The organism is Agrobacterium vitis (genome assembly GCF_037039395.1).
GTDB lineage: Bacteria > Pseudomonadota > Alphaproteobacteria > Rhizobiales > Rhizobiaceae > Allorhizobium > Allorhizobium vitis_E.
In genome coordinates, this window is the sequence record NZ_CP146242.1 from 570,963 (window position 1) to 626,898 (window position 55,936).

The following is a 55,936-nucleotide window of genomic DNA, read 5'->3' on the forward strand; positions in this document are numbered from 1 at the left end:
CATCCTCACCGGTGCCAGTGGTATCCGTGGTCGAAAAGCAGAAGCCTGCCGTTGCCGTTCGCAAGTCGATTCAGGGCGACCAGATTATCTGCCTGGAATGTGGTGGCTCGTTCAAGTCGCTGAAGCGTCACTTGATGACCCATCACACTTTGAGCCCGGAAGAATATCGCGAAAAATGGGATCTTCCCGTCGATTACCCGATGGTTGCTCCCGCCTATGCGGAAGCTCGCTCGCGCCTCGCCAAGGAAATGGGCCTGGGCCAGCGCCGCCGCCGCACCAAGTAAGACCAAGTCTCGAAGATGCTCACGCATCTTCGAGTTGGCATTCATGCCTTCGATAGTCAGAACTCAATTCCGTGGGCCTCATAAGGCTTGCGGAATTTTGCTTTATGATTGCTGATATCAGACCGATCCCGATATCAGCCCAATCATCGCCTTTGGTTGGCTTCGCCCAACGCGATTATGCATACGCTTGCGCAATCGTCTCCTGCCGGCGCCAGGCGCTGGGGCTTTGTCCCGTGACCCGCAGAAATTCCCGATTGAAATTGGACTTGGTCATGAAACCGGCCTCGAAGACGATGCTGGTAATCGGCTCATCGCTGTGTCGCAGCAGCCGGCAGGCCTCCGTCACGCGGTGATTGTTGACATATTGCGAAACACTCATGCCATGCACCCGGTTGACGGCATTCGATACCGACCGCGCAGGCAGGCCGAGGCGACGCGACAGACGGCCAAGGTTAAGGTCCAAATCCTTGTAGAGCTGTTTTTCCACCATCATCGCCGCCAGCGCGCTGGCAATCCGCGCGTCCTCCTCGCTCGCCGGTCTCGGCACCGGCTTGTCGCCTGTGTCTCCTGCTCGTTCCTCTTCGCGTCCATTCTGATCTGAAGACGCTTCCTCATCTGAAGAGGCTCCGCTTTCGGCCAGAGACGCAGCAAAGCCGAGCGCCAGAAGGATCAGGGTCATGAAGGCCGAGACGACTGTTGCCGCATGACGGCCGCCGCCGAAAGCAAAGTCAAGGCTGATGACGATATCGGTAGCTGCTGAGGCCAGCAGCGAAGCTGCCATGCATTGCAGGGCGCGGTAGGAACGAAGCGCCCCATCCAGGCGCGATGCCGTCAGCCCGTCCGGCCCCAGCCGCGCCAGCCAGAACAGCGCCAGTCCATAGGCCAGGAAGGTGAGGATGATGATGGCATCGATTGGCCCACCGCCCGCACCGTTCAGCACCAGCACGATAACGGGTGGCAGGGCATGCAGCCAATCGACATGCGACAAACCACGATCCTGCCGATCCGCAGAGGTCATGGTCAGGCTGCGAAATGCCAGAAAACTCAAAGGCGGGATAAACGTCGCCAGAACCGACATGGCCGGCATGACCAGCATCATGCCATAGCCCCAGCGCAAGCCAACCAGAACCGATTGCGCCGCCATCACCGCCAACAGCAGCAGGAAAGGCTTCGCGGAGGTCGGAGCATCGTCCTGCCGCAGCATACGGATCAACAGGGTTAGAAGAAGCAGGGCGACGAAAAAGGAAATCGGCAGGAAAATCATGGGGCGAGGACCATGGAACAGGGATTTTTGAGCAAGTGCGTAACGTGTTTTCAGTGGCTGTTATAGCCCCGATCATGATCGGCGACGACCCGAAACGTGTTTCAGGTCGCGGCATGACCTCCTTTGGCAAAGATTGGCGCATCGCAATCCATTGGAGTGAAGACCCATGAAAAAACGTGTGATCGTGCTTGGCATTGCCGCAGGACTAATTTGCATCGCCGCCATGGATCGGGCCATGGCGCTATGGCGGCATGATGTGCCGATAGGCGTGCCGCTTGATCTGTCGGCGATCTCCAAACTGCGCGTCGATGGTGCAGCCAGCCTGATTTCCGTAACCACCGATCCAAACACGCCGTTGACCGCCACCCTGACAGGCGAGCGCGACGGCTGGGGGTCGCTCTGGCAATCCGGCTGGTATGCCCGCGACTGCGCGGACAGTGGCCGGATGCATATCGATAACGACACTCTGGTTGTCGATGTCGCCGATCTGTCACGCTATTTCGACTGGTCGGATTGCACCATAAAGCTCAAGGCCAACCTGCGTCCGCAATCTGCCGTGCTGATCCGCCAGAAGGCCGCCCGCATCGGGCTTGACGGCGATTTCTCCACCATCAATGTGCGGGCCGATGCCGGGGATTTCACCCTGGACGGCCATGCCAGCACGCTGGATGTTTCAGGCGCGGCGCTGCGGGTGCAGGCATTCTTCAAGACCATCAGCAAGGATGAAACCATCCTTCTGTCCGGCCGGATGATGGACGCCACCCTGCGCTTCCTCACCCCCACATCGATCAGCTATCTGGTTGAAGCCACCGCCTCCTATATCGACAGCGCCCTGCCCAATACGCCGGGCGCCCACCCCGCCATTACCATTCGCGGCGAGATGGTGCGGGCCAGGATCGAGTAATCAACGCGCAATCATCAGTTCCATCGCCGCCAGATCCAGCCAGCGGCCGAATTTGATGCCGACCTCGCGGTGGATGCCGACCAGGCGGAAGCCGAGCTTTTCGTGCAGGGCAATCGAGGCCGCGTTTCCGGCCTCGATGGCGGCGATCATCACATGCACATTTCCGGCCTTGGCGCGCTCGATCAACGCCTGCATCAACGCCTTGCCAAGCCCTGCGCCGCGATGGTCCTTGTCGATATAGACCGAGTGCTCAACCGTATGGCGATAGCCATCGAATGCCCGCCAATCGCCATAGGACGCATAGCCTGCAACACGGCCATCCACCTCGGCGACGAGGACCGGAAAGCCTTTGGCCCGGCGCAGTTCCAGCCAGACACGGCGATTGTCGACATCGATCAGCGCCTCGTTCCAGATGGCGGTCGTATGCTCGACGGCGTGATTGTAAATCTCGACAATAGCGGCAAGATCCGCTTCGGTGCCATCGCGGATGACGTACTGTGTGGTCATGAGAAGCCCTGAAACAGACATAGGATACGACAGTCCTAACGCAGAAAACGATGCACGGAAATAGGATTTGCCGTCTTCAATGACCCCTCGTATGGCGCTCCCGACAAGCGCCCTTCCGCAATTGGTCAATACCCCAACTCGAAATGGAAGAACGGATTAAATTCAACCTTTGGGATATTACGGTCATTTGACTGATCCGACAACAATAGCCCAACCCTTGATGTAGTTTTTGCGGAGTAAACATCGTCCTTGCGACATGGGCGGACGCTGTTGTAAGGGATCTGAGCTTGGATAAAGGTTGATATCACAGCGCAAGGCCGATCTTGCGTCGAGATTTCCGCAATGTGGTATCGAATTTTGCAAATTTTTGCTCTTCTTCCGAAAACGTAAAGAAACGTCAAGAAACTACTCGCGTTATTTTCTTTGGAAAGGTTTTTTCGGAGATGGTTAGTGTTGCCTTCCACAATAAATCGTTCCATCACGCAGCGTTGCACCAACGAAAGTTATTTGTCAGGGCGTTCCTAAGCCGTCATAAAAATCAGTTCCAATTTTCCTCCTTGCAAGAATGTAACACATGAACCTGTCTTCGCCCGCTAGCCGACTGCCAATCCAAATCAGAGCAACGCCTGTATTGTCGCCGCAGCAAGATGAGAAAGCGGAGCATATCGTCCTAAGCCCAAATGAACAGTACGAACTTGGGCGAATGGGAGAAATCATAGAGTATCGCACGACGAAATTAGAGATATTGTCGCAAGGCGAACCCGCAGATTTCCTCTATTTGCTTATCGAGGGAGTCGTTCAGGCCAGTCACGCACTGAAGGATGGTCAGCGACAGATCGTGGCGTTTTACTGGCCAGGCGATATCTTTGGTCTGGCGGAGAACGGACTGTACGTTAACTCGTCAGAGGCAGTAACACCCTGCTCCGTATACCGCTTTCCGTTCCGCAAGTTGGAGAAATTCCTTCTGGAAAATCCGAGGATTCAGCAAGGTTTCTTCGTCAAGGCGGTCCACGAAATTCGGACCGCGCAACGACACACCATCACAATCGGACAATTGGAGCTGCCACAACGCCTAGCTGCGTTTCTAGTAGACTGCTTGGACCATGATCGCTATTTCGACAGTGAAAGCTCGACCTTATCGCTTCCGATGTCGCGCTACGATATTGCGGACTATCTTGGGACCTCGGTAGAATCAGTGTCACGTACGTTTGCGCTGCTTGAAAAAAACGGCCTTGTCCAACGAAAGGGACCGAGGAAGCTCGAGATAAGCATGAAGAAACTGATCGACTTTTCAGGTATAGGCTGAGGAACTGGCCCATTTACGGAGCGCAATTGAAGGGCTGATCTCCGAGAGGCAAACATGATATCGCCAACTCTGACTTTCTCGGCTATGCAGCCGCGCCGCCTCAAGACCCGATGGCGGTAACCACGGCGGAATAATGCACGGCAGCCGCGGCGACCACGAAACCGTGCCAGATGGCGTTTTGAAACCGTAGCCGCTGCCAGACGTGGAAGATCACGCCGGCGGAATAAAGAATGCCGCCGATGAAGATCAGCACCATGGTGACGGGCGGCAGCCGCTCGGAAATTGGCTCCAGCGCCAGCACGCCGCTCCAGCCCATGGCCAGATACAGCAGGATGGCCAACCGGTCGTAGCGGCCTGGATAGCGGCATTTCAGGAAGATACCGGTGATTGCCGTCAGCCAGATGCCGACCAACAGACAGAGGATGGCTGGCTCATCGGCGCCGCGCTCCAGAAAGGGCGTATAGGTGGCGGCGATCAGCACGAAAATCGCCGAATGATCCAGCCGTCGTAAATAGCTTTTGAAGGTCGAGCGCGGCCACATATTGTAGGTGAAGGAACAGCCAAGCGCCAGCACCAGGCCAAGGCCATAGATCCAGCTGGCGGCAATCTCGCCAAAGCTGGTAAACACCGTGGCATAGAAGATCAGCGCGGTTACACCAACCAGCGCAAACACCACGCCGACACCATGCACGATGCCATCGGCCAGCAATTCGTGAAAATCATAGTGTCGCCCGAAGCGGAACTCTTCCATCATTACGATCAACCCAAGAAATTAAAATATTCGCCGACAGCATAACCAAGAATGATTGCCAGATAATGTCGCCTGTCTCATCGTCTTCATATAGGCCTGATCAGCCTGATGATCCGGTCAAATTTATGTCTATGACGGCCACACACCGCAACCTGTGGTGACAATGATGCGTCAACTCCATCGCGTTGGCAAGACGGCCAGTTGCCGCTTTTCGATCGCCATTGCCGTTTCAGGGCTTGGATTATCTGCACTGAGTGCCAAGGTTTGCGCCGTCATCAACCGGGCTTAAACCGTTTGCGGATAAAGCTGCTCGACAGTTCCCGGTTCTGTCCGCGAAACTGCCGTCCTCGCACCCAGTCAGGAAGCACCCATGCGCTTTACAGTCCTTGCCACGTTCATGGCGCTGATCGCCTATAACTGGTTCTTCATCAAGGTAGCCCGGGCGCGCCAGCAATTTGGGGTCAAGGCACCGAAGATGACAGGCGATGGGAATTTCGAGCGGATTTACCGGGTTCAACAGAATACCGCCGAGCAACTGGTTTTCTTCCTGCCGTCGCTCTGGCTCTTCGGCTTTTACCTGTCCGACCAGTTGGCCGGGCTGCTTGGCCTGTGCTGGACAGGCGCACGGGTGCTCTATGCCGCTGAATATTATGCGGATGCGAAAAAGCGCGGTCCCGGCGCGCTGATTTCCTGGGTCATTGCCTTTCTGCTGCTGATGGGCGGCACGGTGGCGGCACTGCTGCAATAGCCGGACCGCGCCTGTCTGCACCTCTGCTCAGGCTGGGGCGCAATCCTGGCAAAACGGCGTGGCCGGCAAAAGGGCGAGGCGTTCGGGTGCAATTGCCGCATCGCAGGTCACGCAGCGCCCGTAGGAACCGGCCTCCATGCGGGCCAGGGCCGCCTCAATGCCGCGCAGCTCGTTTTCGCCCGCCTGCCCCAGGCTTTCCAACACTTCGTCATTTTCCGATTCAATCGCACGCTCGGCGCTTTCGGCACTGCGCTGCTCCGAAAGGTCGCCGGAAATTTTTCCTAATCGGCTGGCCAGCTCCTGCTGCCGTCCGAGCAGCGTCTGCCTATATCCATCCATGTCCATCGTCTATCTCCTCAAAATGTGAAACGCCTCCCGGATACGATTACCGGTCAACAAGCACCGCGCATCGGGCGTGGCGCACGACGCGGTCGGCAGTCGCCCCGATCAGGTAATTGGAAAAATCCGGGATATGCGAAGCGATAATGATCAAGTCGGCCTTTTGCTCCACTGCTACCGCCAGAATCTCATGGGCGGGTGAGCCGACCCGCAATTGCGTTGTCACGCCAGGCCCGACCGAAGCGGCCAGCGCGGCCAATTTGGTGCGCCCCTCCTCCACAGCTCCTTCGAGGATGTCATGCGGAATATCGATGGCGAGATAGGACGGCAGATGCTCGACCACCGTCAGCAGCACGATCTCGCCGCCGGCATCCAGCAGGCTCTGGGCCTTTCGCAGGATCTTGTCGCCCTTTTCCCATTGCGCGATGTCCACGGGAACAATGATCTTTCTGTACATGGCCCTCTCCTCTCGGCTGCTGAACGACTTTGCCAACAACAACCTGCGCGCGCCATGTCCCACGCGCATTGATCCCGATCAAGCCTGGAAGCTGCCAGGACTGAACAAAGGCAAGGAGACTGTTCAGCATTATCGAACGATCTTTCGCGTATACGCGCTCTACAGCAAACGACCGGCAGGCTCTATCTAGAAAGCAAGACGTTTTCAGCGCCCTCACGCCAACCTATCGGACCTGCCGCCATGGATGCCCATCATGCCCCAAGCTTTGCTCTGACCCGGCCGATCCATATCGGACGGGCGCATCTGGTGGTTGGTGATCTGGCCATGGTCTCCAGCTTCTATCGGCAGATCATTGGCCTCGCCGTGCTGGAGAGCACAGCCAGCGGCATGGTGCTGGGGGTCGGCACGACGCCGCTGCTGACGCTGACCACCCGTAGCGATGCAGCCATGGCGCCGCCCACGGCAACGGGGCTGTTCCACACTGCTTTTCTTGTGCCGAGCCGCCAGGCGCTGGCGCAATGGCTGCGCCATGCCGCCCATTCCGGCGTCCAGATGGACGGTGCCTCGGACCATCTGGTCAGCGAGGCGATCTATCTGTCCGACCCGGAAGGCAATGGTATCGAGATCTACCGTGACCGCAGCCCGCTGGAATGGACCTACCAATCCGATGGCACGGTCAGCATGGCCACCCTGCCCCTCAGCCTGCAAGAGCTTTACGATAGCGCCACTGATGAAGCATGGACCGGCCTGCCCGAGGGCTCCGGCATCGGCCATATGCATTTGCAGGTCGGCAATGTGCCAGAGGCAGACCGGTTTTATCAGGGTGTGCTGGGTTTGAAGAAAATGGCGTCCTATCCCGGCGCCAGCTTCTTCGGTTCCGGCCAGTACCACCACCATGTCGCCGCCAATATCTGGAACAGCCGCGGTGCTGGCCCTCGCCTCGCGGCAATGACCGGCCTTGCCGATTACTCCCTGACGTTTAACGATGGGGAAGCGCTGCAAAAGGCGCTGGTGACGCTGGAGGCGCTGGAAATTCCAGTAACCATGGGCGCCGAAGGCCACCGGCTGACCGATCCCTGGGGAATAGGTCTGACTTTGAATAGCGCGGGGAATAGCGCAGGGAATAGCGCGGGCTAAAAGGTCAGGCAGGTAGAGCCGCAGGCGCACGGCGAGCGGAGAAAACACACCGGCGTTTCAGTTGACTGGCGGGCCTTTGACAGCCTCAACCGGACCCGCCTCATCCAAATGCACAAACACCACGCCCCTTGCCTTCAGCGCCTTTAAACCGGCCACCACGCCTTCACCAGCGGCGTGGGTGGGCTGGTTGATATGGGCGATCAGCACATCGCCATTTTTGGCGCGGGCAAATTGCTGCTCGGTCTGTTTGGCGCCCAGCAGCGAACCGGAATCGCCATTGATGGAAAAGCCGCCGATCTGGTAGCCCATCGCCTTGATCTCGGCGATGGCGGATGGGGAATATTTGGCCGTAGCATCCCGGTACCAGTGTGGCGGAGAAAACCCTGCGGCCCGCATGGCGTCCGCGCCGCCGGTCACTTCCATGGCAACCGCGTCCGGCGATCCGGCGGCAGCGATGCCATAGACGGTGGTCGGATAATCCACCGCCGGGATGTGGTTTTCGCCGTGGTTTTCCACCTCGAACAGGTCCGGTCTGGATTTCAGCACGGCAACGGCCTGCGGATTGGACCGGATCCAACGACCGGTAACGAAAATCGTCGCCTTGATATTGTCATCCAACAGGGTGGAGAGAATGCGCATATCGGTCTTGCCCATGCAGGCATCCAGCGTCACCGCCACACGGGTTATGCCCTTGGCAGCGCCTGCCTTTGGCAGACCGGTGCCAATATGCAGCTTCGGTTCTACCAACCCATCCGACGCGGCAAATGCGGCAACAGCCGGGAGCGTAACGATGGCCATTGGTACGATCAGCACCAGTTTGGCTATCGACGCATGGAAACGGTGGAATGCAGGAAAACCCATTATACGATCTCGAAAATAGTCGGCGTTTGGGGAGAAACGCCTCTATCGCCACTTCGTCAAGCGTAATGTTGCATCGCGGTCTTGGCCACCGCGGTCTTGGCCATCCTGGTCTTGGCAAACGGCTTGGCCCGCCCTGACGCCGATTACGACCTTTGCAGGTTGAAAGCCAGCGCCTGACTGCTGGGGTCGCGTGGCAGAACCGAGGGCTTGGCGCCCGGCGGAACATAGAGGCTGGAAATCAGCTCGTCATAGGACACGTCCTGAATATCGGCCCGGCTGACGGCGACCAGCGCGGCAGCAGCGCCTGCCGACTGTCCGGTTTGCATCAGGCTCATTTCCATGCGGATTGCCCCGAAGGCCTCATGGGTGGCGCTGAGCGCGAAGATCGACATAAGATTGGTGCATTCCGCCCGGCGCGGCACAATGGCCGACAGCGGAATGGTGAAGATCCGGTCAGCACCGCCAGCCTCAGCCTCGAAATTGCCCTCGTTCCAGACGCTCAGCGTCGGCGTGCCCAGCATGTTGACCGTCGTGCGGACGATGCGCTGGGTATGGTGGCTGTCACGCTTGTAGGAACCGGTGGAAATCGTGGTGTTGTCGCGCAATTCCTGGTCGTCGGCAGCGGTCACGTCATGGCCAGTCATCTGATGGTCGGACACCATGCGCCGGGCTTCCCGCACATAGAGCTGATAGGGCCAATGCGCCTCGTCATTTTCGTGCGGGTCCTGATAATGCTGGCCGTCCAGTCCATAATCAAGGAAGACATCGCGCAGAGCGCCCGGCATACGCGGGTCCTTATGGTGTTGCAGCGCGTAGAACAGGCCCCGCGTCCAGCGCTCATGGGCTTTCCAGATCTTTTCACGCATGCCGTAATCGGCCTGGGGATAGCCCCAGGAGCCGCCGATATAATCGGTGGAGACCGCACCGCGATTGTTGATGTCGAAAATGCCGTTGCCAAGATCGTTATGCAGCAGGAACTGCATCTTGACGGCGTTTTCCGCGTCCGTGAAGCTGACCGCGCTCGCCAAGCGCCTTGATCCAGCGGAACAGCAATTCGTAGCGGGTCGGATCGAAGCCCGGCGGCGGTGTCGAGGGCAGATCCACCCGGCGGGCCGGATCGCGCGTCATGGTCATGCGGAAATTATAGGCCTGTACGGCCCGGTCGCCCGCGCCGACTTCCGGGGAAGGATAATTGCGGATGCCCGGCAAAAGCCCGCTGGCGGCCACGCCCTCGGTAACGAAAGGATCGACGCCAACCTGACCGATTACCCGCTCGAAGCGGCGATGCAGCTGGAAATTATGATTCTCGCCCCAGGAATCCGTGCGGGTGCCGCGAAAGCCGTTCAGCACATTGTCGCCGTCCTGCGGCTCGCGGCCGATGGTCCAGGAAACGCCTGATGCGGCCATCAGGTCGCCTTCATAGCTGGCGTCGATGAACACACGGCCATTGAACACCTGGCGGTCAACCGTTTCCAGTGCTTCGATGCGCGAACCGGTCTTGGCGACCCGCAGCACACCACGGCTTTGAAATACCGGAATATCATATTCGCGCAGCAATTTTTCAAAAACGGCCTGGGCAAAGCGGGGCTCGAAGGAGAACCGGTCGTCGGCCACCTGCGCCTCTTGATTGATCCGCGAAATCACATGGCGCGCCAGACCGCCAAAGGCACTGCCTGCCTCGACATCGGTGCCACCAAGCCCGCCCGACATCATCCCACCGGGATGACGCTCACGCCAGCCGCCAACAATTGCCACGGTTCTTCCCATGACTTTTGCCTGAATGGCAGCTGTAATCCCGCCACTGGTCATTCCATAGACAATAACATCATAGGTCGCCTGCTGTGCAAAACTTGGTCTCAACGCAAAAAGACTAGCCGCTCCAGCAACAAACACTCGACGACCCATAATGAAACGCATAGTCATCCGCCTTGTACATATTATTTACTCTATCAATGTATTGGAAACCACGCCAAAAAACACATATTTTCAGTTGCATTTTTTATTTTTCCAACCCTAATACAAATCTTGGTTTTTACACTTTTCAGTCACTTTTATTGGGTGCATCTCTATTTTTTTGGAACAGTTACCTGCCTGTGTCAGGGGTTTTTTGTTTCGGATAGTTACAAAAACCTCCATATCTCCATAGATGCAGGCTCAAAATGCTGATTTTTCGTAGACCCCTGTAATGATGGTGGATTTTACGCCAGGAGGTTGACGCTCGCGCCTGCAACCCTTGATTTAGCGCGCATGTCGTGCAGAGACTCGTCCTGTTCCGATCGCCTGCCCCAAATTGACACAACCCAGAAATCGGCCCATTCGCACCAAAGTGGCGCAAACAAGGCAAAATCTGGGCGGAACCACTGCCCGTTCTGCGCGTTAATTATCGATTGCTTTTCAAGGCGCCCCTCAGTGGCGCTCTCGGAGAGAGCGTCCGACAGACGCACCAAATGGCGATGCGGATATCAACCCGCTGGTAACCTGAAAAGATTATGTAGTAAATATAACATGTTACGGCTTTGCACCCTTCCGGTGCCAGCATGGCCGCACACAATGATGGCACCGACGGGGGCGTAAACGGACATGATGGATGACACGGTGAAGCGGCGGATTTTACAGCCGGCGGAGACGCGGCTGGGCCGGCACCGCAAGACGGCGCTGGAACTGGCGCAGGCCTGGGCGGTCATCGGGCTCTTCCTGATTGTAGCAATTGCGGCGCTGCATTATGCGGGCACCATCCTGATGCCCCTGACTCTTGCGGTTGTGGTCGGCCTCATTCTGGGCCTGGCCGCCGACCGGCTGGAAGCGCTGGGCGTTCCGCCGATGATGAGTGCCGTGCTGCTAACCACGGCACTTTTCACGCTGGTGACGATCATTGCCAACACGCTGGCAGGGCCGTTGATGGAACTGGCCCAGGATATTCCAAGCATTGGCCAGACCATGGTGGATAGGTTCACACCCTATTTCCAACGCTTTCACTGGCTGCATCTGGATAGGCTGGCAAGCGGCAACGGCCCTATCAACCTCGACAAGATGCTGGAAAATGGCGGCGGCATTCTGACGACGGTGGCAAGCCAGGTGACCCCGGCGATCGTTCAGACGCTGATTTTCTTTGCGGGTCTGGTGTTGTTTCTGGCCGGACGGGTGTCGATCCGCAAAACCCTGATCGTCTCTTTCCGCGACCGCGCCCGGCGGCTCTCGGCAATCCGCAGCATCAATGCGATTGAAACGGCGTTGGGCTTCTATTTTGCCACCGCCTCGGTGATCTATGCGGGCGTCGGCTGCTGCGCCCTGCTGATTGCCTGGGTCGGCGGACTGACACTGCCGGTGCTCTGGGGCTTCTTCGCCTTTCTTTCCAGCTTCGTGCCGTTTCTCGGCGTCACCGCCATGACCTTTGCGCTGGCCATCGCCGGTATGTTGACCCATAGCAGCCTGCTATTCGGCCTGTTGCCCGCCATCGCCTTTTTCACCGTGCATACGGCGGTGGAAAATCTGGTGACACCAGCCGTGATGGGGCGGCGCATGGAAATCAACGCCTTCGGCGTTTTTGTCGCCATCATCTTCTGGACCTGGGTCTGGGGGGCGGCGGGCGCCATGCTGGCCGTGCCTCTGGCGCTGATCGGCAAGGCGGTCTTCACCGAACTGGCGCCCCATGCGGCAACGAAGCCGAAACTGCCAGGATGACAGGGTGACAGGGTGACAGGGTGACAGGCGTCACCCCACCACTCGTCGTCCGTCAATTATACAAGTAATATTTGCTCCAGCTTTCCTTAGGCACCTCGGCGCCCACCTGATAGCTGAAATTCTTCACGTCCAGGCGCTGATTGCCGGTCTCGCACTGGTATTTCAGCCGATACCAGTGACCCTTGCTGCGAAACACCGCGCCCGGCGCCTTCAGCCGGTCGCCGTCGGTCTTGGTCTGGGCGAATGTATAGGCGATCACCTTATCGGGCGAATAGGTCTTGGAATCCTTGCCGATCCGGTTCATCGCCTCCATGTCGCAGCGCTGTTCCAGCCGCTCGGCCGGCGACAGCGACTTGAGCTGGCGGGTGGCAGCGGCATCAAGCGCAAAGGCCGACTGCGCAAAAACCATCGCCAAACCACCCACTAAAATCATCAGTCGCATATATAATTTCCTAACAGATACCGATTCGCGGGAATATATTGCCTGACTACCGGCGAAGCCAGCACTCAACACGTGCATCCCGCATTTGTGATCGGCTCACTCTGTCGCTGGCCTTGGCCATGGCCCGGACCACGGATTTCTGCTTGATCGGTGCTGGGCGGACGCCTATCTCTCATGCAACACATGTCGACGCAACACATGTCTAAGCACCATCCGCCTTACGCCAAACCCCGCCTTATGCCAAAAAAGCGAGATTGCTCTTGTCTTCATCCTCAAAGTCCCTGTTTGCCAACCTGCCCGCCGCCCCCAAGGTTCAGAAAAAACCGCTGAGTGACACCCGTCACGGCATCACCCGCATAGATGACTATGCCTGGCTCAGGGCCGACAACTGGCAGCAGATGTTCAAGGATACCTCGATCCTCGATCCTGATATCCGCGCGGTTCTGGAGGCGGAAAACATCTATATGGACGCGGCCATGGCCGATACCAAGGCGCTGCAACAGCAGCTGTTTGCCGAAATGAAAGGCCGGATCAAGGAGGATGACAGCTCCATCCCGATGAAGGACGGCCCTTATGCTTACGGTTCGGCTTTCGTGACCGGTGGCGAGCAGCCGCGCTATTTCCGCATTCCACGCGACGGCGACCCGAAGGACGAGAGCCTGCGCGAATTGCTGCTTGATGGTGACAAGGAGGCGGCGGGCAAGGATTATTTCCGCCTGTCAGGCATCGACCATAGCAATGATCATGCCCGTGGCATCTGGGGCTATGACGACAAGGGGTCAGAATATTACACGTTGCGCATCCGCGATCTCGCGACCGGCGAAGATCTGGCCGACGTGCTGGACAATACCGCTGGTGGAGGCGTCTGGGCACCCGATGGCAAGAGCTTTTTCTACACGCTTCAGGACGAAAACCACCGTCCGTCCAAAGTCTTCCACCATATTATCGGCGAACCGCAATCCTCCGACCGGCTGGTCTATGAGGAAAAAGACCCCGGCTTCTTCATGGGCGTCGGCGGATCGCTGCTCGATGACTTCATCTATATCGATATCCACGATCACGAGACCTCGGAATACCGGCTGCTGTCCACCAAGGATCTGACAGCGGAACCCGCGCTGGTGGCCGAGCGGGAGGAAGGCGTCGAATATTCGATGACCGAGGGCGGCGATGTGTTCTACATCCTGACCAATGCCGACGGAGCCAAGGATTTCAAAATCATGGAAGCGCCGGTCAGCGCGCCGGGCAAGGAGAACTGGAAAGACCTCGTTCCCCATGTGCCGGGCCGTCTCATCCTCTCACATATGGCCTTTGCCGGACATCTGCTGTGGCTGGAACGCCGCGATGGGCTGCCGCGCATCATGATCCGCGACCGCAAGACCGGTGAAGAACACGCCATCGATTTTGCCGAGGAAGCCTATTCGCTTGGCCTGTCAGGCGCTGCCGAATATGACGCGACGGTCATCCGTTTCTCCTATTCGTCGATGACGACGCCCAGCCAGCTCTACGATTACGATATGGTGAGCCGCGAGCGGGTGCTGCTGAAAACCCAGGAAGTCCCCTCGGGCCATAAGGCCGAGGATTACGTGACCCGCCGGGTATTCGCCAAGGCCCATGATGGCGTCGATGTGCCGGTCACGCTGCTCTATCGCAAGGACACGGCGCTGGATGGTTCCGCCCCCTGCCTGCTTTACGGCTACGGCGCCTACGGTGTGACCATTCCGGCTGGTTTCAACACCAATTGCCTGTCGCTGGCCGACCGAGGCTTCGTCTATGCCATCGCCCATATTCGCGGCGGCAAGGACAAGGGCTTTCAATGGTATGAAGACGGCAAGATGGAGAATAAGGTCAATACTTTCAAGGACTTCATCTCCGCCGCCGATCATCTGGTAAAAGAAGGTTTCACCGCCTATGACAAGATCATCGCCGAAGGCGGTTCGGCTGGCGGCATGCTGATGGGCGCCGTCGCCAATATGGCACCGGAAAAATTCGCCGGCATCATCGCCGCCGTCCCCTTTGTCGATGTACTCAACACCATGCTGGATGACACCCTGCCGCTGACCCCGCCCGAATGGCCGGAATGGGGCAATCCGATTGAGTCAGAAGAAGAATACCGCTGGATCGCCGCCTATAGCCCCTATGACAACGTAGGCAAAAAATCCTATCCACCCATTCTGGCTCTCTCCGGCCTCACCGACCCCCGCGTTACCTATTGGGAACCGACCAAATGGGTGGCCAAACTGCGCGAAAATGCACCCGATGCCGGGCCGTATCTGCTGAAGACCAATATGGCCGCTGGCCACGGCGGCAAATCCGGACGCTTCCAGCGGCTGGAAGAGGTGGCGTTTGAATATGCCTTTGCGGTGAAGGTGGCGGGGAAGATGTGAGAGGCCGATCTCAGATAAATAATAATCCGCTTCCTGAGCGCAGTTAATGAAAACTTCTCGAATATGAGAAGAGCGCTGCCTGATAGCTAAACAGATTGAGCGCCCACATGTGAAAACAGGCGGACGCTCAATATATGTCGATTTTTTTTACGATTTACCGGCAATTAAACTGGGTCGCTGACAGACTATTGTCCCGCCCTCACCGCAAATGCCTCATATCAGTCTGATTTCTTTAGTTTGCAGCGTCAACGATGTGGAATTTCTCCCAGGGGCCGATGCCGATCTGAGCATTAACTTTGCCCGAACCTGCATCTTCGAATTTGGTGACATGCGAGCCGTCAAGGCGCAGGTAGATGCCCGGAAACGCCTTGGACTGGATCGCAACAGTTCCATCAGCCTGCGGAACCAGAACGAAATGTTCATACGGGCCAGGAGCGTTTGTCTGTCCATTGACAAGACCACCGCCGCCATCGAGGCCGTAGCTGACATTACGGCCATCCATCCGAAGGTAAATCTCGGGAAACTGATTGGAACGGATAGTCACGCTGCCATCGGCGACAATATCGATATGAAAAGCTTCCCAGGGACCGGCATCGAATTGGCAATTCGCCGTACCCAAGCCTTGTCCATCTGGCAGAACATGACCTTGCCCATCATAGCGTAGAAAAATCTGAGGAAATGCAGCCGAACGAATATTTTTAAGAGTCACTTGAACCTCCACAATCAAAAATTGCGCCTTAAAGCTTGGCGCGATGTTTCAATAGCAGAGCAACCTACGGACTTCTACTTTAAATAGCGCAATTAATACTATGCAACCAAATTTGGCCGATCATCATTCGGTACTTTTTTGCATCCATGTCGTAGTGACTTCGATACCGCCGCCACCATCAATTCCCTGAGCTCAAAATAGCAATCCGGCTGATGACGACCTGATGGGAAACGAAAGGTCAGCTTTACGGCGCGCGCGCCCTACTGAAATGGACCATTTCCGCCATCCCGGATGGACGGCGGAAACAGTTTGTCGGATCAATTCCGGTTACCAGAGCAAAGGTCTACTTGGTCTCGGGTGAACCACCATGATGATGGGCGTTTGCCAATCCTCCCGCACCATCCGGCAGGCCGATGGAGACATTTTGCATCATGCCCTGGTCCTCATGGTCGAGGATGTGGCAATGGAGGACGAATTCACCGATATAGCGTTCATAGCGGGTGCGGATAAAGATGCGGTAGACGCCTTGCGGCTTGGCGGCCTCGGGGGTATCGGGGGCATCGGGAATCGACTTGCGGCTGAGATCGCCGTTCAGCCAGGCGGCATCGACTGCTGTCAGCGGATTGTTGACATTGCTTTTGATCCAGAGCGTATCCTTCCACACACCTTTCAGGCCGGCATATTGGGAATCCGATTTGTCCTTTTCCTTGGCGCCGGCCAAGCTGACATCATTGCCGTCAGGGTCGAGAATGCGGACGATCTGGAAGGGATTGACGTGGATATGGAAGGGATGGCTGACGAAATAGGAGCGTAACTCCCATTCCTGCGCCGTCCCCAACACCAGTTTGCGATCAACCACATCAGGATCGTAAGGCTTGGCGCCAGCTGGCACATAGACACCGACATCGTTTTGCACGACATTGAAATTATTACCGACCTGGAAGCCATTTGGCCCATTACCACCCGGACCGAGATTGATGAAGAACACCAGATCCTGCTTTGGCTGGCCGGCCACTTCTTCGTCGGTGACTGTCGGATGGGGAATGAATTTCGTCAGTTTCAGCCCCTCTTGCAGATCAGTGACCACCGTATTGGCGACCTCTGGCGTGTAGAAGGCCTTGGCATTGGCAATCAGCTGGTTTTTAATGTCAGCAATTGGATCACCCGCTGCTGGCGCGCCCTTGCCCCCTTTGACCCGGACGAAGCCGAGAACTGAGCGGGCCTGCTGCGTGCGCGTGACGGAATTGGCACCGTCAATTGGCGGGTTGACGATGCAGTAGATGCCGTCTTCCGGGAAATTCACCAGCAGGTCGTTGCGATAGCCGGGTTGCAGGGTAATAGCCTTGCGCACCTGGCCTTGCTCCATGGTCAACCCGTCGGAAGCCGCCACGACGTAAGGCACCTGCTGGCCGGTACACAGGTCGTTGGCGAACCGGTCTTCTCCAGCCGCATCGGTGCTGCGCTCCCGCTTGAAGAAATCCGTGGTGTTCATTTTGCGGAACTCGACCTGGATTGTGTCGCGCACGCCTGCATGCACCAGACGCCAGCGCTCGGTCTTACCAGTTTCAGCATTGGCAAACACCGGTCGCACCCGGCCATTGACCGTCGTGAAGCGGCCGGAATCATCCCAGCTTGAGGGCGTGAACTGGTCGTAGGAAATCACCTCGCCCACTTCACCCTTCTCGCAGGTCCAGTCGATGACATATTTTCCCTTTTTCGGGTCGTTGGAATCGGGGACAAATTTCTGCTTCAGCTTGCCATCCTGCAGGCAGGCATAGGGGATCTGTTCGAACACCAGCAGCCGTTCCGGAAATGGTTTGACCAAGGTGTCGAGGTCGCCATTGGTCTTGCCTGTCGGCGGACGGTCGCCGCGAATGATCAGCGCGCCCGCCATGCCGCTGCCGACCTGCAAGGCGGTGGAGCCATGGCGATGCGGGTGATACCAGAACGTGCCCGCCGGATGATCGACCGGGATATTATATTCATATTCGAACTTCATGCCCGGATTGATCGACAGCAGCACATTGTCGCTATTGCCGGTCGGGCTGACCCACAGGCCGTGGCTGTGAAGATTGGTGCCATTGAAGCAATGGGGCGTATCCACCGATGTATTGGCGTCCGTGCAGGACGGATCGGACGGCAGCTGATTGTCCAGCCTTACCCGAACGGTATCGCCCGGCATGGCCTCGATGGTTGGCGCGACGAAGGGGTGGTCTGGATCGACATTGGTGCCTTGGTAGCTGCGCAAGCGCACGCGATCGAAAGGATTATCCGGCGACCCACCCGGTTTGCGGATCCTGCCTTCCGTATAGACGACCTTGAGGTCAAGCACCTGTTCGCGCCCGGCATGGGGCTGCGGCGTGGCGGATGGCAGCGCCCGGTAAAGCGTGCCCTTGGGTGCAACAGCCGATTGCCCCAGCACCGGCGGATTGCCAAATGCTTCTTCTGCGGCAGCGGGGTTTGCAACCTGAGCGGCATCCTGCGCCAAGGCTGGGCATATCGGGCCAAGGAAAGCGGCGGCGACAAGGCAACGCCATCGAGCACTTTGCATGAAATCTCCTTAAGAAAAGCAAGGGAATCGCGAAAAGGCTACACTTTCCTTAGGTAGTAAAAAAAGCAACCACAACTTTGATGGCAAAACACCGAAGCCATCGGTGAAACCCGCCATTGCTGATCGTCATCCCACTGTATTCATGGAGACATTTCGAAAGACGGGCCGTCTGTGCGGGTCCAGGGCGGCCGACCGGCCATTTTTGGGGGCAAGTGCTGCCAGCGCTTTGCATTTTCTCCTTGACGTTGCGGGAGCGAGCTTGTCTTTTGCCGCCAAATACGATCCGGAGACTGAGAATGACCGTCGACACCACCCCGCGCACCCCCACCTGGACCTATGTCGATGGCGAATGGCTGTCGGGTAATCCGCCGCTGATCGGGCCGACCTCGCATGCCATGTGGCTCGGCTCGACAGTGTTTGACGGCTCCCGCTGGTTCGACGGGATCGCGCCCGACCTCGACCTGCATTGCCAGCGGATCAACCGGTCTGCCTTGGCCATGCATATGCAACCAACCATGAGCGCCGAGGAAATCGAGCGGCTGGCCCGCGAAGGGGTTGCCAAGTTCGATGGCAAGACCGCGATCTATATCAAGCCGATGTATTGGGCTGAACATGGCGCGCCGGGATCGGTCGTGGCGCCCGATGCCGCTTCCACCCGCTTTGCGCTTTGCCTGTTCGAGGCGCCGATGCACACAGCCACGCCGCACACGCTGACCGTCTCCCCCTTCCGCCGCCCCTCGCCGGAATGCGCGATGACCGACGCCAAGGCCGGCAGCCTCTATCCCAATTCCGGCCGGATGATTCTGGAGGCCCGCGCCCGTGGCTTCGACAATGCTTTGGCGCTGGACATGAATGGCAATGTGGCGGAAACCGCCTCCTCCAACATCTTCATGGTCAAGGACGGCGTGGTCTTCACCCCGATCCCCAACCGCACCTTCCTGGCCGGTATCACCCGTTCGCGCGTCATCACCCTGCTGCGCCAGGCGGGTTTCGACGTGCAGGAAGTCACACTCAGCGTCGCCGATTTCCTCGGTGCCGACGAAGTGTTCACCAGCGGCAATTATTCAAAGATCGCCCCCGTTTCCAGGCTTGACGGCCGCGATTATCAGGAAGGCCCCGTGACCCGCAAGGCCCTGGATCTCTACATGGACTGGGCACGGTCCGGCAGCGACATGTGAGGGTCGGCGAAGGCTTAGCCCGTCTTTTCTATCAGGCCGGTTCGGCAAGGATGCCGGACAGATCGATCAAATGGCGTTTCGGCTTGGCCGGATCGACCAGCACCCGCAGCTTGCGGCCCTTCAACTGCTCCGTCGGATCGACCCAGATAGGACCGCTTCGGTAGCGCCGCAACTGCCCGGTTTTCGGGTCGGGTCCTTGGGCCACGACCCGAAACGGAAACACGCCGTTAACGTTCAGCTTCTGATCCTGAATTACCTGCAGGAATTCGGCTTCGATCGGCTTGCCAAAGCGCCTCAACCAGGCATTTTTCCGGCTCTTGGCAATCAAAACGATCAGGAAGACTCCACCAAGCACGGCACAGAGCAATCCGAGGCCCGAAAACATAGCGGGAATGAAATATCGGCCCCAGGCGTCATTGATGATCGCATGTCTTGGCGATTGCGGATCATAGAGTACATCCACCTGATCGCCTTTGCCAAAACGTGGCGGATTAGACCACACCCGGTCGGCCATTTCCTGCTGCTCGCCATTTGCATCGGTAAAGCGAACGATGGCGGTATAGGAGTTGTGTTTATTATCAAGGTTTCGGTTACGGATAAGATCAGTAACCACACCTTCGGCATGCAGCGCCCGCGCTTCGAATTGGCGGTCATAGTAATAAATACCACCGCCAACCGCGACAAATGTCAGACCGTTCATCAAAAAGAAGACGCCACCCCACTTTATAACCTTTTCCATGCTGAAATCCCCCAAGACCCAATCTGAGAGGAGATAGGAGGAGACGCCATTTCGGCAAGCCCCGGTTGCGGGCCGGGATAAAAGTTTAATGCTTGCGGTAGCTCGGATCAGTTAGCCTCAGTCTTACTGTAACAGCACAGACGGCCACGGCCAGCGCTCTTGGCGCGGTAAAGGGCAATATCGGCGGCGCGTGTCAATTGCGCCGTCTGCTTTCCATGGTCTGGAAACAGGCTATAACCAAGGCTGATGCCGACGAGCAAGGACTTGCCCTCGAACAATACCGGCTGGTCGGCGCAGGCGATCAGCTGCTGCGCAAGCCTTTCGGCATTGGCATCCGGCGCATCGTCATCGTTGCAAAGAAACAGAAACTCGTCGCCACCGAGCCGGGCGGCGAAATCGTTGCGGCCGAGCGCGGCGCGGAAGCGGCAGGCCATTTCCTGCAACACGGCATCGCCAGCCGCGTGGCCATAGGTATCGTTAATGACCTTGAACAGATCGAGATCGCCAATCAGCACCGCAAACCGGCCCCTGCCCTCGCTTTTGATGGCCGTCAGCCGGTCGAGCTGAGCCTCGACGCTGGCGCGGTTGGCAAGGCCAGTGAGAATGTCGTGGCTGGCAAGATAGGCCAGCCGACGCGCCGCGACGATCTGCTCGGTAATATCCTGCTGCACCGAAAGGATCATCCGGTCTTCGATCAGCCGGTCTTCCACCGCAATGATCCGATCGCCGATTTCAAGCTGCTCCCGGCACAGACCGCCATTATCGACAAGACGCTCAACCAGCGTCTGAAAATACTGGACCGGATCGGTATTCCAATGGGCGAGCGCCCCGGATTGGACAAGATCGCGGAAGCCACCCGCCGGGGTCAGATGCTCAGCATAATCGTGCAATGTCCGAAACGGCGTGTTGGCAAACAACAGGCTCCCGTCCAAACGCATCAGGGCGACGGCGACGCCCATATTCTCCATCGCAAGCGCCATCGCCTCATAGTGATCAATGTCGGTCCGCGGCGCGGCGGCGTTCTCTTCCATTCACGACCCTTAAGAGCATTTCAATGTCCAACAGCAACACCGAGATACTCTATCTCCTTGTTTTTGCGCATTTCCAGAGACCACAGCGCAGCTGGACATGCTTCAGAGCAAGCACGCACATTAACCGCCAATTCCTAACCTTTGGTTGTTTTAGCGTGCATTAATTTTGGCATAGTCCTGGTAAAACTTCCATCTGCTTTTTATCCGCGCACAAGTCCGCTTCAGAAAAAATCATCGATTCCGATTGAAGAAATTACGCGTTACAGCGCCGGGTGTTTTATAAAACGCACGGTGCTGTAACGCTTTAGATCTGCTGCATAATTCCTTAAATCGATTCCGATTTAAGGAATTATGCAGTAAGACAAACCATGCTTGAAACCTCACCGCCCGAAATTTTCGATTGTCAGACCTGCGGCGCCTGTTGCGCCTATCAGGCGGATTGGCCACGCTTTTCGCTGGAAAGCGATGAGCAACTGGCGAAAATCCCTGAGAAATTCGTGGCGGCGGATCTGAGCGGCATGAAATTCGAGGTCGATGCGGCTGGCAAAGGCCGCTGCGCGGCGCTGACTGGCGACCTTGGCAAGCATGTCGGCTGCGGGGTTTACGACGTCCGCCCGCAGGTCTGTCGTGACTGCATGCCCGGCGATCCCGAATGCAAGATTGCCCGCAAAGCGCTAGGCTTTCCCGTCGACGACCTGCCGGAACCGGATATTTATGACTGATGCCACAGGCTTCGCCTGTTTGCTTTATTGTACAGAGACCGATTTGAAACTGTCATCATTGCGCGGGTAAAGTGGGTCGATGGAGCAGTGATCAAGGCTCTCGCGCCATGCGCCCAGCAGGACTGGAACATTATACCATCCAAGGGATTAACCGGGGAAGGAAACTTCCCTAGAGGGAGCGAATTTACCATTTGGCAGGTTGCCTCTTGTGCCCTGCAATCCTATGGTCCGCTCGCTCACGATTTCCATACTCGATGCCAAGAGGAGATTTTATCATGGCTTTCGAACTTCCCGCACTTCCCTACGCTTACGATGCACTCGGCCCGTTCATGTCGGCCGAAACGCTGGAATTCCACCACGACAAGCATCATCAGGCCTATGTCACCAACGGCAATAATCTGCTGAAGGATTCGGGCCTTGAAGGGCTTTCGCTGGAGGAAGTCGTCAAGCAGTCCTATGGCAAGAATGCCGGCCTGTTCAACAATGCCGGTCAGCATTACAACCACGTCCATTTCTGGAACTGGTTGAAGAAAGACGGCGGCGGCACCAAGCTGCCCGGCAAGCTGGAAGCAGCGATTGCCTCCGATCTCGGCGGCTACGACAAGTTCAAGGCCGACTTCATCGCCGCTGGCACCACCCAGTTCGGCTCCGGCTGGGCCTGGCTCTCCGTCAAGGACGGCAAGCTGGAAATTTCCAAGACCCCGAACGGCGAAAACCCGCTGATCCATGGCGCATCGCCCATCCTCGGCGTCGATGTCTGGGAACATTCCTACTATATCGACTACCGCAACGCCCGCCCGAAATACCTGGAAGCCTTCGTTGATAGCCTGATCAACTGGGATTACGTGGCCGAGCTTTACGAAGCCGCCACCAAGTAATCGGCGATACCATATTACCGACGATAATAGGCCCGGCCGCTTGATGCGCCGGGCCTTTTTTATGGAGCGAAACATCAAGTCGTGCAGGAGAAAATGATTAAATTCACAGGGATGTCCGACGAGGACTACAGTCACTACCTCACCTATTTCATTGCGGATTACGCTGCCGAAATCGCCCTCAATTATAATGTCGCCGAGGGCGAGGCGTTAAAACGGGCAGAACACGAGATCGCTCAAAGCCTGCCGCACGGCCCGAAAACTCCGGGTCATGCGTTGCTTAACATTGTTGACAAGCAGCACCAGACGATCGGCTATCTCTGGTATCGCTTCGACGAAACGGCGAAATCCGTGTTCATCCTCGATTTCTATGTCTTTCAGGCCCATCGCGGCAAAAGCCAAGGCAAACAAGCCCTTGCCGCCCTGGAAACCCTGTTGGCGGAGGAAGGATACCGCGAAATCAAGCTGCGGGTCGCTGCCGACAACGACCGCGCCCGGCATATCTATGAATATGGTGGCTTTCGTGTCACCGGCGTCAACATGGCAAAGCAGATCAGGGCTTCCTGACGCCTTGCTTCTTTGCCGCCTTGTCGAAATTGTCGCGGGCCTTGGCAATACACGCGTAATTATCAAACGCCCAGTGGCCAAGCGCCTCGATCGGCTGGCGCAGCGACTGGCCGAGATCGGTCAGTTCGTAATCCACCCGGGGCGGAATGGTGGGAAACACGGTGCGCTTCACCAGCCCATCGCGCTCCAGCCCACGCAGGGTCAAGGTCAGCATGCGCTGCGAAATGCTGCCGATCCGCCGCTTCAACTCGTTGAAGCGCTGCGGGCCATGGGCCAGCATCATGACGATCAGCACGCTCCATTTATCGCCGATGCGGGTCAGCACGCTGTTGACCGCCTCGCAGCTGCTGCGCTGGTTGACGGCCGCCATGGAAACCTCCGGCGCGGCTGTCGGTTCGGATGTGGTTACATTGATGTGCCCGAGTTCCAAGTCTGTGCCTCCTTGCGCCCGATTGGCAGTTACCATAAGTGTGTCGGTATTGATTTTATACCACAAGGAAAGGTCGATGACCATGAAACTTCTGCATCTCGATTCCAGCGTGCTTGGCCCCTATTCCGTCAGCCGCGACCTGTCGGCGTCGATTGTGAAGACCCTCAGCGAAAAGACCCCTGGCCTGGACGTGACCTACCGCGATCTGGCCGCCAATCCGCTTCCGCATCTCTCCGGCCTGACTCTGGCCGCTGCCATGGGCAATTACGATGCCAGCAATGACGAAGCCACCAAGGCCGATCTGGCGCTGGGCGGCGAAGTACTGGAACAGTTCCTCACCTCCGACGTGGTGGTCATCGGCGTCGGCTTCTACAATTTCGGCATTCCGAGCCAGCTGAAGGCCTGGATCGACCGTATCAGCGTTGCCGGCAAGACCTTCAAATACGGCGCTGCCGGTCCAGAAGGCCTGTGCGGCGGCAAGCGCGTGGTCGTTGCCATCTCGCGCGGCGGCATCTACAGCCAGGGTCCTGCTGCTCCGCTTGAACATGCCGAAACCTATCTGAAGGGCGTCTTCAGCTTCCTCGGCATCACCGATCTGGAATTCGTTGTCGCCGAAGGCGTCAACATGGGCGAAGAAGCCAAGGCCGCCGCCGTCAAGGGCGCCAAGGATGCGATCGCGACCCTGAAGGCCGCCTGATCACCTTTGTCACTTGCCTCAAGGCGCAGCGGCATCACCGCTGCGCCTTTGCTTTATGGTGCCACGCCTTATGCCACCCTGGCCCAACGCTCGTGATCGCGCCATTCTCCGCCGATTTTCAGATAGCGCCTGGAAAAACCTTCCTTCTCAAAGCCGCACCGCGCGACAAGCGCAAGCGAGCGCAGGTTTTCCGGCTGGATATTGGCCTCGATCCGGTTCAGGCCCACCTCCGTGAAGGCATGGGCGATGACCGCGTTCAGCGCTTCCGTCATCAATCCGCGCCCGCCAAAGGCCGCCATGCCGTAATAGCCGAGATAGCAGCTTCTGAAATTGCCCAGCACGATCTGACTCAAGGTAAAGACCCCGACCACACCGTGGCTGTCTGACTCTCGGGCAATCAGGCCGATCATCGCGCTGCTCACCGTCTGGCTCAGATAGGCCTCAAAACCATCGATATCGGTGAAGGGTGCCGCCCAGGGCGCATGGTAATCGCGGCTGGCCAGATTGGCGGCCACCAGGTCCGGGCCGTCAGCGCGGCAGATGCGGGAAAGTGTGATCGTTGACATAAGAGCGCTCCGATGAAAGGCGCCGATGTATGCGCCCGTCATCCACAGCGCAAGCCTGTCGCCGTCATGCGGCTGTTACAGCCGGGGCATAATGCGGCGATACATGAAACCGACCGCGATGCGCACCCCCATGCCTCAACTCCGTCTCGGGCTGATCGCCGATCCGCAATATGCCGATCTGCCGCCCAATCTGGCCGCCAACCGTTATTATGCCTTGAGCCTCGCCAAGATGCAGGCGGCCATCGACGTGTTCAACGCACAGGCGCTGGATGCCGTGCTGCTGCTGGGCGACCTGATCGACCGGGATTTCCGCAATTTCGCCCCGGCCCTGAAAGTGCTGGAAGGTCTGCGCCACCCGCTGATCGCCCTGCCCGGCAATCACGATTTCGCGGTCTCTGATGCTCAAAAATCGATGGTGCGCGATGCGCTGGGCATGCCTTCCCCTTACTTCGACCGGGTGATCAACGGTATCAGGCTGATCTTCACCGATGGCTGTGAAATCTCCACCTTCTCCGTGGCGCGCGACGATCCCGCCAGGGAAGTGGCGGTGCGCCAGCTTCTGGCGCTGAAGGCAAAGGGCGCGGCCAATGCGCAGGACTGGAACGCCGCCATCAGCCAGCCGCAGCTCGACTGGTTGGAAAGCCACCTGACGCTAGCGCATGCCGCAGGGGAAAAGGCCATCGTCTTCGGCCATTATCCGCTCCATCCCTTCACCGACCACGCCCTTTGGAATGCGCAACAGGTGGCCGACGTGATCGCCGCCGCGCCTGCCGCCATCGCCTATATCAATGGACACGATCATCGCGGTGGTTATGGGATGTTGGGCGATACCCATTTTATCACCCTGAAAGGCATGGTGGATGGCGAGGAAGACACTGCCTTCTCCATTCTGACGGTCGATGCGGATACAATCGGCCTTCAGGGCTTCGGTCGTGAGACTGATCGGGTCTTGCCGCTCGGCTTTGCCGAGGCGCGAAAAGCTTCCATAATATAATTGCTATATCAACAACTTGCCCATCACCGGCATCACTTGCTTGTGACTTTATTTGTGTTTTGATTTACCGTCATGATGAGGTCATCGAAAAAGAGAACGATGACACACAAACTGAGACGCGCCGCGAATTCGGCCATCAACAGGAGAACGACGATGACACGAGGGTTTGGCATGAAGAAGCTTGCAACCATGGCCGCCATTGGTCTCTGTCTTGGCGCCGGCCTCAGCAGCGCGGTCAGCGCCGCTGATGAGCCGCAGGTGGTACGCGCCGGAATGATGAAGAAAGTCGGCGGTGCCATGGGCCAGCTGGCCGCTATCGCCAAGGGCGAAAAGCCCTATGACGCCGCCGTGGTCAAGGCTTCGCTGACCACGATGGAAGAGGTTGCCAAGGCCTTCCCGGAACAGTTCCCCAAGGGCTCCGAGACCGGCTTCAACACCGAGGCCAGCCCGAAGATCTGGGAAGACCCGGCCACGTTCAAGACCAAGGCCAAGGCGCTTGAAACCGCCGCCGCCACGCAGCTCGCCACCCTGCCCGCCGATCAGGCCGGAGTTGGCGCGGCAATGAAGAGCATTGGCGGCACCTGTGGCGATTGCCACCAGACGTTCAGGCTGAAGAAATAATTTCACCCCATGAAGAGACCCGTCCGGGCAACCGGGCGGGTTTGATATATAAAGAAATTGGGGATGAGCATGGCTGGAACGGCAAAATTCGGCATCGCGGCAGCGCTCGTCGCAGGCGTGGCATTGGTCGGCGCCTATGTGTTTGCCGTGGCACCGCACCGCCAGCCCGCCACCGTCTGGGCCGCGACCACGGCACCCGACCTTACCAATGGCAAGCGGATGTTTTTTGCCGGTGGCTGTTCCAGCTGCCATGCGGCACCCGGTGCGAGTGGCGATGCGCGCCTGCTGTTGACCGGCGGCGTGGCGCTGAAAACCCAGTTCGGCACGTTTCATGTTCCCAATATTTCGCCGGACCCCAAGGCCGGGATCGGTCAATGGACGCTGGCCGAATTCGGCGATGCCGTCACCCGTGGGATCGGTCCTTCCGGCGAAAACCTGTATCCGGCCTTTCCCTATACATCCTATGCGCGGATGAAGCCGCAGGATGTGGCCGATCTCTATGGCTATCTGAAAACCCTGCCCGTCAGCAGCAATGTCGCGCCGCCGCATGAGCTTGGCTTTCCCTTCAATCAGCGTCTTGCGCTGACCGGCTGGAAACTGCTGTTTCTAAACGATAAACCGCGCGTCACCCTGGCCTCTGCGGATGCGCAGGTCCAGCGCGGCCAATATCTGGTCGAAGGCCCCGGCCATTGCGGCGAATGTCACACACCTCGCAACGTGATCGGCGGACTGAAGGTGGATCAATGGCTGGCCGGTGGGCCAAACCCCGAAGGCGAAGGCCGCATCCCCGATATCACCCCCGGCTCCGACAGCATGGGTAAATGGTCAAAAGACGAGATCGCCAGCTATCTGGAAACCGGATTCACCCCCGATTTCGACAGTGTCGGCGGCTCGATGGTCGAAGTTCAGAAAAACCTGGCCGAACTGCCAGCCGAAGACCGCGCAGCAATTGCCGCCTATCTCAAGGCCATTGCGGCGAAGTGAGATGGGTTTCTTGACCGGCACGCAGACGCCTGCCGTCCAAAGCTGGGAAGCCAAGCTCAATGCTGCGAAACCGGGTTTCTCGACCATTCCTGCAATGTGGTCCTGATCAGCAGCAGTGCCGCATGGCGGGCCTGATCGCGCTCGGGCGGATCGACGATACCGGCAAGCCGCGCCTCAAATGTCCTCACGGTTTCGCGCACCCAGCGATGCAGAGCGGGGTCGGAATGCCGATCGAGCAGGCTGCGGATAGCGCTTTCTATCCGCCGGTTTTCCATGGCGAGTGTCTGGACCCTTGTCTGGTCCGTCGTCTTGAGCATTGCCGAAGTCATTGATATCGTCACTTTCACCTTCTTCAAGAAGGTCTAATGTAATGAGCCGGGCTTGCCTCAGGCATGCCCTTTTCGGCCTATGAATGTCGGGTAGCGGCTGTCAGGCCAGCGCCTGAATGTAGCGCATGCCGGTCACAGGCCGGGCGGAGAAATCCATCTGCTCGTAGAAGCGATGGGCGGCGAAATTGCCGGTGGCGGCGGACACTGAAAGGTAATCGCAGCCGGACTGGCGCGCCACGTCACGGGCACGGGCAATCAGATGCTGGCCAATGCCATTGCCCCGCTGACCGTCACGCACATAGAGATGCAGCAGCTCCATGCCGCGCTTGCCTTCATGAGCCCTGTAAAGCGGCATCAGAATGGCGTAGCCGATCAACTGTTCACCACCATCGGCCACAAGTGCTGTGATCCACGGCATGGGGCCGAACAGGTCGCGTTTCAGCGTTTGCGGGGTCATATCCGAGGCATCACCGTGATGGGCGGCCAGCGCCGCAATCATCTCGTTCAACTCCGGCAGATCGCCGGGCTGGGCATTGCGAATGCTGACCATCGTTGGTCTTGGCAGGGTAATGTCGCTATCTTCAGTCATGGCTGCTTCCCTCTTGAAATACCGCCGTCAGGGAAGCTCGTTCAAACAACAAGGCCGCCTGACGGCGGCCTGTTGACACAATGATCTGTCAGGCCGCCGGCTACCGGTAGGCCCAAAAATACGTGCAGGAAATGGTTGTGCGCATGTCGATCATGATTGATAGATGCGCCCGCTTGACGGAAATGTCAAGTTCATGAGGAAATGTTAAAAGCGCTCATCTTGTGGCTATTAGAATTGACCCTCTGCGTCGTATTCTGCATATGAAAGAGGCATGCACTGTCGATTTGGCTTTGCCTGCGTCTATTTACCGAAAAATGCCTTTGTTAAAGCGCATCAGAAGTACAAACCCGGATAGAAGGCACAAGACATGATTAAGCAGCTTAGCGGCTCCGATCAGATCTCACGCCTTGTTCTGCGTGGATACAAGTCCATTTCAGAATGCGATATCCCTATGGGTCGGCTCAATGTGCTGATCGGCGCCAACGGCGCAGGCAAATCCAATTTTGTCGGTTTTTTTCGGCTGATAAATCGGATTCTCGATGAACAATTGCAAACCACTGTCGGTGTCGCTGGCGGACCAGATGCCATATTGCACTTCGGTCGAAAAAAAACTGCGGACCTTCAGGCTGAACTCTATTTTGGCAACAACGGCTATCGCTTTACATTGCAGCCTACCCAGGACAACAGAATGATGTTCCTTCGAGAGGCCCTTTGGTGGAATATGAAAGGTGAACATCGCCCCGCGTCTGGCCATTTCGAAACAGTCTACAAGGAGCGCAAAACTTTCGGAACCATATGGGAATATGTTGTTCCCGCTATGCGCAGCTGGCGTGTTTACCACTTTCACGACACCAGTAGCAGTGCCGTCGTCAAACAAATTCACAATATCAATGACAATGAATTTTTGCGTGATGACGGACGTAACCTCGCTGCCTTCCTACTACGGCTGAAAAATCATCATCCTGAAAACTACAGTCGGATCGTTAAAGTTATACGGCTCGTCGCGCCATTTTTTGGCGATTTTCACCTCCGCCCCACGGTAAGAAACAGTGAGCGAATTCAATTGGAGTGGACCGAAAAAGGTCAAGATGAGCCATTCCCTGCCAGTGCACTCTCCGATGGCACGCTTCGCTTCATTTGCCTTGCTACAGTCCTTATGCAGCCTGACGATTTTATGCCCGCCGCCATTCTGATCGATGAGCCTGAATTGGGCTTACATCCTTTTGCAATTACTGTGCTCGGCGGGCTTATGAAGTCAGCCTCTCAGGAACATCAGTTGATCATCTCAACGCAATCGGTTGAACTGGTCAATGAATTTGATGCCGAAGACCTCATTGTCGTTGATAAGCGCGGCGGCTCATCCACCTTCACCCGCCCAGAGACCAAAGAACTCTCCGCATGGCTGGAGGATTACAGTCTGGGTGATTTGTGGAAGAAGAATATTCTGGGTGGGAGACCGGGACGATGACCCGCGTCTATGTGCTGGTGGAAGGCCAGACAGAAGAAGCCTTTATCAACGAATTGATGCTTGAGCATTATGCTCACCAGCAACTGTATCTTTACCCCGTCATCGTGACCACAAGCCCTGGGCATAGAGGGGGTGTGGTCAGCTATGCCAAAGTGAGGCCGCAGATTGAAAGGCTGTGCAAGCAACACCCGACAGCCTGGGTGACAACGATGTTTGACCTTTACGCCCTCCCCGCTGATTTTCCGGGCAAGAGCAATGGTAAATATCCGGCTTTTCCAAGTGGCAGGGACAAGGCTGAATTTCTGGAGATGGCCCTTTCCAAGGATATTGCGCAGGCAAATTATATTCCGAACCTGCTCGTTCATGAATTCGAGGCGCTGTTATTCAGCAGCGTCAGCGCCTTTGAAGAATGGACCGACAATGATGATGTGTTGAAGCCGTTGCGGACAATAAGTGCAATAACCGCGCCCGAGGATATTAATGACAGCCCTGCCACGGCACCCTCGAAGCGCATTCTGGCAGCCATGACCGATTATCAAAAAACCGTCCATGGTCCTCTGATTGCCTGCGCGATTGGTCTCGACGCTATTCGCGCTGCATGCCCCCATTTCGATGCGTGGCTGAACAAGATCGAAGACTTGAGCTGATTCACCGCACCGCGCAAATCGCATACCTGTGCTGGGTTGCCCGTTCCAGACCTTTCAAAAACCCGAAATTGGCGCGTTGCGCCCGGTTGATGGCGCGCAGGTCTGTATCAACCGTTACGGAGGAAAAACCTGCCTGTTTCAGCAGGGCCACCACGGCGTCAGCCCTGGCGCCTTGGGAAAAGTAGACCCGTGAGAGAATGCTCCTGTGGGTTTCCACCAGGGACGATGCCGGGCCGTGATGGGCAAGCGACTTGCCGATGCCAAGGCGTGTTGCCAGCCTGGCCAGCAGACCGGTAAGTTTGGCGAGCGGGCTGGGATTGACGAAATCGCCATCGACGATCAGCAGCTTGCCGCCGGGTTTCAGCACGCGGTGCCATTCCCTGAAGGCTGCGAGCGGGTCGACCAGCGTCCACACCAGATGACGGTTGGTGATGGCGTCGTAGCTTGCCTCCGCCTCCATGGTGTTTTCGGCATCGCCGATCAGGAAACGGATATTGCGGCCACGCGATTTGGCTTTGGCGCGGGCGCGTTCCAGCATTGGTTCAGCCCAGTCCATGCCGGTGACCGAAAACCCGAGATCATCCAGCAGATGCGAGACGACACCGGTGCCCGACGCCAGATCCAGCACCTTGCGACCCTCGCCAGCGCCGACGTTGCCCACCCCTAGATGCTTACGGATCAGCGCATGCCAGGCGGCGCGCTCGTCTTCTGAAAAGATCTCGTGGCCCGGCTGGCTGTCAAAGGTTTCGGCGCGGGCCGACCAATAGGCCTTGATCTCATCTTTCAGGTGGTAATTCTGTTGCATTGCCGTCTGCGTCATGCCCGCGAAACCCCTAAAAATCTTTGGAATTCTTCTAAAAGATATTTCTTGACTGTTAAAGTCATAAAAACATAAATCCACGGCGAAACACTGTGCAGGTCGCGAAAGCGGGGACCGGTGGGGACGCCATCCCGCAATCGGACTTGTACATAACACTTGCGAAACAGCATATTATATTTGGAGGCAAACGTGTTCAACGTTCATGGGGTGGCTTGCGCCGCAGCACTTTCGCTTGCGCTTTTTTCAAGCGTGGCAAACGCCAGCGATCTGGTGAAGATCAAGGACATTACCGGTCGTGAGGTCGAGGTCAGCGTGCCGGTGGAGCGGGTCATCCTGGGAGAAGGCCGCCAGATCTATTTCACTGCCGCCCTCGACACGGAAACACCATTCAAGCGCATCGTTGGCTGGCGCGACGATTTCCAGAAGGCCGATCTGGACGGATACAATGCCTATCTGGAAAAATTCCCGGAAATGGCAAAAATCCCGACCTTTGGCGGCATGAAGGACGGCACATTCGATATCGAACAGGCCGTGACGCTGAAGCCTGACGTGATCATCATGAATATCGACGCCAAATCGGCGACGGAAGAAAGCGGCTATATCGAAAAGCTCGCCAAGGTCGGCATTCCGCTTGTCTATGTCGACTTCCGCGAAAAGGCCATGGAAAACACCGATCCGTCGATGCGGCTGATCGGCAAGCTCTACGGCAAGGAAAAGCGCGCCGAAGAGTTCGTTGAGTTCCACGATACGCAGATCAAGCGCGTCACCGAAACGCTGGCCAAGGCCAAAGACCTGAAAAAGCCTGTCGTATTCATGGAACGGGCCGGTGGCTATAGCGACGATTGCTGCATGTCGTTCGGCAACGAGAATTTCGGCAAGATGGTCGAGCTGGCCGGTGGCGTCAACATGGCCGGAAAGATCATTCCTGGCACGTTTGGCACCGTCAATCCCGAGCAGATCATCGCCTCCAACCCCGATCAGGTGATCGTCACGGGCGCCAATTGGGAACTGTATGTTCCCGGCGGCAAATGGGTGGGCGTCGGCCCGGGCGCTGACAAGGCTTTGGCGACCAAGAAGCTGGCTGACCTGATGAAACGCCCCGCCTTTACCGATATCAAGGCGGTGAAGGATGGCAATGTCCATGCCATCTGGCATCAGTTCTACAACAATCCCTATCAGTTCGTCGCCGTGCAGCAGATCGCCAAATGGCTGCATCCCGAGCTGTTTAAAGATCTGGACCCGGAAGCGACTTTCAAGGAATTGCATGAGCGCTTCCTGCCGGTTGCCTACCGTTCCGGCTATTTCGTCTCACTGAATACGGGGCTCTAATACTTTCAAAGGCTTCCGGCGGCTGAAACTTGCCGCCGGAATTTATATCAAGAGGTTTGTTGATGACTTTCAGGATTATCATGCGGGCGCTCGTCGCCCTTTTGCCGTTTATGGCAAACCCCGCATTCGCCGCCGAGATCACCGATGTCGCTGGCCGCACCGTGACGCTCGATCTCCCAGCCAAGCGGGTTCTGGTCGGCGAGGCCCGGCAGATCCACACCATCGCGGCGCTGGCCGGGGACAAGACCTTCGATACCATTGTCGGATGGCGCGATGACATGGTGAAAAAGGACCCGGACAGCTTTGCGGCTTATGTCGAGCGCTTTCCTGAGATCGCCAAGCTGCCGCAATTCGGCTATCTGCCGCAGGGCGGTTTCAGCCTGGAAGCGGCAATTGCCCTGCATCCCGATGTGATGACGCTTAATCTGGAAGTCTTACAGGCGGCCCGTGAGAGCGGGCTGGAGGAAAAAGCGGCTGCGGCGGGCATTCAGGTCGTCTATGTCGATTTCCGTCTCGACCCCGACAAGAATACCGAGAAATCCATTGAAATTCTCGGCCAGATTTTTGGCGCAGAGGACAAGGCGAAAGAGCTGATCGCCTATCGCCGCCAGCAGATCGCAGTTGTCACCGACCGGCTGGCCGCTGTGAAAGACCTGAAACGCCCTGCTGTCTTCATGGAGCGCGCACCGGGCAATGATGCCGAAGGCGGTTGCTGCCGCACGTTCGGCCCGGCCAATTTCGGCCAGATGATCGAGATCGCTGGCGGGCATAATATTGCCTCCGACATCATCTCCACCACCTTTGGCGAAATCAGCATCGAACAGCTGATCGCCTCCGATCCGGCCCAGATCATCGTCACCGGCTCCAATTGGCTGGCCGAATCCAAGACCAACCGTTTCGTGCATGTCGGGCGGGGTGCCGATCCCGAGAAGGCCCGCGCCAAGCTGCAAACCTTGATCGAGCGCACCGGCTTCGACGGGCTTGCCGCCGTGCGCAACCGCCAGGTCCATGCCGCGTGGCATCAGTTCTACGGCGTACCCTATGAATTTGTTCCCATCCAGCAATTTGCCAAGTGGTTTCACCCGGAGCTGTTTGCCGATCTTGACCCTGACCGCACCTTCCGGGAGTTTCACCAGAAATTCCTGCCGGTCGCCTATAAGCCGGGCTATTTCGTCTCAATGAACCCGTCGGATGACGAAAAAGGATCAAACTGATGACTGTTGCCATTGAGAGCACCGCTGAGGTGCAGGATGAAGGAAAGGGGCGTAGCCAGTACCGCGCGCTGACGGCCAGGCGCGTCACCATTCTCCTGTGCCTGCTGGCGGCTCTGGCCACAAGCGTTGCCGTTGATATGGCGCTCGGACCGGCCCGCTACACGCTCTCCCAGGTGCTTTCGGCGATTTTCACCCCCGATAGCGTCACCAACCAGATCCGGGTGGTGATCTGGGATATCCGCATGCCGATTGCGCTGATGGCTGTCACCGTCGGTGCCTGTCTGTCGCTGGCGGGTGCGCAAATGCAGACCATTCTCGCCAATCCGCTGGCAAGCCCATTCACGCTCGGCATTTCGGCCGCCGCCGGTTTTGGCGCGGCGTTGGCGCTGGTGGGCGGCGTCGCGGTGTTTCCGGCAGCCATTGAATTCATGGTGCCGATCAACGCCTTCCTGATGGCCATGCTCGCTTCGCTGTTCATCTACGGCGTTTCGACCATGCGCGGCGTGACGGTGGAAACCATCGTGCTGCTTGGCATTGCGCTGGTTTTTACCTTCAATGCGCTGTTGTCGCTGCTCGAATATCTGGCCTCGGAACAGGCGCTGGCCGCCGTGGTGTTCTGGACCATGGGCAGCCTGACCAAGGCGACCTGGATGAAGGTTGGCGTGACCTTTGCCGTGCTGGTTGTCTCGGTGCCGCTGTTTGCGCGCCGCGCCTGGGCGCTGACGGCGCTGCGGCTGGGCGATGACAAGGCAGCCAGCCTTGGCGTCAATGTCCGGGCGCTCAGACTGGAAACCATGATGCTGGTCAGCCTGCTGGCCGCCATTCCGGTGTCCTTCGTTGGCACCATCGGCTTTGTCGGTCTGGTTGGGCCACATATCGCCCGCATGCTTGTTGGTGAAGACCAGCGGTTCTTTCTGCCCGGCTCTGTCATCTGCGGGGCCTTGCTGCTGTCCGTCACCTCGGTCGTGTCGAAAATGCTGATCCCCGGCGCCATTCTCCCCATCGGGGTGATCACCGCATTGGTCGGCGTTCCCTTCTTCTTCTCACTGATTTTCACCAACAGGAGGCGCGCATGGTAAGCCTGAAGCTCGACCGCGTCGGCGCCCGCTATGGCCGCGCCCAGGTCTTTGAAGACATCAGCACCGATTGGCTGACCGGCGGTGAAATGACCGCCCTGATCGGCCCGAATGCAGCGGGCAAATCCACCCTGTTCAAGCGCATTGCCGGGCTGATTTCCGGCCCCGGCGTGGTTGCCGTGGAAGACGTGCGCGATGGCCACCGCCCGATCTGTTATATGCCGCAGGATACCGGCGCCAATGCGGTGCTGACGGTCTATGAAAGCGTGCTGCTGGCCGCCAAGCAAGGCGGCGGCTGGCGGGTGGCCGATGGCGAACTCAACGATATCGACCGGATTCTGGCCGCATTGCGCATCTCCGATCTAGCCTTCCGCGACCTCGGTGCGCTCTCGGGCGGTCAGCGGCAATTGGTGGCGATTGCCCAGGCGCTGGTGCGCAAGCCCGAAGTGCTGCTGATGGACGAGCCAACCTCGGCGCTCGACCTCTTCCGGCAGATCGAAGTGCTGGAATTCATGCGCAAGATCGCCACCCGCGAAGGCATTGCCGTACTGATCGCGCTGCACGACCTCAACCATGCGCTTCGCTATTGCAGCCGCACCCTCGTCATCGGCGGCGGCAAGCTGATCGCCTCCGGCCCCACCGAAGACGTCATCACCCCCACCCTCTTGCGCGACGTCTACCGCGTCGATGCCCGCATCGAGGCATGCAGCCAGGGACGCTTGCAGGTGATTGTTGATGGGGCTTTGGTGTGACAATTTAGAGATCGAGTGGAATTATACCGCAGATATAAAGCTCTACAGCGAATGAGGCTGTCACGCATTCATTCGCTGATGGTAAACCGCGCTCGTGCTTTTATGCGACGTCTGTTATCGGTCTGTTTCGGTGACAGTATCGAGGCTGAGGCTTTGGCGGCCTTACCCAGGAGCGGAAATGCAGTTTTTCACCTCAGAATGGGCGACAGGCGATCAGGATGACGGTGATCCGGTGGCAGAATACGCCCGGTTCCTGAGCACCCTGGACAAAGACGGCGCTGTTTACACATTCGCGACATCGGTCAGTTTGAATGATGCGATTCTGGAACATGCCGTTTTCGAGCAGGCTTCGAAAACCTTCAAGCTGGTTCTCCTGACCGGAGATCTTCAAATTGGCTATTGGCGGACGGAAATCCAATACACCAATGCGACACTCATGGCGCGTGAGATTCTGGCCGAGGCCCTGCATGACCATCCCACGGAAATATGGTATGATGAGTTCTTCTCCAATAGCGATCGGCTGTCGCATGGCTTTTTGCTGGTACCGCGCCGTGTCCGTTTGTCGGATGGCCTCAGCCAGGAATTCAGCGTCCAGTTCACCTCATTCAGTTACACGCAACATGCGGTAGCGAACAGAGAGATCACCCCTCCAGTCACTGGCTTTGAAATTCGGTAAATCATTTGCACCGAAGGAGTGCCGCACTGGAGGTTCTCTGGGACACAAGTCAGGTTTAAAATAAGCCGATGATCGACCAACGTTCCATCGACTCTTATTGACATTTTGCGCAAATTACGTATTTTACACACTGATTAAAGGAGACCGGTCATGGCAATTCAAGTTCCCGCCAGTGCTTTTTCCCGGCAATTTGGCAAAATCCGCGAGGAAGTCTACGACGTCGGCGTGATTGAAGTCACATCTCATGACCGTGTTGTGGGTGCTTACATTAGCCCTAGAGAACTTGAGCATTTCAGGAGATTGAAGAGCCAGGAAGTTCACGTTTTGCACGCGAGCGAAATTGATGACGATCTCCTGGGCGAAATTGAAAACGCACAATATGGCGTGATTTCCAAGTGAATCTGCCGGATCCTGTTCCGGGTCTTGTGATCCGTTTTGGCTACACCTGGCATAAAGATCGTTTCAGGAAGGATAGGCCCTGCGCGATCGTGCTGACGTCTCAGGAGTCAGGCATGGTCACGGTGGTTCCGATCACCCATTCCTATCCAGAAGTCGGAGAAGAAGACCAATCCATTCTCATCCCAGAGGACATCTGCAAGGCTATCGGATTGGATCAGGAGGCTAATTACGTCCGCTTATCTGAAATCAATCAGTTCACATGGCCCTCGGATCGGCTGGCTCCCTTGCCGCACGATCAAACCCGTTGCGACTATGGCATGGTTCCGGAGAGCTTCTTTGTTGAGATTCGCAAGAAACTCGCGGAAATCGTCAGAGCGAAGCGGATGAAAGCCCTCAAAGTCGATTGATCCATGATGGCTCGCATGACAGGATCGCAGAACAGTTGCGTCATCCCCCAACCCCAAACAACCGCTCATCAATCGCCCTCAGCGCATGGTCCACATGCCCCTCCTGCACCAGATCGGCCTCGTCTCCAACCAGAGTGATCGAGGGCATACCGTCCAGCCGTACTTGCAGGGATTGGGCAAGGCCCTCCTCTATGCCCTGCGCCAGCAGGTCATAATAGCGGGTGCCGGGGCCGGTGATGATGACGGGGAGCGTTTCGTGGAGGCTGAACACCCGTGACAGGCCTTGGCCCAACGCCAGCCCCGCCTGGCGGAAGGCATATTGGGCCATGCGATTGCCCTGGCGGGCCGAGAGCGCGATCTTGTCCATTTCGGTAATCGGCACGAACTTGGCGGGAATGGTATCGGGCCGCACTTCAAACGCCATGCGCAGGATGCCGTAGAAGCCAGCGGAGGCCTCGATACAGCCGCTCGCGCCGCAACCGCACAATTTGCTGTCAGCGGTATTGAGCATATGGCCGAAATTCGGGGCGCTGACCGCCACCGTGCCATCCGGCACCGGCCTTGCAATGCCAAGCCCGATGCTGTGGCCGAGCGATAGCGCAATCAGGCCGCGAAACGTGCCATCTTGAGCGTCCATGCGGCGGCTAAGACCGTGGGCCACCAGCAATGTCTCGTTGCTGAGCAGAGCCATGGCCCCATCGAAATCACCAAGGCCCGCCTTGATGTCGAGCGGTTGCCGACCGAATACCGGTGTCCAGAGCAGTCTTGCGCCGCCCGCACCGACAATGCCTTTGGAACTAACGGAGAGAACGGCGACTTTTTCCGGCTCCAGTTTCGAGCGGCTGGCCAGACGGGCAAGGTTGCGGCCAAGTCCGTCGATAAAGCCCACCGCCGACACATCAAGCGGGCGCGGCTCCTCGAAACGGTCCATCAGCGTGCCGCGATAATCCGACAGGGTGTAATTCAGCCGGTCGGAGGAAATCCTGACCGACATCACATAGGCGAAATCCCGGCGGCGCGACAGTGCGACACGCGGCCTGCCCCGTGCGCCAGCGACCTGCTGCTCATGTCGCTCGATCACGCCGGCCTGTTCCAGCTCACTGGTAATGGCGGTGACCGTTGCCGAGGCAAGACCGGTCACGGCAGCGATTTGGGTATGGGACATGGCCTGCTCTATCCGCAAAGCGGCGAGAACCAGGGCTGAATTCTGGCGGCGGACCTGTTCGGTGCTGGATTTCATCAGCATCGATACGCCGACCTATTCCTATCTTCTGTTATCTCTTCCTGAACCACATGCCCCTCCCAAAGCATCTGTTTCACTGCAACGTCCCTGTTCTTCTGGGTCATCCTGAACCAACAAGGTCTGATTTCTCTATGACCCATTTCTCATTTCGGGAAAAGCACTCTTCCTTACCCCCTGGGTAAACTCACAGGTGTTGCAGTCCTCGCCCATCACCCGTTTATGGTCCCCACAGGCATATTGACAGGGTCTAATTCTTCTGCCAGTTATTTTCTCGACTGTCGAGAAAAACAATCATCCGGCTTGAAAGAGCCTGGCGCTTGGCAAACAGAGGCAGTTTTCTGGCAGCGTGGCGGCGGACGAGGAGGTCTGCCCGCGCTGCCTTCACCTGGGGAGGTTTACAATGAAATCCGTTTTGAAACTGATGGCAGTTGCTGCCGTCATGACGTCTGCCTATGCTCCTGTTCATGCCAAGGATCTGGTGGTTGGCGTATCCTGGTCCAACTTCCAGGAAGAGCGCTGGAAGACCGATGAAGCCGCCATCAAGGAAGCGCTGAAGGCGCATGGCGCCAAGTATATTTCCGCCGATGCCCAGACATCCGCCGCCAAACAGCTGACCGATATCGAAAGCCTGATTGCCCAGGGTGCCAATGCGCTGATCGTACTGGCGCAGGATTCGAGCGCCATCGGCCCGGCCATCGAAAAGGCTGCGGCTGAAGGCATTCCTGTCATCGGCTACGACCGCCTGATCGAGAACCCCAACACCTATTACATCACCTTCGACAACAAGGAAGTCGGTCGCTTGCAGGCCAAGGAAGTGATGAAGGTCAAGCCCACAGGCAATTACGTGTTCATCAAGGGCGGCTCGACCGACCCGAACGCCGATTTCGTGTTTTCCGGCCAGATGGAAGTGCTGAAAGACGCCATGGCCAGCGGCAAGATCAAGAATGTCGGCGAAGCCTATACCGATGGCTGGAAGCCGGAAATTGCCCAGAAAAACATGGAGCAGTTCCTGACGGCCAACAACAACAAGGTCGATGCGGTCGTCTCTTCCAATGACGGCATGGCGGGCGGCGTTGTCGCAGCGCTGGAAGCACAGGGGCTGGCCGGTTCCGTGCCGGTTTCCGGTCAGGATGGCGACAAGGCAGCGCTGAACCGCGTGGCGCTTGGCACCCAGACCGTCTCCGTCTGGAAAGACAGCCGCATGCTGGGCAAGAAGGCCGGTGATGTGGCTGTAGCTCTGGCTGGCGGCAAGAAGATGAGCGAAATCCCCGGCACCGCCAAGTTCAAGGGCGGCACCAAGGGTGTGGAAATGGAATCGCAATTCCTGATGCCGCAAGCCATCACCAAGGACAATCTCAACGTTGTTCTCGATGCCAAGTGGATCACCAAGAGCGAGTTGTGCCAGGGCGTGAAAGCCGGGGCGGTAGCAGTCTGCAAGTAAGGGCTGGTGGGGAGCCGTAGCAGCGGAAACATGCGCTGCGGTGTGTGGCTTACCCCCCTCTGCCCTGCCGGGCATCTCCCCCTCATGGGGGGAGATCAGCAAGCGGTTTGTCCCTCGTTCTTAATTCATGATCGCGCATCTAAGCGCGTAACGTGTCAAACGAGATGAGCGCTCATCTCCCCCCTTGAGGGGGAGATGGCTGGCAAGCCAGAGGGGGGTGCCGCGGGCTGCGCCCGTCAAAAGCACCCTATCCCGCGCCACGACAGTTCGCCATCAAGCGTGCATCTGACGCAGATCTTTAAGATCATAGAGGAGTACCCGATCCATGGTGGATCACACAATCGGCGCAGCATCCAACAGTGCCCGTCCAGCAACGGTCAGTCCCTGGCGGCGGTTTTTGAACGCCACCGAAATCGACACCCGGCTGATGGGCATGGTGATCGCGCTGCTGATCATCTGGTTCGGCTTCCACATTCTGTCGGATGGGTTGTTTCTGACACCGCGCAATCTGTGGAACCTGTCGGTCCAGGCCGCCTCGGTCTCGGTCATGGCCACGGGCATGGTGCTGGTCATTGTTACGCGCAATATCGATCTGTCCGTCGGATCGATCCTGGGCTTTGTCGGCATGATGATGGCCGTTACCCAAACCAAGTTTCTGCCGCAACTGCTCGGCTACGATCATCCGCTGATGTGGGTGCTGGCGCTGACGCTCGGCATTGTCATCGGCGCCGCAATCGGGGCGTTTCAGGGCGCCATCATCGCTTTTCTCAACGTGCCGTCCTTCATCGTCACGCTCGGCGGCCTGCTGGTCTGGCGCGGCTGCGCCTGGATGGTGACGAGCGGCGCGACCGTCGCGCCAATGGACACCCGCTTTCGCCTGATGGGCGGCGGCGCGGATGGCTCGATTGGGGCCACCGCCAGCTGGGTGGTCGGGGTCATCGCCTGCGTATTCATCGTGTTGTCGATCCTGCATTCCCGCCGTCAGCGCAAGCGGTTTGGCTTTCCGCTAAAGCCCATCTGGGCCGAATATTTCATGGGGCTGATCGGCTGCGGCGCGGTGCTCGGTTCCGTCAGCGTGCTCAACAGCTATTACATGCCGGTCAATCTGGCCCGCAAATATGCCGAGGCCAACAATATCGCCTGGCCGGACAGCGGGCTGGAGATTTCGCTGGGCATTGCCATTCCCGTGCTGATCGCGCTTGGCATTGCCATGGTCATGAACTTCATCACCAACCGCACCCGGTTTGGCCGCTATGTGTTTGCCATTGGCGGCAATCCGGAAGCTGCCGTGCTGGCGGGCATCAAGACCCGCTGGGTGACGGTGCGGATCTTTGCGCTGATGGGTGCGCTCTGCGCCATTGCCGCGGCGATTTCCACCGCCCGTCTCAATGCCGCCACCAATGCGCAAGGCACGCTGGACGAGCTTTACACCATTGCCGCAGCCGTGATTGGCGGCACATCGCTGGCTGGTGGGGCTGGCACCATTGCCGGTGCGGTATTGGGTGCCATCGTCATGCAATCGCTGAATTCGGGCATGGTGCTGCTGGGCATGGATACGCCGCTGCAAAGCATCGTTATCGGCATGGTGCTGGTCGTCGCGGTCTGGCTGGATACGGTTTACCGCGCCCGCACCCGATAAAAAGCAGGAGAAACGTTATGACACAACAGAACACGCCTCTTGTGGAAATGAAGAATATTTCCATCTCCTTCGGCGGTATTCACGCCGTCGATGATGCCTCGGTGGATCTTCATGCAGGCGAGGTCGTCGCCCTGCTCGGCCATAACGGTGCGGGCAAATCGACGCTGATCAAGATCCTGTCGGGCGCCTATAAACGCGATACCGGCGAGATCCTGATCAATGGCCAGTCAGCCGACATCAGCAATCCCCGTGATGCCAAGCGCCACGGCATCGAGACCATCTACCAGACGCTGGCCGTTGCCGACAATGTCGATGCCGCCGCCAATCTCTATCTGGGGCGCGAGTTGCGCACCCCCTGGGGGACGCTGGATGATGTGGCGATGGAGGCCAAAGCGCGCGAGGTGATGGGGCGGCTCAATCCGAATTTCCAGCGCTTCAAGGAGCCGGTGAAAGCGCTGTCAGGCGGCCAGCGGCAATCGGTGGCCATTGCCCGCGCCATCCTGTTCGATGCCCGCATCCTGATCATGGATGAGCCGACCGCAGCGCTGGGTCCGCAGGAAACCGCTCAGGTGGGGGAACTGATCCTGCAACTGAAAAAGGAAGGCATCGGCATTTTCCTGATCAGCCACGACATTCACGATGTCTTCGATCTCGCCGACCGGGTGTTTGTGATGAAGAACGGCAAAGTGGTCGGCCATGCCCGCACTCAGGATGTCACCAAGGATGAAGTGCTGGGCATGATCATCATGGGCAAAGTGCCGCCCGGCGCCGTGCCTGGCCCCGGGGCGATGCAAGTGGTGTGAGGCCCGGAATTACGAGGACCAAAGGTTACGAAGCCATGCCGGAGGCGGCAGCTGCCAGCAGGACCACGCCCAGAATGATCCGGTAGATCACGAAGGGCCAGGTAGAGAAACGCTCCAGGAAGCGCATCAGGCCCCAGATGGCGATGAGCGAGGAGATGCCGCCCGCCACCAGGCCGACACCGAGCAGCGCCCAGCCATGGCTGTCCAGCGCCAGCTTGTGCAATTCCCAAACCTCTTTGAGACCGGCAAGAAGAATGGCGGGCAGGCCAAGCAGGAAGGAAAAGCGGGCCGCTTCCTCTCGCTTGAAGCCCAGCGCCAGGGCCGCCGTCATCGTCGCGCCGGAGCGCGACACGCCGGGGATCAACGCGCCGACCTGGGCAAGACCGACGAGAAGAATATCCAGCGGACGAATGCTGGGCAGGTCGCGGCGATGTTTGGCCAGAAGCTCGGTGGCGGCCAGCAGCCCGCCCATGACAAGACAGGCCAGCCCCACGGCCCACAGGCTGCGCAGCGGCGAACCACAACTGTTCAGCGTATGCGACAGCGCCAGCCCGGCGACGATAATCGGCAGCGTGGCGATCAGAATCCACAGCACCAGTTGGAAATCAAAATTCTCAAAGTCACGGCGTTTGACGGCGCTGATCGAACCGCTGGCAAGCCCGTAAATGTCGCGCCAGAAATAGCTGATCACCCCGACCAGCGCGGCCATCTGCATGGCGGCGGAAAAGGCGGCACCCGGATCGGGCCAGCCCAGCAGCGCTGGCACCACCCGCATATGGGCCGAGGAGGAAACCGGCACCAGTTCCGTCACCCCCTGCACCACTCCTAGAAACGCGGTCTGGATAAAACTCAGATCGACAAAACCCGTTGCCGAACCCACCACGCATGCATCCGCCATCTTGTATCCCTTGCCTTACCCGCTCATCGCTCGTTCTGGCATCAAACGTCAGGCGTTTTGAAACCGTGACCATGGCATAAGCAAGACAGTATATTGCCGGATCGTGACAGAATACCAAAAACAGTACAGCAAGTAGGCGTTTTGTGCTGGCGCCAATCTCAAGACGAGAGCGCCCTTTCCACTTCTATTTTTACGGGAAACCAAAGTGTTGACTAGGGTTTCTTGACATTATTCAATATTATTAATGTTTAAACCTATTTGTCTCTAAACTTAAGATTAGCAACACCACAATGGTAACTCTGCAAGAAAGCGGGCCCTGCGGCTCTGGAGATTAAAAAATGCGCATCTCTCTTGGTCAACTTCTCATATCACTGTTCGCAGTCATTCTTCTGGTGGTCGTTGGCCAGGGCATTTATGCGGTGACGTCGCTGAACACCATATCGGACGGGACCAATCAGATCGTCGATAAGCGGGTTCCATCCTTCATCCTCATGGGGCAGATCAACGCCGATCTGGGCGATATCCGCGTGGCGCAGAGCAATTATCGCAGCGCCAACACACCTGAGCAACGAGCCGTGTTTCTGGGATCGCTGAACAATGCCTATGACGCACTGGCGCGGGCTAGAAAGCAGTATGAGCCGCTGATCGTCGATAAAGAAGACCAGGAGCTTTACGACACCTTCTCCAAGGACTGGGCCAAGGCCGAGCAATTGTGGCAGCAGGTCAAGACCTTGACGGATAGCGGCAGCGCGGATGAGGCAAAACAGCTGTTTCTGGGAGACTCCCTGGCGACCTATGCCAAGGCCGGTGACGATATCCAGGCCGCTGTTGACGATCTGGCGGGCAACGTTAAAGACGAAGGCGCCTCCAACGCCGAGCAGATTTCCCTGGCCACGACCGTGACCTATATCGCCCTTGCGTTAGCGTTCAGCATCGGCATCGGTGCGGCAATGATCAGCAGTCTGCGGGTCGTGCGTCCCTTGAAGCAGATGACGGACAATATGCGCACCTTGTCTTCCGGCGATACCAGCGGCAGCGTGCCTTACATGAGCCGCAAGGACGAAATCGGCGCCATGGCCGCAGCGCTTCAGGTGTTCAAGGACGGAATATTGCGCAACCGCGCCCTGGAAGCCGAAGCCGCCAGCGCCCGCGAAAAGGCCGAATCCGAAAAGCTGCGCCTTCAGCAGGACGCCGAAGCGGCAGCGCAGAAGAAGTTGCTGGAAGCAACCTCCGGTCTTGCATCCGGCCTGAAGCGCCTGGCCGCCGGTGACCTCGGCTTTGAACTGAAAGAACCTTTCGCCCCGGAATTCGAGGCTCTGCGTCTCGACCTGAATGCTGCCGTGGTCCAATTGGGCAGCACGATTTCCACCGTTGCCACCTCTGCTAACGCTATCAGCGACGGCTCACGCGAAGTCAGCCAGAGTGCGGACGATCTTTCCAAGCGCACGGAACAGCAGGCCGCATCTCTGGAAGAGACCGCCGCCGCACTGGACCAGATCACCGTCAATGTCAGCAATTCCTCACGGCGTGTCGAAGAAGCGCGTGGCGTGGCGAAGGAAGCCAACAGCAGCGCGGTGCATTCCGGCCAGGTGGTGAGTGAAGCCATCAACGCCATGCAGCGCATCGAGCAGTCCTCCAACCAGATTTCCAATATCATCACCGTCATCGACGAGATTGCCTTCCAGACCAATCTTCTCGCCCTGAATGCCGGTGTCGAAGCCGCCCGTGCGGGCGAAGCGGGCCGTGGCTTTGCGGTGGTTGCCACAGAAGTGCGGGAACTGGCGCAACGCTCGGCCAAGGCCGCACGCGAAATCAAGGAACTGATCAACAAATCCACGCAGGAAGTGGAAAACGGCGTTCGTCAGGTGCAGGAAACCGGCGACGTTCTGAAAGCCATCGAGCATCACGTCACGACAATCAACGGCCTGATGGACGCCATCGCCACCTCCTCGCGTGAACAATCGGTCGGCCTGTCGGAGGTCAACACCGCCGTCAACCAGATGGATCAGGTCACCCAGCAGAACGCCGCCATGGTAGAAGAAACAAGCGCCGCCAGCGCCAACCTTGCGCAGGAGAGCGTGCGCTTGCAACAGCTTGTCTCCCGCTTCATCGTTCCCGGCGGATCAAGAAGCTTTGACAACCGTTATGCGGCGTAAGCAGGCGTGAGGGGTTGGCTGGTTGGTGAAGCGCGGACGGCTCCTAGCATTTCTCCCTCCCTTTTTGTGAAATTGGGGGGAGGGAGAAGACGGATGAAGAGGCAAAGCTGTGGAGACGGTTGGGGGGCTGAATGTCTCTGGGAACTGAGGTTGCAAGCGCCATTATGGTTGCTATTCGCAAACAGTGGATATGAGTTCTGCTTGGAGACGTGACCGGCTTGGGGCCGATTTCAGTCTGTCGGCTTTCACGGATGCAACTCCGAAAGCAGACATCGCCGCTCCAACTCGAAAGAGGCTCGGGCTAGACTTTTAGTTGCAACGGGATTGGCACCTGGTCCATCAAAAATTGGCCTTAGGTATCGGCCTAAGAACGCAATGGGCCGGGATCCCTGAGTTAAAGCAGCTTGGGATTTTCGTCTGACTTACTCGACTTGATCTCCGAGTCCTGCGCTGTTGATTCACCGTCTTCCTGCACAGCATCAGAAGGTTCCTCTGCCACAGTTTCAGCCCTGAATGTCGACGGCGGAGGTGCGCTGGTCGTTGTCTTCGGCGCAGCTGCAACACTTGGAGCCGCCTCAAACTCGCTACTCAAGAGAGCTTTACGTTTCGCTCCGATAAAGTCCGCAAACACGCCCAACACCGCCTTCGCCTCAACGCTCAGAGCAGTCAGGTCGGTACGATTGCGGGCGTGAGCTCGCGCTTCAAGTTCTCGGGCGACTGGGAACAGATGAAAGCTGTTTTGCTCCTTCGCGAAGAACTCTGCAATGATCTCAGCGCGGACCGAAGTGAACATCTGATCCAAAGCATCCGCAGCCTGACGGGCTATAACGCGGCCGTTATTTACCCCCTTGGAGATTGCGGACAGCACCGTGTCGATGCTGTTTTTTACACGGTTGTCGCCAGCGTCTCCATATGTGACGCCTGCGTAGAGCATGTGATAACGCGCTTGTGACTGCTCGAAAGCCAGCTTCTCGAGTGCGGCATCCAAGGCCACGCAAGCAAGCCCAGCGGACAAATAGGCGCCGCGAAGGGCTTGCTCACGGTGTTGTGGCCGAGTTGCCGCTCGGTCCGAGAAGAAACGGAATGAGCTCATAGCCTTGTTAAACGCAGGAAACGGGGCAAGACTCACAACGGCAGATTTCGCGGCCGCGATTTGCCGTATCCAGTCACCGTCCTGCTTCTGGCCAGCGAAAAGCTGTATGCTGCCTTGGAGCTCTTCAAGACTCAGACGATCGTTTAAAAGGTCGTCACCGACCCACTGCCGAAGGTATGCCGCAGTCAACAGGGAGACTTTCTGTTGATGAGCGAAGCGGGCAACTTTCTGGCTGTTATCTGTCGTCGTTACAAATGCGCGATCACAGCCGAGCGCCAGTTGCATTCCACGCGCCCACATCACGCGTTCGAATGCCTTCGGTGACTTCTTATCCTTAACGTCGACGAGAGCCCGGGTACGTACAGCTCCCCCTGACGGCCGTAAAGCCACACATCGATGTCCGTAACGTCCTCATCTTCGAATTGGATCGAGACGCTTCGGATCGCGACAAATCCCTGTCGAGCAAAATACGCACGCGCCAGTTCCTCAAGTCCTGCACCTTTAGCCACCGTCTTCAACCCCCACTTCTCAAGCGATCGAGCGTGTCATGGACGAACCGCCTGTCAGCGACGTCATTTTTGTCACGCACCTCTTTTCTCGTCGCATGAGGACCCTTGAAGGCTCGCGCCGGGGAGCCGTCCATAAGAACAGCCTCTTGCGCAGCAGCTCCGCCGCGGACGATCGTCAAGGCGAGCTCGCCGACGTCTTTTTTGAGAAGGCGCATGGTGAACCTGCCAGAACTCTTCTTGATGACTTCGACTACTTGGCGAGCTTCGAGCTCGCGATAATCCTCGCCAATCGCGCGGATGCCGCCAGCACGCGCTGCGAGCTCGTCTCCTCGTACCAGTGCTTTGATGAGTGCTTCCGGCATCGTGATTTGGCCTCTGGTGTAGTTACTGCGAGTCTGCCCATACGTCAGAGATGCAATCAACGCCTTTGCATCGTCAATGGGGTCCTCTTCAAACGGCCGCCCGAACTTTTGGAAATCATTTGGCGACGCCACGTACCCCACGGACTCGGTACTGTTGCTTACCTCCATACGATCAAACAGGCCTACGCTGATGAGACGCCTGTAGAGGTCGGCGCCCAGCATTGTCTGGACGTCCATATCATACAAGGCGCCACGCTGCCTCAGCTTCTCTTGAACCTCGCTCAGCCTGGTTCGCTCATCCGCCTTGAGATTTTCGAGCACCTTGTATGCCTTCTGCGCGTACTGCCCATCGCGGAACGTGTGTGAATTAAACAAGATACTATGCCCACGCTCACCCTCTTCATCGATCAACGCTGTAACCTTCGACAAGTCGACGAGCGAGGTTGCGTCTGCCTTACTGAGCTTGTGTGTGTCGGAGATGTACTCCTCGGCCTCCGAGCGTTTCAACGGCTTGCCCGAGACGCGCTCCGAAAGATCTAAGATTGCCTGCTCCTCGGAACTGGGTCCTTGCTCATCAAAAATTTCGACCGTTGCTTCCAACACGGCTTGAGTGGTGGCGCCCAGGACCGCCACCGCGCCATTCTTCGTTAAGTCAATCCGACCAGCGTCCTTCAGGATTTGCAGCCCCATCTGCCGGGCCGGCTTGTCTATGCCGTTCAATTGACACACGTAGTTCACGATCTGGCTGGAGATGGTGAAGGTGTTCGCCTCATCTGATTGACGACGAAGCAGATTGTAGAGACGTCCGACCTTCCCCGAATAAGAAATATTCTCAAGCCGCGCCGTCCCGGCGCCAGAGAATGCGTCAAGGCTCTTTGATTGGGCGAGTAGCCACGCGCCCTTAGTTTTCGCTTCCATCCTACCTAGATTCCCGCCCCTGTACTGTGGAGAAGGGACAATGACAATGAATATCAAAAATTGCAAGTTCTCACCACTCAACCGGGCAGGAACAACTTCCCGTTTATTACCCTACAAAGGTCCCAGTAACTGCTAGTTTCGGGAGAATCACCACGCCTTCTGAACATCGGCGATGAAGGCGCATTGGCCGGAGAGGCTGCTTTTGGGAACTGGCAAAGTTGTTTTAATCGGCCGCAATGAGGGCGCAAAATTGTCGTCCGGTGATCAAACCTTTCCACATCGCGGCCCAACAGCTCCCACCAAGCCCCCCCTACCGCTTCAAACTCCCCAAAATCCCCCGCACCAGCGCCCGGCCGAGCTGGTTGGCGACTTGGCTGGCCAGCGAGCGGGCGGCGCTTTTCATCGCGGCTTCGATCACCGTTTGGCGTTGGCGGCCGGGGGGTGCGGTGCGGTCAGGCGCTTGGCGGGTGGTGGTGGTTTTTTGGTCTGGTGCTTCATCGCCAAAGCCCGGCAGTTTCCAGCGGCTGGCGGCGCTGCTGTCCTCGGTGCCGTCATCGGCTCTATCGTCGGCCCCGCTGCGTCCCGTGGCTTTTTCAGCCCGTTCCGCCAGGATTTCGAAGGCCGAGTGCCGGTCGATGGTGCGATCATAGAGGTTCGCCATGGGGCTGGCACCGATGATTGTCGCCCGTTCGCTGTCGGTCAGCGGGCCGATGCGGGCGGAGGGCGGGCGGATCAGGGTACGCTCGACCATGGAGGGCACGCCCTTGCCTTGCAGGGTCGAGACCAGGGCCTCCCCGGTGCCAAGTGCAGTAATCGCCTCTTCGCAGGAAAAGGCCGGATTGGGCCGGAAGGTTTCGGCGGCGGTCTTCACCGCCTTCTGTTCGCGGGGCGTATAGGCGCGCAGGGCGTGCTGCACCCGGTTGCCCAGCTGCGCCAAAATGGTTTCCGGCACATCCAGCGGATTTTGCGTGACGAAATAAACGCCGACGCCTTTGGAGCGGATCAACCGCACCACCTGCTCCACCCGTTCGACGAGAACGCTTGGCGCATCGCGAAACAGCAGATGCGCCTCATCAAAGAAGAACACCAGTTTGGGCTGCGCCAGATCGCCAACCTCAGGCAGTTCCTCGAACAGTTCCGAAAGCAGCCAGAGCAGGAATGTGGCATAAAGCCGTGGGTTCATCATCAGCCGGTCGGCGGCCAGCACCGAAATCGTCCCTCGCCCATCCGGCGCAACCCGCATGATATCCTGGATAGACAGCGCCGGTTCGCCAAAGAACTGGTCGGCGCCCTGGCTTTCCAGCAGCAGCAGCGCCCGTTGCAGCGAGCCGACCGAGGACTTGGACACCAGCCCGAACTGGCCCGACAGCGTGCTGGAATTTTCCGCCATATAGGTCAGCAGCGCCTGCAAATCCTTGAGATCCAGAAGCGCCAGCCCACCCTTATCGGCGATTTTGAAGGCAATGTTCAGCACGCCTTCCTGGGCTTCCGAGGCCTCCATCAGCCGGGCCAGCAGAAGCGGCCCCATTTCGGCGATGGTGGTGCGGACCCTATGTCCCTTTTCGCCATAGAGATCCCAGAAGGTGACCGGAAATTCCGCGAAGGGATAGGGCGAAAGCCCGATCTCCTCAGCGCGCTTGATCAGAAAATCCTTGGCCTCCCCCGGCGCGGCGATGCCCGACAGATCACCCTTGATGTCGGCGCAGAACACCGGCACGCCCGCATTGGCGAACCCTTCGGCCAGGATTTGCAGCGTCACGGTCTTGCCGGTGCCGGTGGCGCCAGTGATCAGACCATGCCGGTTGGCCAGTTTCAGATCCAGATATTCAGCTGCGTTGAAAGCATCATCCGGCTTGCGGCTGGCGCCGAGAAACAGTTTTCCATCTTCAAGCATCGTCACATCCCCTCGACACGCTCCCACAAAGCCATCCCGCGCGTGTTATCAAACACATAAGCGCTGCATGGTCTTGTCCTTCAATCGGTTTCGACTGAAGGACGTGTACAATCGCCGAATGCCCCTTCGGTCATGCACTTGTTGTTCTTAACAGAATATGGAACATCCTCAACTCCGTCATCGTCTTCACACGGCTTTGAGCAGATTGAACGCGCTTGCCGCTTGAGTTTGCGGCCTGAGTAAATTACGTTGACGTGAACGTCAAAAAACCTTTGAGGAGCATCCCATGAGCGAACTGGTCACCCGCATTTCCGACAATGTCGGCATCGCCCCGGACACGGCGGAAAAGGCGCTTGGCATGATGCTGGGCTTTTTGCAGCGCGAAGCCGATGACGGCGCGGTTGCCCGGATGATCGAAGCCATGCCCGGCGCGCCTGAATTGGTGGCCCAGCACAATGGCGAAGGCAAAAGCGGCGGCCTGCTGGGCGGCCTGATGAGCGCCATCGGCGGCGGCGGCATCATGGGTCTCGGTCAGCAATTGATGAGCCTTGGGCTTGGCATGGGAGAAATTTCGGCCCTTGCCAAGGAAACCATGGCGATTGCCCGCGAACATGCCGGGGATGAAGTGGTGGACAAGGTCGTGGCATCCGTGCCCGGGCTCAGCCAGTTCGTCTAAGACGGGCCGGTCACATTCTTCCTGCAAAACGCCTAATCCTTGCAAATATCTCAAGCACTTGATGCATTTGAGATATTTGCAATTCTTTCCAAGGCTGAACGCAGGCGCATCTGTGCCATCCTGGCGTTATTTCGGCAGGATATTTGGATTTGAACACCGAACATTAGCATTTATTTAGAAAATCAGAGATATGGTTCAGTGGTCTTTACAACCACTCGGAGTCTTTTGATGAAAATGCCAGTGCAATCGGTTTCAGCAAAGCTCCTGCTGGCGGCGGGGGTCGTGATAACGATCTCTCTGGGTGGCTTCTCAATTGTCGGCATATTTGTTACGAAAGCGCAATTGAGCGACAATATCGTGGCTGCGGCGACACAAAAGGCAGAGCTGGCCTCCAGACAGGTGTCGGCGGATATTACCAATGTGGTTTCTTCCGGCGCCAGCGTTGCGGCCAGCCTGTCGGGACTGATTGAAAACGGCGCGGGCAGCCGCGCCGATGTCATTGCCTCGCTGAAAAACATTCCGCCCCAATATCCAAGCATGTTCGGCGCATGGATGACCGAATTGCCTGATGTCCCGGCGGACCTCAAACTGCAAGGCACTGAAGGCACCAATAAGCAGGGTCGGTTCACGGCCTATTGGACCAAGGATGACAGCGGCAAGCTGGGATTTTCCACCTGGGAAATCAAAACCACCGAGCAATGGTATGCCGAACCTCTGGCAACCGGCAAAAGCCTGATTACCCAGCCCTATATCTCGACCACCGGTCAGTTGCTGACCTCGATCTCCTTGCCGGTGAAGGTGAATGGCAAAACTGTCGGGCTGGCGGGCGTCGACGTCAAGCTGGACGATCTCGCCGCGACAATCAGCGCTTTGCGGCCCTTCGAAGATGGCCGCATCATGCTGCTGGCCGATAACGGCAAGTGGCTCGTGAATACCGACAAGTCCCTGGTGATGAAGGACTATGCCGATACCGGGGCCGCCGAGATCAAGGCAGCGCTTGCCGATGGCAAGACGCGCATCATCCACGGCCTGCCAGATGGCGCGACACGTGTTGTCTTTCCCTTCACCAGCCCCGGCATGAACAAGACCTGGGCCACGGTTCTGGATATTCCGGAAAAGACCTTCACAGGTCCGATCAAGGAACAGGTCATCGCCATATTCACCAGTTGCCTGACCATGCTGACGCTCGGTCTTTGCCTGATTTACTTTGTCTCGACGCTGATCGTGCGCCGGCCCTTGGCAAATGTGGTGGCAGGCGTGCGTGTGATGGCAGGTGGCGACTACGATAAACCGATTGCAGGGACAGAGCGTCACGACGAATTTGGCACCTTGGCGACCGCGCTCGACCATTTCCGCCGCGAACTCGCCAATGGCCTGCGCGTGCAGCAGGAACAGGATTCCCTGCGCAAAAGCGTGGAACAGGACCGGGAACGCCAGAGCATGCTGGAAAAGGCCAAGGCTGAAGATCTGCTGAAATTTGTCCAGCAGGTTCAGGCTGGCTTCGATGCGCTGGCCGCAGGCGATCTGACCGTGCGCATGCAGGACAATGTCGCACCGGAATTTGAAACGATCCGCCAGAATTTCAACACCTCGGTGGCAAGCCTTGAAGAGGCCATCGGCGCCGTTGTCCACGCAATCGGCACGATCCGCTCCGGTCTTGGCGAAATCTCCGCCGCCTCCAACGATCTGGCGCGGCGCACCGAACAGCAGGCCGCATCGCTGGAAGAAACCATTGCAGCACTCGGCGATGTGTCACGCGCCATCGACGGCACGGCCGACGGGGCTGGCCGGGCGCAGTCGGTCGTTACCGCCACCCGCGATAATGCCGCCAAGGGCGGAGATATCGTCTCCCGGGCCATCGAGGCGATGACGGCCATCCAGGGCTCATCGGAAAAGATCGGCAATATCATCGGCGTGATCGACGAGATCGCCTTCCAGACCAATCTCCTGGCGCTGAATGCCGGGGTTGAAGCGGCCCGCGCCGGGGAATCCGGCAAGGGTTTTGCCGTGGTGGCGCAGGAAGTGCGCGAACTGGCCCAGCGCTCCGCCAATGCGGCCCGCGAAATCAAGGCGCTGATCTCCACCTCCAGCGCCCAGGTGGAAACGGGGGTCCATCTCGTCAGCGCCTCGGGGACCTCGCTGCAACAGATTGTCGACCAGGTCGCCAATATGAGTTCGACAATAACAGACATAGCCAATTCGGCCCGCGAACAGGCCACGTCGCTGCGCGAAGTGACGAATGCGGGCGATGTGATGGACAAGGTCACCCAGCAGAATGCCGCCATGGTGGAAGAAACCACCGCCGCAGCTCAGAACCTTGCCCAGGAAACCGAAAACCTCGCCCATATGGTCCGGCGTTTCCGGACCAATTCCACCAATTCCGGCCAGCCCCAACGCTACGCCAAGGCGTCGTGAGATCGGCATCCGAGCATAGATCCCATAGCTACGCAGATAAATGCCGCCGGGTTATTCCAGCGGCATTTTGCTTTCGCGATTTCGCTGCTGCATAATTCCTTAAATCGAAATCGATTTAAGGAATTATGCAGCGGATTTAAGTTGCGACAGCGTCCTTTGCGCGTTTTATAAAACGCACGGCGCTGTAGTGGAATAATTTTTTCACGAAAAAGATGAGTGCGGCGCAGCAATGCAGGTCCGGCCTTAGACTTTCGTTAGAATCTCTATGCAACCTTAGCTAAAATTCGGCAAACCGAGGGGCTGGTTGCAATGAGTATGCAGGTAAGGACTGTTTCAGGAAAACTTATGCTGGCGGCAGGCGCCGCGATGGCGGCGCTGATTGCCTCCTATACGGCATTCAGCGGCTGGGAAACCAGCAAGCGCGTCAATGACCAGGTGGTGGCGCTCGCCTCCGAAAAAGCGGCATCGGTCGCCAATCAGGTGGCGGTACAGATCACCGATGTCGTGTCCGCCGGAACCAGTGTGGCTGGCAGCCTGTCCGGCCTGATTGAAAACGGCTCACGCAACCGCACCGATGTGATTGCGCTGTTGAAGGGCGTTCCCACCCATTACAAAACCATGTTCGGCGCCTGGATGACCGAAGTGCCCGAAGCCCCGCAGGAGCTGAAACTGCAAGGTACCGAGGGCAGCAACAAGGTCGGGATTTTCGCCGCTTACTGGACCAAGGATGATAGCGGTAACCTGGAATTTTCCACCTGGGTCACCAAGACCGCCGACCAATGGTATGCGGAACCCTTGTCAACCGGCAAGGGGTTGATCACCCAGCCGTATATTTCCACCACGGGCAAGCTGTTGACCTCGGTTTCAACCCCCGTCGTCGTCAAGGGCAAGATCATCGGTCTTGCCGGTGTAGATGTGCAGCTGGGCGATCTTTCCGCTTCGATCAGCGCCATGACCCCATTTGACGGCGGCCGGGTGATGCTGGTGGCGGATAACGGCAACTGGCTGGTGCATCCTGACAAGGACACGCTGATGAAGCCCTATGGCGACACGGGTGCCGCCGATGTCAAAGCCGCCCTTGCCGATGGCAGGATGCGCATCCTTCACGGCCTGCCTGATGGTGCGACGCGGCTGGTCTTTCCTTTCACGGCGCCGGGCATGAACAAGACCTGGGCCGCCGTTCTCGATGTTCCCGCCAAAACCTTTTCCGAACCGGTTGTCGCGCAGGTGACATCTACTGCCATCAGCGGGTTGATCCTGCTGGTCATTGCCCTGGTGATGATCTACGGCGTTTCCATCCTTATCGTGCGCCGCCCGCTGGGTGACGTGGTGGACGCCGTGCGCCGCATGGGCGGTGGCGATTACCAGACGGACGTGACCGGCAAGACCCGCAGCGACGAATTCGGCATGCTGGCCTCGGCCCTCGACAGTTTCCGCCTTGATCTCGCCAATGGCCGGTCCGTGCAGGCGGAACAGGAAAAGCTCAGGGCCAGCGTCGAGAGCGACCGCGAACGCCAGACCGCGCTGGAACTGGCCAAGGCCGAAGATCTGCGCCATTTCGTTCAGCAGGTGCAGGCAGGCTTCGATGCGCTGGCCGCAGGCGACCTGACCGTACGGATGAACACCCATGTCGCACCCGAATTCGAGGCGATCCGCCAGAATTTCAACACCTCGGTCGCAGCGCTTGAGGAAGCGATGGGCTCGGTGGTTACCACCGTCGGCACGATCCGCTCCGGCCTTGGCGAAATCTCCGCCGCCTCCAACGATCTGGCACGCCGCACAGAACAGCAGGCCGCCTCGCTGGAAGAAACCATCGCCGCACTGGGCGATGTGTCGCGTGGCGTCAACGGCACCGCCGAAGGCGCGGGCCGCGCCCAACATGCCGTCACCGCCGCCCGTGACAATGCCGCCAAGGGTGGCGACATCGTTGCCCGGGCCGTGGAAGCGATGACCGCCATCCAGGGCTCATCGGAAAAGATCGGCAACATCATCGGCGTCATCGATGAGATCGCGTTCCAGACCAATCTTCTGGCCCTGAATGCCGGTGTGGAAGCCGCCCGCGCTGGTGAAGCCGGTAAGGGTTTTGCGGTGGTTGCCCAGGAAGTGCGCGAACTCGCCCAGCGGTCCGCGAATGCCGCCAAGGAAATCAAGGCACTGATTTCCACCTCCAGTGCGCAAGTCGAGACCGGCGTCGGCCTCGTCACCGCATCCGGCGCCTCGCTGAAGGAAATCGTCGAGCAGGTGGTCGAGATGAGCACTACCATTACCGACATCGCCAACGCCGCCCGCGAACAGGCGACCTCGCTGCGCGAAGTCACCGCCGCTGGCGACCAGATGGACAAGGTCACCCAGCAGAACGCCGCCATGGTGGAACAAACCACCGCAGCGGCCCAGAGCCTGACCCAGGAAACCGAACACCTCGCCCAGATGGTCCAGCGCTTCCGCACCAATGCC

55 protein-coding genes (2 of these 55 only partly in view) are annotated in these 55,936 nt (G+C 58.0%); 32 read left to right on the plus strand and 23 right to left on the minus strand.

All coding sequences use genetic code 11. The features are described 5' to 3' along the window. Positions 1-284, plus strand: partial view of a MucR family transcriptional regulator gene (locus V6582_RS05230; RefSeq protein ID WP_156631508.1) — the 3' portion only. It extends 148 nt beyond the left edge of the window; 284 of the gene's 432 nt are visible here — the last part of the coding sequence; the start codon falls outside the window, past its left edge; its stop codon occupies positions 282-284. Positions 285-459: 175 nt separating this feature from the next. On the opposite strand, the gene V6582_RS05235 is transcribed toward V6582_RS05230, so the two are convergent. Then, on the minus strand, positions 460-1,548 hold the full coding sequence (locus V6582_RS05235; RefSeq protein WP_156631509.1) for a helix-turn-helix domain-containing protein: 1,089 nt from the start codon (positions 1,546-1,548) through the stop codon (positions 460-462). A gap of 166 nt (positions 1,549-1,714) precedes the next feature. Between V6582_RS05235 and V6582_RS05240 the strand changes: the two genes are divergently transcribed. After that, on the plus strand, positions 1,715-2,452 hold the full coding sequence (locus V6582_RS05240; protein ID WP_156631510.1) for a hypothetical protein: 738 nt from the start codon (positions 1,715-1,717) through the stop codon (positions 2,450-2,452). On the opposite strand, the gene V6582_RS05245 is transcribed toward V6582_RS05240, so the two are convergent. Beyond that, positions 2,453-2,959, minus strand: coding sequence for a GNAT family N-acetyltransferase (locus V6582_RS05245; RefSeq protein ID WP_156631511.1), 507 nt, complete (start codon positions 2,957-2,959; stop codon positions 2,453-2,455). A 574-nt stretch (positions 2,960-3,533) separates the two neighbouring features. Between V6582_RS05245 and V6582_RS05250 the strand changes: the two genes are divergently transcribed. Beyond that, entirely contained in the window at positions 3,534-4,265 is a 732-nt protein-coding gene (locus V6582_RS05250) for a Crp/Fnr family transcriptional regulator (protein ID WP_156631512.1), read from the plus strand. 100 nt (positions 4,266-4,365) lie between these two features. Here the strand turns inward: V6582_RS05250 and trhA are convergent, their stop codons facing one another. Next, a complete protein-coding gene (gene trhA, locus V6582_RS05255) occupies positions 4,366-5,019 on the minus strand; it encodes a PAQR family membrane homeostasis protein TrhA (RefSeq protein WP_156631513.1) in 654 nt (217 codons plus the stop codon). A 163-nt stretch (positions 5,020-5,182) separates the two neighbouring features. On the opposite strand from trhA, the gene V6582_RS05260 reads away from it, so the two are divergent. Both V6582_RS05260 and V6582_RS05265 read left to right on the plus strand, forming a co-directional pair. Next, positions 5,183-5,305, plus strand: a complete 123-nt coding sequence (locus V6582_RS05260; protein ID WP_349508925.1) for a hypothetical protein — start codon at positions 5,183-5,185, stop codon at positions 5,303-5,305. A gap of 81 nt (positions 5,306-5,386) precedes the next feature. Continuing rightward, a complete protein-coding gene (locus V6582_RS05265; protein ID WP_156631514.1) occupies positions 5,387-5,764 on the plus strand; it encodes an MAPEG family protein in 378 nt (125 codons plus the stop codon). Positions 5,765-5,791: 27 nt separating this feature from the next. On the opposite strand, the gene V6582_RS05270 is transcribed toward V6582_RS05265, so the two are convergent. Then, positions 5,792-6,109 carry a TraR/DksA family transcriptional regulator gene (locus V6582_RS05270; RefSeq protein WP_156631515.1) on the minus strand — a complete coding sequence of 106 codons (318 nt, stop codon included), beginning with the start codon at positions 6,107-6,109 and terminating at the stop codon, positions 5,792-5,794. 40 nt (positions 6,110-6,149) lie between these two features. Continuing rightward, entirely contained in the window at positions 6,150-6,560 is a 411-nt protein-coding gene (locus V6582_RS05275; protein ID WP_156631516.1) for a universal stress protein, read from the minus strand. A 240-nt stretch (positions 6,561-6,800) separates the two neighbouring features. Between V6582_RS05275 and V6582_RS05280 the strand changes: the two genes are divergently transcribed. Continuing rightward, entirely contained in the window at positions 6,801-7,697 is an 897-nt protein-coding gene (locus tag V6582_RS05280) for a VOC family protein (protein WP_156631517.1), read from the plus strand. Between the two features lie 57 nt (positions 7,698-7,754). Here the strand turns inward: V6582_RS05280 and V6582_RS05285 are convergent, their stop codons facing one another. The 3 genes from V6582_RS05285 to V6582_RS05295 all read right to left on the minus strand — a co-directional run bounded on the left by V6582_RS05285 (position 7,755) and on the right by V6582_RS05295 (position 10,325). After that, positions 7,755-8,558: a polysaccharide deacetylase family protein gene (locus tag V6582_RS05285; RefSeq protein WP_156631518.1), complete on the minus strand. Its 804-nt coding sequence runs from the start codon at positions 8,556-8,558 to the stop codon at positions 7,755-7,757. A 143-nt stretch (positions 8,559-8,701) separates the two neighbouring features. After that, the gene (locus V6582_RS05290) at positions 8,702-9,586 is read right to left on the minus strand and encodes an FAD-dependent oxidoreductase (RefSeq protein ID WP_349508926.1); all 885 of its coding nucleotides are present in this window, start codon (positions 9,584-9,586) and stop codon (positions 8,702-8,704) included. Further along, positions 9,522-10,325 (minus strand): FAD-dependent oxidoreductase, encoded by an 804-nt coding sequence (locus V6582_RS05295; protein WP_349508927.1) that lies wholly within the window; start codon positions 10,323-10,325, stop codon positions 9,522-9,524. Before V6582_RS05295 ends, V6582_RS05290 begins: the two co-directional genes overlap by 65 nt. A gap of 813 nt (positions 10,326-11,138) precedes the next feature. Here V6582_RS05295 and V6582_RS05300 point away from each other — a divergent pair. Then, positions 11,139-12,239: an AI-2E family transporter gene (locus tag V6582_RS05300; protein WP_156631520.1), complete on the plus strand. Its 1,101-nt coding sequence runs from the start codon at positions 11,139-11,141 to the stop codon at positions 12,237-12,239. 52 nt (positions 12,240-12,291) lie between these two features. Here the strand turns inward: V6582_RS05300 and V6582_RS05305 are convergent, their stop codons facing one another. Then, the gene (locus V6582_RS05305; RefSeq protein ID WP_156631521.1) at positions 12,292-12,681 is read right to left on the minus strand and encodes a DUF930 domain-containing protein; all 390 of its coding nucleotides are present in this window, start codon (positions 12,679-12,681) and stop codon (positions 12,292-12,294) included. A 254-nt stretch (positions 12,682-12,935) separates the two neighbouring features. Here V6582_RS05305 and V6582_RS05310 point away from each other — a divergent pair, with 254 nt between their 5' ends. After that, positions 12,936-15,065 carry a S9 family peptidase gene (locus tag V6582_RS05310; protein ID WP_420360178.1) on the plus strand — a complete coding sequence of 710 codons (2,130 nt, stop codon included), beginning with the start codon at positions 12,936-12,938 and terminating at the stop codon, positions 15,063-15,065. Positions 15,066-15,297: 232 nt separating this feature from the next. Here V6582_RS05310 and V6582_RS05315 read toward each other — a convergent pair whose 3' ends face one another. Further along, positions 15,298-15,792: a hypothetical protein gene (locus V6582_RS05315; RefSeq protein WP_156631523.1), complete on the minus strand. Its 495-nt coding sequence runs from the start codon at positions 15,790-15,792 to the stop codon at positions 15,298-15,300. Positions 15,793-16,117: 325 nt separating this feature from the next. Beyond that, the gene (locus tag V6582_RS05320; RefSeq protein ID WP_156631524.1) at positions 16,118-18,325 is read right to left on the minus strand and encodes a multicopper oxidase family protein; all 2,208 of its coding nucleotides are present in this window, start codon (positions 18,323-18,325) and stop codon (positions 16,118-16,120) included. 296 nt (positions 18,326-18,621) lie between these two features. On the opposite strand from V6582_RS05320, the gene V6582_RS05325 reads away from it, so the two are divergent. Beyond that, positions 18,622-19,503 carry a branched-chain amino acid aminotransferase gene (locus V6582_RS05325; protein ID WP_156631525.1) on the plus strand — a complete coding sequence of 294 codons (882 nt, stop codon included), beginning with the start codon at positions 18,622-18,624 and terminating at the stop codon, positions 19,501-19,503. 31 nt (positions 19,504-19,534) lie between these two features. On the opposite strand, the gene V6582_RS05330 is transcribed toward V6582_RS05325, so the two are convergent. Both V6582_RS05330 and V6582_RS05335 read right to left on the minus strand, forming a co-directional pair. Beyond that, complete coding sequence (locus V6582_RS05330; protein ID WP_156631526.1) at positions 19,535-20,242, minus strand: DUF3592 domain-containing protein; 708 nt, start codon at positions 20,240-20,242, stop codon at positions 19,535-19,537. 107 nt (positions 20,243-20,349) lie between these two features. Beyond that, positions 20,350-21,273, minus strand: coding sequence for a diguanylate cyclase domain-containing protein (locus V6582_RS05335; protein ID WP_156631527.1), 924 nt, complete (start codon positions 21,271-21,273; stop codon positions 20,350-20,352). Positions 21,274-21,641: 368 nt separating this feature from the next. Here V6582_RS05335 and V6582_RS05340 point away from each other — a divergent pair, with 368 nt between their 5' ends. The 3 genes from V6582_RS05340 (at position 21,642) to V6582_RS05350 (ending at position 23,437) form a co-directional block, all read left to right on the plus strand. Continuing rightward, entirely contained in the window at positions 21,642-21,995 is a 354-nt protein-coding gene (locus V6582_RS05340; RefSeq protein ID WP_156631528.1) for a YkgJ family cysteine cluster protein, read from the plus strand. Between the two features lie 275 nt (positions 21,996-22,270). After that, complete coding sequence (locus V6582_RS05345) at positions 22,271-22,873, plus strand: superoxide dismutase (protein WP_015915312.1); 603 nt, start codon at positions 22,271-22,273, stop codon at positions 22,871-22,873. A gap of 93 nt (positions 22,874-22,966) precedes the next feature. Next, positions 22,967-23,437 carry a GNAT family N-acetyltransferase gene (locus V6582_RS05350; RefSeq protein ID WP_234889646.1) on the plus strand — a complete coding sequence of 157 codons (471 nt, stop codon included), beginning with the start codon at positions 22,967-22,969 and terminating at the stop codon, positions 23,435-23,437. On the opposite strand, the gene V6582_RS05355 is transcribed toward V6582_RS05350, so the two are convergent. Then, the gene (locus tag V6582_RS05355; RefSeq protein WP_420360179.1) at positions 23,424-23,867 is read right to left on the minus strand and encodes a winged helix-turn-helix transcriptional regulator; all 444 of its coding nucleotides are present in this window, start codon (positions 23,865-23,867) and stop codon (positions 23,424-23,426) included. The genes V6582_RS05350 and V6582_RS05355 overlap by 14 nt on opposite strands. A gap of 82 nt (positions 23,868-23,949) precedes the next feature. Here V6582_RS05355 and V6582_RS05360 point away from each other — a divergent pair, with 82 nt between their 5' ends. Further along, on the plus strand, positions 23,950-24,564 hold the full coding sequence (locus V6582_RS05360; protein WP_156631700.1) for an FMN-dependent NADH-azoreductase: 615 nt from the start codon (positions 23,950-23,952) through the stop codon (positions 24,562-24,564). A gap of 68 nt (positions 24,565-24,632) precedes the next feature. Here V6582_RS05360 and V6582_RS05365 read toward each other — a convergent pair whose 3' ends face one another. Then, a complete protein-coding gene (locus V6582_RS05365) occupies positions 24,633-25,130 on the minus strand; it encodes a GNAT family N-acetyltransferase (RefSeq protein WP_156631529.1) in 498 nt (165 codons plus the stop codon). A gap of 103 nt (positions 25,131-25,233) precedes the next feature. Here V6582_RS05365 and V6582_RS05370 point away from each other — a divergent pair, with 103 nt between their 5' ends. The 3 genes from V6582_RS05370 (at position 25,234) to V6582_RS05380 (ending at position 27,729) form a co-directional block, all read left to right on the plus strand. Further along, the gene (locus V6582_RS05370; protein ID WP_156631530.1) at positions 25,234-26,124 is read left to right on the plus strand and encodes a metallophosphoesterase; all 891 of its coding nucleotides are present in this window, start codon (positions 25,234-25,236) and stop codon (positions 26,122-26,124) included. A gap of 171 nt (positions 26,125-26,295) precedes the next feature. After that, entirely contained in the window at positions 26,296-26,745 is a 450-nt protein-coding gene (locus V6582_RS05375) for a c-type cytochrome (RefSeq protein WP_156631701.1), read from the plus strand. A 69-nt stretch (positions 26,746-26,814) separates the two neighbouring features. Further along, positions 26,815-27,729 carry a c-type cytochrome gene (locus V6582_RS05380; RefSeq protein ID WP_156631531.1) on the plus strand — a complete coding sequence of 305 codons (915 nt, stop codon included), beginning with the start codon at positions 26,815-26,817 and terminating at the stop codon, positions 27,727-27,729. 56 nt (positions 27,730-27,785) lie between these two features. Here V6582_RS05380 and V6582_RS05385 read toward each other — a convergent pair whose 3' ends face one another. Beyond that, on the minus strand, positions 27,786-28,046 hold the full coding sequence (locus V6582_RS05385; RefSeq protein ID WP_156631532.1) for a hypothetical protein: 261 nt from the start codon (positions 28,044-28,046) through the stop codon (positions 27,786-27,788). A 112-nt stretch (positions 28,047-28,158) separates the two neighbouring features. Further along, a complete protein-coding gene (locus V6582_RS05390; protein ID WP_060718978.1) occupies positions 28,159-28,647 on the minus strand; it encodes a GNAT family N-acetyltransferase in 489 nt (162 codons plus the stop codon). Between the two features lie 367 nt (positions 28,648-29,014). Between V6582_RS05390 and V6582_RS05395 the strand changes: the two genes are divergently transcribed. Both V6582_RS05395 and V6582_RS05400 read left to right on the plus strand, forming a co-directional pair. Next, on the plus strand, positions 29,015-30,115 hold the full coding sequence (locus V6582_RS05395) for an AAA family ATPase (protein ID WP_156631533.1): 1,101 nt from the start codon (positions 29,015-29,017) through the stop codon (positions 30,113-30,115). Beyond that, the gene (locus tag V6582_RS05400) at positions 30,112-30,762 is read left to right on the plus strand and encodes a DUF4276 family protein (RefSeq protein WP_156631534.1); all 651 of its coding nucleotides are present in this window, start codon (positions 30,112-30,114) and stop codon (positions 30,760-30,762) included. Before V6582_RS05395 ends, V6582_RS05400 begins: the two co-directional genes overlap by 4 nt. A gap of 1 nt (position 30,763) precedes the next feature. On the opposite strand, the gene V6582_RS05405 is transcribed toward V6582_RS05400, so the two are convergent. Next, a complete protein-coding gene (locus V6582_RS05405; protein WP_156631535.1) occupies positions 30,764-31,582 on the minus strand; it encodes a class I SAM-dependent methyltransferase in 819 nt (272 codons plus the stop codon). Positions 31,583-31,771: 189 nt separating this feature from the next. On the opposite strand from V6582_RS05405, the gene V6582_RS05410 reads away from it, so the two are divergent. The 7 genes from V6582_RS05410 to V6582_RS05440 all read left to right on the plus strand — a co-directional run bounded on the left by V6582_RS05410 (position 31,772) and on the right by V6582_RS05440 (position 37,435). Beyond that, the gene (locus V6582_RS05410; protein WP_420360180.1) at positions 31,772-32,911 is read left to right on the plus strand and encodes an ABC transporter substrate-binding protein; all 1,140 of its coding nucleotides are present in this window, start codon (positions 31,772-31,774) and stop codon (positions 32,909-32,911) included. A gap of 62 nt (positions 32,912-32,973) precedes the next feature. Then, positions 32,974-34,125, plus strand: a complete 1,152-nt coding sequence (locus V6582_RS05415; protein ID WP_156631537.1) for an ABC transporter substrate-binding protein — start codon at positions 32,974-32,976, stop codon at positions 34,123-34,125. After that, positions 34,125-35,204, plus strand: coding sequence for a FecCD family ABC transporter permease (locus tag V6582_RS05420; RefSeq protein WP_156631538.1), 1,080 nt, complete (start codon positions 34,125-34,127; stop codon positions 35,202-35,204). Before V6582_RS05415 ends, V6582_RS05420 begins: the two co-directional genes overlap by 1 nt. Beyond that, positions 35,198-35,953 carry an ABC transporter ATP-binding protein gene (locus tag V6582_RS05425; protein WP_156631539.1) on the plus strand — a complete coding sequence of 252 codons (756 nt, stop codon included), beginning with the start codon at positions 35,198-35,200 and terminating at the stop codon, positions 35,951-35,953. Before V6582_RS05420 ends, V6582_RS05425 begins: the two co-directional genes overlap by 7 nt. 178 nt (positions 35,954-36,131) lie before the next feature. After that, on the plus strand, positions 36,132-36,629 hold the full coding sequence (locus V6582_RS05430) for a hypothetical protein (RefSeq protein WP_156631540.1): 498 nt from the start codon (positions 36,132-36,134) through the stop codon (positions 36,627-36,629). Positions 36,630-36,779: 150 nt separating this feature from the next. Continuing rightward, on the plus strand, positions 36,780-37,028 hold the full coding sequence (locus V6582_RS05435; protein WP_156533937.1) for a hypothetical protein: 249 nt from the start codon (positions 36,780-36,782) through the stop codon (positions 37,026-37,028). Positions 37,029-37,141: 113 nt separating this feature from the next. After that, a complete protein-coding gene (locus V6582_RS05440; protein WP_234889647.1) occupies positions 37,142-37,435 on the plus strand; it encodes a hypothetical protein in 294 nt (97 codons plus the stop codon). 40 nt (positions 37,436-37,475) lie between these two features. Here the strand turns inward: V6582_RS05440 and V6582_RS05445 are convergent, their stop codons facing one another. Further along, a complete protein-coding gene (locus tag V6582_RS05445) occupies positions 37,476-38,681 on the minus strand; it encodes an ROK family transcriptional regulator (protein WP_156631541.1) in 1,206 nt (401 codons plus the stop codon). 397 nt (positions 38,682-39,078) lie between these two features. Here V6582_RS05445 and xylF point away from each other — a divergent pair, with 397 nt between their 5' ends. The 3 genes from xylF (at position 39,079) to V6582_RS05460 (ending at position 42,561) form a co-directional block, all read left to right on the plus strand. After that, the gene (gene xylF / locus V6582_RS05450; RefSeq protein ID WP_156631542.1) at positions 39,079-40,119 is read left to right on the plus strand and encodes a D-xylose ABC transporter substrate-binding protein; all 1,041 of its coding nucleotides are present in this window, start codon (positions 39,079-39,081) and stop codon (positions 40,117-40,119) included. 325 nt (positions 40,120-40,444) lie between these two features. Further along, positions 40,445-41,758, plus strand: coding sequence for a sugar ABC transporter permease (locus V6582_RS05455; protein ID WP_156631543.1), 1,314 nt, complete (start codon positions 40,445-40,447; stop codon positions 41,756-41,758). 17 nt (positions 41,759-41,775) lie between these two features. After that, positions 41,776-42,561: an ATP-binding cassette domain-containing protein gene (locus V6582_RS05460; RefSeq protein ID WP_156631544.1), complete on the plus strand. Its 786-nt coding sequence runs from the start codon at positions 41,776-41,778 to the stop codon at positions 42,559-42,561. A gap of 25 nt (positions 42,562-42,586) precedes the next feature. Here V6582_RS05460 and V6582_RS05465 read toward each other — a convergent pair whose 3' ends face one another. After that, on the minus strand, positions 42,587-43,459 hold the full coding sequence (locus V6582_RS05465; RefSeq protein ID WP_156631545.1) for an undecaprenyl-diphosphate phosphatase: 873 nt from the start codon (positions 43,457-43,459) through the stop codon (positions 42,587-42,589). A gap of 338 nt (positions 43,460-43,797) precedes the next feature. Here V6582_RS05465 and V6582_RS05470 point away from each other — a divergent pair, with 338 nt between their 5' ends. Continuing rightward, positions 43,798-45,615 carry a HAMP domain-containing methyl-accepting chemotaxis protein gene (locus V6582_RS05470; RefSeq protein ID WP_156631546.1) on the plus strand — a complete coding sequence of 606 codons (1,818 nt, stop codon included), beginning with the start codon at positions 43,798-43,800 and terminating at the stop codon, positions 45,613-45,615. 394 nt (positions 45,616-46,009) lie between these two features. Here V6582_RS05470 and V6582_RS05475 read toward each other — a convergent pair whose 3' ends face one another. The 3 genes from V6582_RS05475 to V6582_RS05485 all read right to left on the minus strand — a co-directional run bounded on the left by V6582_RS05475 (position 46,010) and on the right by V6582_RS05485 (position 50,391). Beyond that, positions 46,010-46,993 carry a hypothetical protein gene (locus tag V6582_RS05475; RefSeq protein WP_349508928.1) on the minus strand — a complete coding sequence of 328 codons (984 nt, stop codon included), beginning with the start codon at positions 46,991-46,993 and terminating at the stop codon, positions 46,010-46,012. A gap of 229 nt (positions 46,994-47,222) precedes the next feature. Next, the gene (locus V6582_RS05480; protein ID WP_156631548.1) at positions 47,223-48,497 is read right to left on the minus strand and encodes a hypothetical protein; all 1,275 of its coding nucleotides are present in this window, start codon (positions 48,495-48,497) and stop codon (positions 47,223-47,225) included. 310 nt (positions 48,498-48,807) lie between these two features. Further along, positions 48,808-50,391 (minus strand): helicase HerA-like C-terminal domain-containing protein, encoded by a 1,584-nt coding sequence (locus V6582_RS05485; protein ID WP_156631549.1) that lies wholly within the window; start codon positions 50,389-50,391, stop codon positions 48,808-48,810. 286 nt (positions 50,392-50,677) lie between these two features. On the opposite strand from V6582_RS05485, the gene V6582_RS05490 reads away from it, so the two are divergent. The 3 genes from V6582_RS05490 to V6582_RS05500 all read left to right on the plus strand — a co-directional run. Beyond that, on the plus strand, positions 50,678-51,067 hold the full coding sequence (locus tag V6582_RS05490; protein ID WP_060718996.1) for a hypothetical protein: 390 nt from the start codon (positions 50,678-50,680) through the stop codon (positions 51,065-51,067). Positions 51,068-51,295: 228 nt separating this feature from the next. Beyond that, entirely contained in the window at positions 51,296-53,482 is a 2,187-nt protein-coding gene (locus V6582_RS05495; RefSeq protein ID WP_156631550.1) for a methyl-accepting chemotaxis protein, read from the plus strand. A 345-nt stretch (positions 53,483-53,827) separates the two neighbouring features. Next, a protein-coding gene (locus V6582_RS05500; protein ID WP_234889648.1) for a methyl-accepting chemotaxis protein crosses the window boundary here: on the plus strand, positions 53,828-55,936 show its 5' portion. Its footprint extends 42 nt past the window's final position; the window shows 2,109 of its 2,151 coding nt (coding positions 1-2,109); its start codon is at positions 53,828-53,830; its stop codon lies off the right edge, out of view.

Excerpts from the sequence above, each read along its gene's own strand:
- V6582_RS05250 (WP_156631512.1), top strand. The coding sequence starts at position 3,534 with ATGAACCTGTCTTCGCCCGCTAGCCGACTGCCAATCCAAATCAGAGCA.
- V6582_RS05485 (WP_156631549.1), bottom strand. The coding sequence starts at position 50,391 with ATGCTTGAAGATGGAAAACTGTTTCTCGGCGCCAGCCGCAAGCCGGAT.
- V6582_RS05455 (WP_156631543.1), top strand. The coding sequence starts at position 40,445 with ATGGTGGATCACACAATCGGCGCAGCATCCAACAGTGCCCGTCCAGCA.
- V6582_RS05240 (WP_156631510.1), top strand. The coding sequence starts at position 1,715 with ATGAAAAAACGTGTGATCGTGCTTGGCATTGCCGCAGGACTAATTTGC.
- V6582_RS05305 (WP_156631521.1), bottom strand. The coding sequence starts at position 12,681 with ATGCGACTGATGATTTTAGTGGGTGGTTTGGCGATGGTTTTTGCGCAG.
- V6582_RS05260 (WP_349508925.1), top strand. The coding sequence starts at position 5,183 with ATGCGTCAACTCCATCGCGTTGGCAAGACGGCCAGTTGCCGCTTTTCG.
- V6582_RS05330 (WP_156631526.1), bottom strand. The coding sequence starts at position 20,242 with ATGGAAAAGGTTATAAAGTGGGGTGGCGTCTTCTTTTTGATGAACGGT.
- V6582_RS05430 (WP_156631540.1), top strand. The coding sequence starts at position 36,132 with ATGCAGTTTTTCACCTCAGAATGGGCGACAGGCGATCAGGATGACGGT.
- V6582_RS05235 (WP_156631509.1), bottom strand. The coding sequence starts at position 1,548 with ATGATTTTCCTGCCGATTTCCTTTTTCGTCGCCCTGCTTCTTCTAACC.
- V6582_RS05350 (WP_234889646.1), top strand. The coding sequence starts at position 22,967 with ATGATTAAATTCACAGGGATGTCCGACGAGGACTACAGTCACTACCTC.
- V6582_RS05405 (WP_156631535.1), bottom strand. The coding sequence starts at position 31,582 with ATGACGCAGACGGCAATGCAACAGAATTACCACCTGAAAGATGAGATC.
- V6582_RS05300 (WP_156631520.1), top strand. The coding sequence starts at position 11,139 with ATGATGGATGACACGGTGAAGCGGCGGATTTTACAGCCGGCGGAGACG.
- V6582_RS05445 (WP_156631541.1), bottom strand. The coding sequence starts at position 38,681 with ATGCTGATGAAATCCAGCACCGAACAGGTCCGCCGCCAGAATTCAGCC.
- V6582_RS05265 (WP_156631514.1), top strand. The coding sequence starts at position 5,387 with ATGCGCTTTACAGTCCTTGCCACGTTCATGGCGCTGATCGCCTATAAC.
- V6582_RS05280 (WP_156631517.1), top strand. The coding sequence starts at position 6,801 with ATGGATGCCCATCATGCCCCAAGCTTTGCTCTGACCCGGCCGATCCAT.
- V6582_RS05415 (WP_156631537.1), top strand. The coding sequence starts at position 32,974 with ATGACTTTCAGGATTATCATGCGGGCGCTCGTCGCCCTTTTGCCGTTT.
- V6582_RS05370 (WP_156631530.1), top strand. The coding sequence starts at position 25,234 with ATGAAACCGACCGCGATGCGCACCCCCATGCCTCAACTCCGTCTCGGG.
- V6582_RS05480 (WP_156631548.1), bottom strand. The coding sequence starts at position 48,497 with ATGGAAGCGAAAACTAAGGGCGCGTGGCTACTCGCCCAATCAAAGAGC.
- V6582_RS05325 (WP_156631525.1), top strand. The coding sequence starts at position 18,622 with ATGACCGTCGACACCACCCCGCGCACCCCCACCTGGACCTATGTCGAT.
- V6582_RS05345 (WP_015915312.1), top strand. The coding sequence starts at position 22,271 with ATGGCTTTCGAACTTCCCGCACTTCCCTACGCTTACGATGCACTCGGC.
- V6582_RS05460 (WP_156631544.1), top strand. The coding sequence starts at position 41,776 with ATGACACAACAGAACACGCCTCTTGTGGAAATGAAGAATATTTCCATC.
- V6582_RS05470 (WP_156631546.1), top strand. The coding sequence starts at position 43,798 with ATGCGCATCTCTCTTGGTCAACTTCTCATATCACTGTTCGCAGTCATT.
- V6582_RS05385 (WP_156631532.1), bottom strand. The coding sequence starts at position 28,046 with ATGCTCAAGACGACGGACCAGACAAGGGTCCAGACACTCGCCATGGAA.
- V6582_RS05420 (WP_156631538.1), top strand. The coding sequence starts at position 34,125 with ATGACTGTTGCCATTGAGAGCACCGCTGAGGTGCAGGATGAAGGAAAG.
- V6582_RS05435 (WP_156533937.1), top strand. The coding sequence starts at position 36,780 with ATGGCAATTCAAGTTCCCGCCAGTGCTTTTTCCCGGCAATTTGGCAAA.
- V6582_RS05285 (WP_156631518.1), bottom strand. The coding sequence starts at position 8,558 with ATGGGTTTTCCTGCATTCCACCGTTTCCATGCGTCGATAGCCAAACTG.
- V6582_RS05490 (WP_060718996.1), top strand. The coding sequence starts at position 50,678 with ATGAGCGAACTGGTCACCCGCATTTCCGACAATGTCGGCATCGCCCCG.
- trhA (WP_156631513.1), bottom strand. The coding sequence starts at position 5,019 with ATGATGGAAGAGTTCCGCTTCGGGCGACACTATGATTTTCACGAATTG.
- V6582_RS05275 (WP_156631516.1), bottom strand. The coding sequence starts at position 6,560 with ATGTACAGAAAGATCATTGTTCCCGTGGACATCGCGCAATGGGAAAAG.
- V6582_RS05395 (WP_156631533.1), top strand. The coding sequence starts at position 29,015 with ATGATTAAGCAGCTTAGCGGCTCCGATCAGATCTCACGCCTTGTTCTG.
- V6582_RS05375 (WP_156631701.1), top strand. The coding sequence starts at position 26,296 with ATGAAGAAGCTTGCAACCATGGCCGCCATTGGTCTCTGTCTTGGCGCC.
- V6582_RS05335 (WP_156631527.1), bottom strand. The coding sequence starts at position 21,273 with ATGGAAGAGAACGCCGCCGCGCCGCGGACCGACATTGATCACTATGAG.
- V6582_RS05475 (WP_349508928.1), bottom strand. The coding sequence starts at position 46,993 with ATGCAACTGGCGCTCGGCTGTGATCGCGCATTTGTAACGACGACAGAT.
- V6582_RS05380 (WP_156631531.1), top strand. The coding sequence starts at position 26,815 with ATGGCTGGAACGGCAAAATTCGGCATCGCGGCAGCGCTCGTCGCAGGC.
- V6582_RS05270 (WP_156631515.1), bottom strand. The coding sequence starts at position 6,109 with ATGGACATGGATGGATATAGGCAGACGCTGCTCGGACGGCAGCAGGAG.
- V6582_RS05440 (WP_234889647.1), top strand. The coding sequence starts at position 37,142 with ATGGTCACGGTGGTTCCGATCACCCATTCCTATCCAGAAGTCGGAGAA.
- xylF (WP_156631542.1), top strand. The coding sequence starts at position 39,079 with ATGAAATCCGTTTTGAAACTGATGGCAGTTGCTGCCGTCATGACGTCT.
- V6582_RS05320 (WP_156631524.1), bottom strand. The coding sequence starts at position 18,325 with ATGCAAAGTGCTCGATGGCGTTGCCTTGTCGCCGCCGCTTTCCTTGGC.
- V6582_RS05390 (WP_060718978.1), bottom strand. The coding sequence starts at position 28,647 with ATGACTGAAGATAGCGACATTACCCTGCCAAGACCAACGATGGTCAGC.
- V6582_RS05425 (WP_156631539.1), top strand. The coding sequence starts at position 35,198 with ATGGTAAGCCTGAAGCTCGACCGCGTCGGCGCCCGCTATGGCCGCGCC.
- V6582_RS05495 (WP_156631550.1), top strand. The coding sequence starts at position 51,296 with ATGAAAATGCCAGTGCAATCGGTTTCAGCAAAGCTCCTGCTGGCGGCG.
- V6582_RS05400 (WP_156631534.1), top strand. The coding sequence starts at position 30,112 with ATGACCCGCGTCTATGTGCTGGTGGAAGGCCAGACAGAAGAAGCCTTT.
- V6582_RS05295 (WP_349508927.1), bottom strand. The coding sequence starts at position 10,325 with ATGGGAAGAACCGTGGCAATTGTTGGCGGCTGGCGTGAGCGTCATCCC.
- V6582_RS05340 (WP_156631528.1), top strand. The coding sequence starts at position 21,642 with ATGCTTGAAACCTCACCGCCCGAAATTTTCGATTGTCAGACCTGCGGC.
- V6582_RS05365 (WP_156631529.1), bottom strand. The coding sequence starts at position 25,130 with ATGTCAACGATCACACTTTCCCGCATCTGCCGCGCTGACGGCCCGGAC.
- V6582_RS05465 (WP_156631545.1), bottom strand. The coding sequence starts at position 43,459 with ATGGCGGATGCATGCGTGGTGGGTTCGGCAACGGGTTTTGTCGATCTG.
- V6582_RS05360 (WP_156631700.1), top strand. The coding sequence starts at position 23,950 with ATGAAACTTCTGCATCTCGATTCCAGCGTGCTTGGCCCCTATTCCGTC.
- V6582_RS05245 (WP_156631511.1), bottom strand. The coding sequence starts at position 2,959 with ATGACCACACAGTACGTCATCCGCGATGGCACCGAAGCGGATCTTGCC.